Raw genomic sequence first — 57195 nt, 5'->3', positions numbered from 1 at the left:
GAGCAGCTTGACGACGTAGCCGGCCTTGCGCGCGGCGACGACCTGGTCGAGCGTGACGCCCGTGATGCCCTCGCGGTGCACCGACTCGATCGGCACGAGCGTGTGGAAGGCGAGGCTCGCGAGGATGCCGGCCTTCTGCGCGGCGTCGTAGCCCTCGATGTCGGCCGTCGGGTCGGCCTCGGCGTAGCCGAGCTCGCCCGCGATCGCGAGCGCCTGCTCGAGCGAATCGCCGCGCGTGTCCATGCGGTCGAGGATGAAGTTCGTCGTGCCGTTGACGATGCCGAGGATGCGCTCGACGCGGTCGCCCGCGAGCGAGTCGCGCAGCGGGCGGATGATCGGGATCGCCCCGCCGACGGCGGCCTCGTAGTAGAGCTGCGCGCCGACCTGGCCGGCCGCCTCGAACAGCTCGGGGCCGTGCGTGGCCATGAGCGCCTTGTTCGCCGTCACGACGTCCGCTCCCGAGGCGAGCGCCTGGAGGATGAGCGTGCGGGCCGGCTCGAGGCCGCCCATGAGCTCGACGACGATGTCGGAGCCGAGGATGAGCGACTCGGCGTCGGTCGTGAGCAGCTCGCGCGGCAGCTCGACGTCGCGCGGAGCATCCACATCGCGCACCGCGATGCCCGTGAGCTCGACGCCGGCGCCGATGCGGGCGGCGAGCTCGTCGGCGTGGGTCAGAAGCTGGTCGGCGACCTGGGCGCCGACGCTGCCGGCCCCCAGGAGGGCGATGCGGAGGTTGCGGTACTCGATCACTCGGTCTCTCCTTGATCGTGGGTTAGACGACCGGGACGGTCGTCTGCGCTGGCGTCGCGGTGACGCCCAGAAATGGGCGTCACTCTGAGCTCCAGCGCGCGGGGTCGACGAAGTCGTTCAGTTCGTAGCCGGTGTCCCGGCGCAGCAGATCGTGCTCGGTCTCGCGGCGCACGAGAGTGCGGGCCGTGCCGTCGCGCACGGCGACGACCGCGGGGCGGGTGAGGTAGTTGTAGTTGCTGGCGAGCGAGAAGCAGTAGGCGCCCGTCGCGGGCACCGCGACGAGGTCGCCCGCCCCGACGTCGCCCGGCAGCCAGTCGGCGTGCACGACGATGTCGCCGCTCTCGCAGTGCTTGCCGGCGAGGCGCACGAGCACGGGGTCGACCGTCGAGCTGCGGCTCGCGAGGCGCACCGAGTAGTCGGCGCCGTACAGCGCGGGCCGCGCGTTGTCGCTCATGCCGCCGTCGACGCTCACGTAGCGGCGCACGGCGTTGCCGCCGTCGTCGTCGAGGGCGACGACGACATCCTTCGTCGTGCCGACCTCGTAGAGGGTGACGCCCGCGGGCCCCACGATCGTGCGACCCGGCTCGACCGCGATGGCCGGCATCGGGATGCTCAGCTCGCGGCACACCTCGGCCACCGCCTCGGCGAGCCCCGTCGCGATGTCCTCGATCGCGGGCGGTGCGTCGCCGACGACGTAGGCGATGCCGAAGCCGCCGCCGAGGTTGAGCTCGGGAACGTCGCCCCCGGCGAGCAGCTCGGCGTGAACCGCGAGCAGCCGCCTGGCCGCTTCGAGGAAGCCGTCGACGACGAAGATCTGCGAGCCGATGTGCGAGTGCAGGCCGAGGAAGCGCAGCGACGGCCGCGCGCGGATCGCGGTGACCGCGGCGAGCGCATCGGCAAGGGGGACGCCGAACTTCTGGTCCTCCCGCGCCGTCGCGAGGTACTCATGGGTGTGCGCGTGCACTCCCGAGTTGATGCGCAGCCGCACCGCCTGAGTGCGGTCGTGGCGCTGCGCGGCGTCGGCGACGCGCTCGACCTCCTCGAGGCTGTCGAGCACGATCGTGCCCACGCCCGCGGCGACCGCGCGGTCGATCTCGGCGAGCGACTTGTTGTTTCCATGCAGGCCGAGCAGAGCAGGGTCCACCCCCGCTGCGAGCGCGACCGCGAGCTCGCCGCCGCTCGCGACATCGAGGCGGAGGCCCGCCTCGACCATCCACCGGGCGACCTCGGTCGTCAGGAGAGCCTTGGAGGCGTAGTAGACGGTCGCGCTCGAGCCGTGCGCCGCGAAGGCCGAGACGAAGGCCTCGCGCGTGCGGGCGGCGCGGGCACGGGCATCCGTCTCATCGACGATGTAGAGGGGCGTGCCGTGGTCGGCGGCGAGGCGGCTCGCCGCGACTCCCCCGATCTCGAGCTCGCCGGAGGACGTGCGCCGCGCGGTAGCCGGCCAGAGCGGCGAGTCGAGCGCGTTCGCGTCACCGGGGCGGATCAGCCACGGCGGAGCGAGCGCGTTGTCGAGCACGGTAAACACCTCACGGGGGAAATCTGCATGTGTTGTGAGGCGAGCGAACCCGGCTTGGTCCCTGAAGCCGCCGCCAGTCTAGCCGCGTCGCACCGGGCGCGGCCCGCACGTCAGCCGCAGGAGCCGAGCTCGGCGAACCCCGGGCCGCCCAGAGCGGTCTCCTCGGCCGCGAGCACGATGACGAGCTGCTCGTCGCCCACCTGCACCGACGTGAGGGTCAGTGCGGCGGGCAGAAGCTCGGCGACGCAGAAGTCACGGGAGTCGAGGAGCGGGTCCACGATGGCTCCGAACTGCGAGCGCAGCGCCTCGACGTCGATGCTCTGGCCGTTGAAGTCGATGCTGCGCGGCGTGAACGCGAGGCGGCCCTCGTCGACGGAGGGCTCGACGCCGATCGCGAGGTCGAAGCTCGCACCGAAGATCTCGAACCCGGTGCCGAATCTGATCAGGCGGTCGTCGAGCGCGATGTCGTTGACGACAGTGCCGGCGAGGAAGCCGGAGAGCCCCGCGAGGTCGCCCTCCGCGACGCGGTAGACGGCCTGGAGCTTCTCGGTGGGCTGCTCGAGGTCGAGCGGCACCCCCGATGCGATGATCTCGAGATCGCCGCGCAGCTCCCCCACCGGGAGGCCGGGCACGTCGACCGTGACGCCGTCGAGCTCACCGCCGGCCAGTTGCGCGAGCACCGAGAACCCGACGAACCCCACCTCGACCGGGTGGTCCTCCTCGAGATCGAAGGCCTCCCGCACCTCCGTCGCGATGAGCAGCGTGCCCTGCTGGCGCGCGATGGACTCGCCCACGACGGCCGCGACGACGAGGGCGCCGAGGAGCGCGAGGACGACCGCGACTGCGATGAGGATGCGCCGCCGTCGGCGGCGATCGTGCGGCGAGGTCTCGCCCGCGGACTGCTCCTGCGCCGCGGGCTCCTGCTCCACGAGCTCCTGCTGCCCGTGCTGCTGCTCCCTCGCCGGGTCGCTCACGGTTACATCCTCTCCGGGGCGGAGACGCCCAGCAGGGTCAGGCCGTTGCGCAGCACCTGGCCGGTCGCATCGCTCAGGACGAGCCGCGTGCCGTGCACGGCCTCGACGGGGTGATCGCCCTGCGGCGTCACGCGGCACGAGTCGTACCAGCGGTGGAAGGCGGCGGCGAGCTCCTCGAGGTACCGCGCGACGCGGTGCGGTTCGCGTAGCGACGCGGCCTGCGCGACGATGCGCGGAAACTCGGCGAGCGCTCCGAGCAGAATGCTCTCCGTCTCGTGGGTGAGCAGGCTCGCATCGAAGCTCGCGGCGTCGACCCCCGCTGCCGCCGCGTTGCGGGCGACCTGGTGGGTGCGGGCGTGCGCGTACTGCACGTAGAACACGGGGTTGTCGTTCGTGCGCTTGCGCAGCAGCTCGGGGTCCAGCGTGAGCGGGGAGTCGGCCGGGTAGCGCCCGAGCGAGTAGCGCAGAGCATCCGTACCCAGCCACTCCCGCAGGTCGTCGAGCTCGATGATGTTGCCCGCACGCTTCGACAGCCGTGCGCCGTTGATGCTCACGAGCTGCCCGATGAGCACCTCGATGTCGCGCTCGGGGTCGTCACCCGCCGCGCCCGCGAGCGCCTTGAGGCGGTGCACGTAGCCGTGGTGGTCGGCGCCCAGCAGGTAGATCGTGAGGCCGAAGCCGCGATCGCGCTTCGACAGGTAGTAGGCGGCGTCGGCGGCGAAGTAGGTGTAGACGCCGTTGCCCCGCCGGATCACGCGATCCTTGTCGTCGCCGAAGTCGGTCGTGCGCACCCAGATCGCGTCGTCCTCGTCGAAGACGTGCCCCTGCACCCGCAGGCGGTCGACGGCCTCGTCGATGGGGCTCGCACCGGATGCCGGGTCGGGAGCGTGCAGAGTCCGCTCGCTGAACCACACGTCGAAGTGCACGTTGAAGAGCTCGAGCGACGACTGGATCTCGGCCAGCTGCCACGCGTAGGCGAGCTCGCGCGCGACGAGGATCGCCTCCGCGCGCGGCAGGTCGCCCAGATCGGGGCGCTCCACGAGAGCACGGGCTCCGAGCTCGGCGATGTAGGTGCCGGGGTATGCGCCCTCCGGCGCCGGCTCGCCGAGCGCCGCGGCGAGCACCGACTCGCCGAAGGTGTCGATCTGCGCTCCCGCGTCGTTGATGTAGAACTCGCTCGTCACGGCGGCGCCCGCCGCGGCGAGCACGCGACGGAGCGAGTCGCCGAGGGCCGCCCAGCGGGTGTGGCCGATGTGGAGCGGCCCCGTCGGGTTCGCCGATACGAACTCGAGGTTGATGACCTCGCCCGCGAGCGCGTCGTTGCGGCCGTAGGCCTCTCCCTGCTCGACGATAGCCCGCGCGAGCTCACCGGCGGCACCCGCCTCCAGGCGGATGTTGAGGAACCCGGGGCCGGCGATCTCGACAGCGGCGACGCCCTCGATCGCGAGGATGCCCGGCTCGAGCTCCTCGGCGAACGCGCGCGGGGGCATCCCGAGTCGTTTCGCCCACTTGAGAGCGATCGAGGTCGCCCAGTCGCCGTGATCGCGATTGCGCGGGCGCTCCAGAGCGATGTCGTCGACCGTGAGCGAGGTCGCCTGACCGGCGTCTCGTCGCTCGACCGCGCCCTGGACGACGGCGAGCAGAGCGGAGGCGAGGTCGGCGGGATTCACGACTGCCGATCCTATCGGGCGGGCGACGCGCCCATCGCGCTGCTCAGGGCACCATCCAGCCGAGCACGGGCGTCGACTGCAGCACGATGAGCACCGTGATGAGCGCGAGCAGCCCCAGGCTCCACGGCAGGAGCTTGCGCAGCAGGGCACCCTCCGAGCCGGGCTGACCGACGGCCGCCGCACCGACCGCCAGATTCTGCACCGAGAGCATCTTGCCCAGAACACCCGCCGAGGAGTTCGCGGCCGCCATGAGCACCGGCGGCAGCCCCACCTGCTCGGCCGCGGCGACCTGCACCGGGCCGAACAGCACGTTCGACGACGTGTCCGAGCCCGTCAGAGCCACACCGATCCAGCCGATGATCGGCGACAGCACCACGAAGAAGCCGCCGGCAGACGCCAGCGCCACCCCGATCGACGTCGCCTGGCCGGAGAGATTCATGACGAAGGACAGCCCGAGCACCGCCGTGACCGTCACGATCGTCCACCGCAGCTGATGCAGCGTCGCACCGTACGCGCGCAGCGCCGTGCGAGGCGCCAGGCGGTAGAGCCCCACCGTGATCAGGCCGGAGAGAAGCAGCAGCGTGCCCGTGGCGCGCAGAGTGTCGAGGTGCATCGTCTGCGCGCTCGCCGGCTCGCCGGCTGCTGTCACGACGTCGAGCCCGGGCCAGGCGAAGGCGACGGTGCCGATCTCCGCGAGCCACTGCGCGATGACCGGAACCTGAACCAGCGAGAACACGCCGATAACGACCGCGTACGGCGCGACCGCCATGAGCACCTCGCGCGCCGGGGGCCGCTCGATCGCGACCGCGCCGACCTCCACCGCCCCGTTCATGCCGACGAGTTCGACGGGCTGCCACACGCGCAGCATCAGGAGCACGGCAATGATCGTGAGCACCGCCGCGACGACGTCGGTCAACTCGACCGCGAAGAAGTTCGCGGTCACGAACTGCGCGGCCCCGAACACGAGGCCCGCCACGAGAGCGACCGGCCAGGTCTGACGAATCCCGCGTCGGCCATCCACGAGGAACACGAGGATGAGCGGTACGAGAACCGCGATGAACGGCGTCTGACGGCCCGTCATCGCTGCGATGTCGGCGAGCGGCAGGCCCGTGACGCCCGCGAGAGCGATGACGGGCGCCGCGAGCGCCCCGAAGGCGACCGGCGCCGTGTTCGCGAGCAGGGATACGAGTGCCGCCTTGAGCGGTGCCATGCCCGCCGCGAGCAGCATCGCCGCCGAGATGGCCACCGGTGCGCCGAAGCCCGCCAAAGATTCCAGGAGCGCACCGAAGCAGAACGCGATGAGGATCGAGAGGATGCGCAGGTCGTCGCTCACCGAGCGGATCGTGCGGCTGAACACCTCGAACCAGGGCGTCACCACGGTCAGCCGGTAGATCCAGAGCGCATTCACCAGGATCCACAGGATCGGGAAGAGCCCGTAGAACACGCCCTCGGCCGCCGCGCTCAGCGCCTGCACGGGCGGCATGCGCCACGCCACGACAGCCAGCACGATCGACAGGGCGAGCGCCGCGAGAGCCGCGAAGGGCGCGCGCACCTTGAGGGCGCCGAGGAGCACGAACAGCAAAAGTAGCGGCAGAGCCGCCGCGATCGCCGACAGCGCGAGCGAACCGAACAACGGGGCGATCTCCTGCTCGAACACGAATGCTTACGCTGTCACCGGGAAGAGCCCGCCGCAAGAGCCCGACCCAGAATGAGGACCAAGGTCCCGACGACCCTCCTCCCCGCTCGACCTCAGCGGGGCGACAGCTCAGCCGAGCGCGACCAGCGCGTGCGGGTCGTCGACCGTCGGCTGCACGGCGTCACCCCACGCCCCGGCGGCTCGCACACTTAATCCCCGCAGCATGAGCGCCGAGCCGTCGTTCGCCAGAAACGCCGTGTCCGCCGCATCGCGACCCGTCGCGATGCGCAGCATGCCCTCGCGGGGCGCGAGCCCCGTCGCATCGACAACCCACCACCGACCCTCGATCGCGACCTCGACGACCGCATGAAAATCCATAGGAGACAGCTCCGGCGCATAGACCGAGACGAGCCGCGCCGGCAGATCCGTCGCCCGCAGCAGACCGGCCATCAGGTGCGCGAAATCACGACACACGCCCTTGCCCGTCGCGAGAACCTCCGGCAGACCATCCGTCGCCGCGGACGACCCCAGCGAATAGTCGAGCAGCTCGCCCACCATCGCGCGCGCCGCAGCGATGCGCGCAGCCGGGTCCAGCGCTCCCAACGCCGCCACCTCCTCCGCGTCCATCAGAGCACCGGGCAGCAGATCGGACTGCACGTAGCGGCTCGGCCGAACGTCCTCCACCAGATCCCGCTCCACGACCAACGCCGGAGTCGCACGACCTTCCACCTCCGCCCCGTACCGCACCTCCAGCTCGCCGGCCGGCACCGTCGCCCGATGCCAGCGCGTGCCCGCGCGACCCTCCAGCTCACGCAGCTCCACGGGGCGGCCATCGACCTCGACCGAGAGCGACTCGACCACCCGCAGACCCGGCGATCGGGCCACCGCGACCGCCAGAACGATGCTCGTCGGCTCCCCCACCGACGCGCTCAACGAGCAGCCCACCGCGCGGTGGTCAGAGCCGCTCACCGGGATCGTCATGCGCACATGCTGGCACGGAAGCCGGTAGGATCGACGCATCCCGCCTCCGTAGCTCAGGGGATAGAGCGCCAGTTTCCGGTACTGAAGGTCGCAGGTTCGATTCCTGTCGGGGGCGCTGTGCCGATTCCTTCTTGGCTGTCCGTATTGCTACGCGGCCGCTGGCGCTGCGAGCGCGGTCAGCGGTTGCGGTTGCGGCGGCGGATCTCGCGCGGAGCGCGGCCTCCGAGGAACGACTTGGCGGGGTCCACGAGGAAGCCCTGACGCAGAGCCTGGCGCCCGATGAGCATCCGGAACCCCATCTCGTCGCGGTTCGACAGCGTCATCTCGGTCTCGATCTCGCGGCCGAGCAGGGCGATTCTCATGATGACGACGATGCGCTCCTCGACATGCCCCGACGACGAGCGCACGTGGCGACGATCATGGATCGGGCACTCGACGACGACCGCATCCTCGCGCGACTCCTGCCACGGCTGCAGCCGGAACCTCACCCGCTCGGAGGCGCCCTCCCCGGTGAGCGTGACATCGTAGGCGTGCACAGAGGAGCTGCGGGCGCCCGTATCGAGCTTCGCCTTGATCCACGGCACCCCGGCACCCGGCAGGCTGACCCACTCGCGCCACCCCGCGACGATGCTTGACTGGGCCTTGTCCGTCACTCGACCATCATCCCAGGGAAGTTCATGAAACTCGGCATCCTGTCGCGCGCACCGAAGTCATACTCCACGCAGCGGCTGCGCGCCGCGGCCGTCGAGCGCGGGCACGACGTCAAGGTGCTCAACACGCTGCGGTTCGCCATCGACCTTTCCCAGGACGAGCCGGACCTGCAGTTCCGCGGCCGTCCCCTCTCGACCTACGACGCCGTGCTGCCGCGCATCGGCAACTCGATCACCTACTTCGGCACCGCGGTCGTGCGCCAGTTCGAGCAGATGGACGTCTTCACGCCCAACACCGCGAACGGCATCAGCACCGCGCGCGACAAGCTGCGTGCCACGCAGGTGCTCTCCCGCCACGGCATCGGGATGCCCGCGACGGCCTTCGTGCGGAACCGCGCCGACGTGCGCCCCGCCATCGAGCACGTCGGAGGAGCCCCCGTCGTCATCAAGCTCCTCGAAGGCACCCAGGGCATCGGCGTGATCCTCGCCCCCCAGGTGAAGGTCGCTGAGGCGATCATCGAGACGCTGCACTCGACCAACCAGAACGTGCTCATCCAGCAGTTCATCGCCGAGAGCCGCGGTCGCGACATCCGCGCCCTCGTCGTCGGCGACCGGGTCGTCGCGGCGATGCGCCGCACCGCCGAGGGCGATGAGTTCCGCTCCAACGTCCACCGCGGCGGCAGCGTCGAGGCCGTCGACCTGAGCCCCGAGTACGTGCGCACCGCGGTGCGCTCCGCCCAGATCATGGGCCTGCGGGTCGCGGGCGTCGACATGCTCGAGGGTAACGACGGACCTCTCGTCATGGAGGTCAACTCCTCCCCCGGGCTGCAGGGAATCGAGTCGGCGACGAAGCTCGACATCGCGGGCGCCATCATCGACTACATCTCGCACGAGGTCGCCTTCCCCGACATCGACGTGCGGCAGCGACTCGCGGTGTCGACGGGTTACGGCGTGGCCGAGCTTCTCGTGCACGCTGGAGCCGACGTCGTGGGTCGCACGCTGGGTGAGTCGGGCATCCTCGACAAGGACATCACGGTGCTGACCCTCAATCGCGGCGCGACGGTCATTCCGAACCCCCGCATGAAGCAGGTTCTGGAAGCCGGAGACCGACTGCTGTGCTTCGGCAAGATGGAGGAGATGCGGTCGATGACGCCGTCGCGCCGGCGACGCCGGGCCTCGGTGCGCAAGCTCCCCAAGCAGCCCCCGATCTCCTCCTGAGCTCGCCCCCGGGGCGTCGTCAGCTCTCGCCGTCGCCCGCGTGCTCGTCGAGGAACGCGTAGAGCTCCTGATCGTCCACGCCGGGGAAGGTTCCGCTCGGCAGCGGCGACAGGATGTGCGCGTGCAGCTTCGCGCTCGTCCACGCCTTGCCCCGCCAGCGCTGCGCGAGATCGCTCGGCGGGTGCTTGCAGCACACCGGGTCGGGGCACGTGGAGTGCTCGCGGTTGCTCGTCTCGCGACCGCGGAACCACTTCGCATCGGCGAACGGCACCCCCACCGTGATCGAGAACTCGTCGTTCGCGCTCGTCGTACCGGTCTGCGTCGACTCCCAGAACGTGCCCTCGGGAGTGTCGGTGTACTGGTAGTACTCGGTCGTGCGGTTCGTGCGCGTCATGGCCACGCGCGCACTCCACTTGCGGCACACGAGCTGCCCTTCCGTCGAACCGGTGACGTCGACAGGCAGCCTCAGCCCGTCATTCTCGTAGGCCTTGTACACCGCGCCGTCATCGCCGACGCGGAGGAAGTGCAAGGACAGGTCGAGGTAGGTCGTCGCGAGGTTCGTGAAGCGCAGTGCCGCCGCCTCGTGCGTGACGCCGAAGGCGTCGCGGAAGTCCTCGACCGCGATGTTGCGGTCGGCCTTCGCCTGCGTGAGGAAGGCGACAGACTGCTCGCGCGGCATGAGGCAGGCGGCGGCGAAGTAGTTGATCTCGAGCCGCTGGCGCAGGAACTCGGCATAGGTCGCCGGCACGCGGTGCTCGAGCAGGCGGTGCGCGATCGCCTGCAGAGCCATCGACCGCAGGCCGTGCCCGCCGGGAATCGACGCAGGCGGCAGGTAGATGCGCCCGTTCTCGAGGTCGGTGACCGAGCGCGCCGAGTGCGGCAGGTCGTTCACGTAGACGAGCTCGAACCCGAGGCGCGTCGCCATGAGTCCCACCTCGCGGTGCGTGAGGGCGCCGCTCACGTGGCCGGTCTCGGCGACCATCCGCTCGGCGAGCTCCTCGATCTCCGGCAGATGGTTGTCGAGCGTGCGCATGTGCAGCCGCTGAGCCGTGTTCGCGCGCCGTGCCTCTTCTGGCGTGGCGATCGCTTGGCGCTGGCGTTCGATGAGCGCCCGATGCAGGCCCACGAGCGACTCGAGCACGTCGTCCGGCATCGAGCGGGATGCGCGGACCATGGGCAGACCCAGAGCCGCATAGTGCGCGCTGCGCTGGGCGCGGTCCAACTCGATCTCGAGCGCTGCGCGCGGGGTCGGAGGGGTGTCGTCGAGCAGGTCGGCGACGGTCACATCGAGAGTTTCGGCGAGCGCGCTCAGGAGCGTCACCCGCGGCTCTCGACGACCGTTCTCCATGAGGGAGAGCTGACTGCCCGCGACGCCCACGCGCTCGCCGAGCGCATCGAGGGTCAGACCGGCCGCGTTGCGGAAGTGCCGCAGGCGCTGGCCGAGGGTCACGAGATCGTTCATGGATTCACCATATCGAAAGAATGGCCATTCTTTCCACCATTTTCCCGGCAAGATGCCCCTTCCTCGCGCTCAAGATGGTCACAGCGGCCGATCCTCACACGCCGACACCGCCGCACACGGGAGAAGACCATGACGCTCATCGACCAGCGCACGCGAACGATCTCCGACGACGACTCGACCCCGCGCACCCCCGATCCCTCCTCGCCCGAATCGGGCGCCATCGGCATCGGCATGGACCGGCCGCAGGACGTGGTCGCGTGGGTCGACGAGCTCGCGGCGCTCATGGAGCCCGACGCCATCCACTGGGTCGACGGCTCGGCCCGCGAGCGTCACGCCCTGCTGCAGGGGCTTGTCGCGAGCGGAACCATCCAGCAGCTGAACCCCGATCTGCGACCGTACAGCTTCCTCGCCCGCTCGGACGCGAGCGATGTCGCCCGCATCGAGTCGCGCACCTTCATCTGCTCCGTCGAGAAGGACGACGCCGGCCCCACCAACAACTGGCGCGACCCCGCAGAGATGCGTGCCAAACTGGGCGAGCTCTTCGCCGGCAGCATGCGCGGCCGCACGCTCTACGTCGTGCCCTTCGCCATGGGCCCCCTCGGGTCGCCCATGACGAAGTACGGAGTGCAGATCACCGACTCCCCGTACGTCGTCGTGAGCATGGGCACGATGACCCGCATGGGCGATGCGGCGCTCGCGATGATCGCCCGCGGCGCCGACTGGGTTCCCGCCGTGCACAGCGTCGGCGCTCCGCTCGCGCCGGGCGAGACGGACGTGCCCTGGCCGTGCAACGACACGAAGTACATCGTGCACTACCCCGAGACGCGGGAGATCTGGTCGTACGGCTCGGCCTACGGCGGCAACGCCATCCTGCCGAAGAAGGCGTTCGCCTTGCGCATCGCCTCGGTCATCGCGCGGGATGAGGGCTGGCTCGCCGAGCACATGCTGCTCATCAAGGTGACGGCGCCCTCGGGCAAGTCGTACCACCTGGCGGCGGCCTTCCCCAGCGCGTGCGGCAAGACGAACCTCGCCATGCTCGCCCCCACGATCCCCGGCTGGACGGTCGAGACCGTCGGAGACGACATCGCGTGGCTGCGCATCGGCCGGGATGGGCGCCTGCGCGCCATCAACCCCGAGGCCGGCTTCTTCGGCGTGGCTCCCGGCACCGGCCCCGAGACCAATCGCACGGCCATCGACACCCTGTGGGGCAACACGATCTTCACGAACGTCGCCCTGCGCGAGGACGGCGACGTGTGGTGGGAGGGGCTCACCCCGACGCCGCCCGCGAATCTCACCGACTGGCAGGGCGAGTCGTGGACCCCGCAGTCGGGGCGTCCCGCCGCGCACCCCAATTCACGCTTCACCGTGTCCGCCCGACAGTGTCCGAGCATCTCGGACGATTGGGAGGACCCGGAGGGCGTCGTCATCGACGCCATCATCTTCGGCGGCCGCCGAGCCAGCAACGTGCCCTTGGTGGTAGAGGCGCGCGACTGGGATCACGGCGTCTTCATGGGCGCCACGATCGCTTCCGAGCAGACGGCGGCCGCCGAGGGCACTGTGGGAGAGCTTCGCCGCGACCCCTTCGCGATGCTGCCCTTCACGGGCTACAACATGGCGGACTACTTCGCCCACTGGCTCGACTTCGGCGCCCGACTGCGCACCTCCGCCCGTGTGCCGCGCGTGTTCCAGGTGAACTGGTTCCGCAAGGGCGACGACGGCTCGTTCCTGTGGCCCGGCTTCGGCGAGAACGCCCGAGTGCTGCAGTGGATGATCGAGCGGCTCGAGGGCACTCAGCGCGCCGTCGAGACCCCTCTCGGGCTCGTCCCGACGACGACGGGCCTCAACCTGGAGGGGCTCGACATCTCCGAGGAGCAGCTCAGCGAGCTGTTCCGCATCGACCCTCGCGCCCTCGATCTCGAGACGCACGACATCGAGGAGTTCTTCGACACCTTCGGCCACCGGCTGCCGACAGAGCTGTACCGTCAGCTCGAGCTGCTGCGGGCCCGCCTCGGCGCCGAGTAGACGACTCGGCGCCGAGGGAGCCTCGCACGGCCGCGGTCAGCGGCGGTTGAGGAGGAACAGCAGCCCTGCGATCGCGTAGGCCGCGGCGACGATCGTCGCCAGGATCGCGCCGATCGAGATCCACCCGAGGGTGGTGGCGAGCCAGAGCACCGAGAGAATCGCGGGAACGAAGAAGAACCAGCGCGAGAGTCCTCGCGCGACGCCCTTCTGGTAGGTAATGATGGCTCCGACGATCGCTCCGACCGCGATGAGGACCACGCCGATGGTGCGCAGCTCCCCGGGCAGCGATACGCCGAAGACCCCGAGCAGCGGGACGAGTCCGAGCAGCAGAAAGCCGATACCGAAGGCGACGAAGCCGATCTTGCCGAGCACCGAGCCGCCCACGACGCCGTTCGATCCGGTCTGGCCGAAGGCGAGGAAGAAGCCGCTGGCTCCGAGCAGCAGGAAGCCGATGATCGTGAGCCAGCTCGTGAGCTCGCCGCCGGACCCCGCTCCCTCCACGAGCAGCGCGATGAGCCAGAGCAGCGCCCCGAGGAGCATTCCTCCACCGCCGAAGAGCCTCCAGTTGGCAGAATTCTTGGTGACGCGTGCCATATCGATATCTCCTTCGATCACGATGGCGCCGACGCGGGGGTGGATCGGCGTCCGGGCACAGCGTGCCAGGGATTCGCTCGCGCGGATAGAGCCGGGGCGCAGACTGCTCGCGCCTCACCCCAACGTTCACCGCGCGATGAGCGTCTGAGAGGGTAAGGGCGCACGACGGCGCCGCGCGCCAGGATCGTGCGGGATCGGGAGGCACACGTGCAGGAGACGGCTCGGGCCGGCTGGGAGGGCGTGCTCGAAGCGCTCGTCGCCGAGCGCGGCGACGCCCTCGTGCGCTACGCCTACCTGCTGTGCGGCGACCCTGACGACGCGGCCGACCTCGTGCAATCGGGCCTCGTGGCGACCTTCGGCCGCCTGCGCAACGGCTTCGCGCTCGAGCGTGCCGAGTCGTACGTGCGCCGGGCGATCGCCTCGGCCTACCTCGATCGGGGTCGGCGCGCGACGCGCTGGCGGCGGATCGCCCACCTCCAGGCGCGTCCCGAGAGCGTCGACTCGTCAGACCGCACTGTCGACCTGCACCTCGACGTGCGGGCCCAGCTCGACGCGCTGAGCCCCCGCGAGCGCGCCTGCATCGTGCTGCGCTACTACGAGGACCTCAAGGTCGACGACATCGCCGATCGCCTCGGCATCAGCGCTGGCGCGGTGAAGCGGTACCTCAGCGACGCGCACGCGAAGCTCGCCGACGCGCTCGCACGCCACGAAGGAGACGTGTATGACCCCGCATGATGACCTCGCGGCACGCCTCGCCGAGGAGGCGGAGCGCTCGGCCCCGCACCCCCGCTTCGACGTCGACTCCCTCGTGCGCCGCAGCCGGGCGCGACGCCGCCCCGCCCTTCTCGGTGCCGGAGTGCTCGCCACCGTCGTGATCGTCGGCATCGGTGGGCTCGGGATCGGCGCGCTCAGCGGACTGGTGCCGAACGATTTCACTGCGGCAGACAGCGCCTCGACCGCGGAGGAGTCTGCGATCGAGCAGGGTGGCGCCGATGACACGGGCGGGGGCACGATGGCCGAGGGGGAGTCCGCACTCGAACCCGACTGGCTGCAGAACCGCTGCGGTGCGGCGCCCATCACGCCCGCCGATGTTCCCGACATCGACGTGCGGCTGGAGGTCGACTTCCCCACCGCCGCCCCCACCGGCACCGGGGCGATCGCTGGCACCGTGCGCATCACCAACACCGGGGAGGACCCGGTGAGCGGACTCCTCTCGGCAACGCCCGCGATCACCCTCGCCTCGCAGGGCGTGACGGTCTGGCACACCTCGGTGCGGTCCGACCGCGGCCCCCAGGCGATCGCGCTCGACCCCGGTGAGTCTCGAACTGTCGATGCCGAGCTGCGCGCGCTCGACTGCACGACCGGTGACGAGGGCCGAGGAGGTGACGAGGATCTCGATCCACTGCGACCCGGCGAGTACGCCGTGTCGGCCGTCCTCGACATCACTCTTGATGACGACTCCGCGGCACGCGTGCCCCTGGTCTCCGAGCCCGAACCCCTCCGGCTCATCGAGCCGACGGGCTAACGGAGGCGCCGGCCACGCACGATGTCTCGACACCGCGCCACACTCGATGGCTAGAATCACGGCACCAGCCGAGAGAGACGGTGCGATGCACGCGCAATCGATCAGGACACGCCCGACCATGCCGACGATGACGCGGCGACGCACCCCCGCCTCCCTTCTGCTCGCCGCGCTCCTCGGGGGCTCGCTCCTCGTCGGCGCCGGCCCCGCTCACGCCGCCGAGCCCCTCGACATCGGCGGCGCCTACGTGCTCGACGAGGCCGGCGTGCTCGGCGACGACGCACCGCGCGTCGAGGCGGCCCTCGAGAGCCTCGTCGACGAGATCGGCGCGCCCCTCGTCGTCGTCATCGTCGACACGTTCGAGGCGCCGCAGAACGGCGCCGAGTGGGCCGACGCCGCAGCGATCGCCTCGGGACTCGGCGAGCGGGATGCCCTGCTCGCGATCGCCGTGCAGGATCGCTCATTCGGTATCTCGCCAGGGCTCGACTTCCCGGTGAGCGACGACGCCCTCGCGAGTGCGGAGGCCGAGGCGCTCATCCCCGCGCTCCGCGACGACCGCTGGGCGGACGCGATCGTCGACTACGCCGAACGGCTCGCCTCGCCGGGCGGCTCACTGCTCCCCCTCCTCATCGGCGCCCTCGTCGTCGCCGTCGTCATCGTCATCGCCGTCCTGGTCGTGCGCTCGCGTCGGCGCGGCGCGAGCGCGACGCGCGCGCCCGAGAAGCAGTCCCTCGAGCAGCTCGACCAGTCGGCGTCGCGTCGGCTCGTGGAGCTCGATGACGCGCTCGCGACGAGCGAGCAGGAGCTCGGATTCGCCGAGGCGCAGTTCGGCGCCGAGCCCACGGCGGGCTTCCGCGACGCCCTCACCCGCGCACGCGCGCTCGTCACCGAGGCGTTCCGAGCGCGCGGCGCGCTCGAGGACGCGACCGTCGAGGCGGGCCCGCGACGCGAGGCTCTGCTGAGCATCATCGCCCAGTGCGACGAGGCGGACGCTCTGCTCGCGGCCCAGGAGGACGCCTTCGAGGCGCTGCGCGAGGTCGAGCAAGACCTCTCGGGCTCGATCACGACGGCCCGCGGTGCCCTCGACGCGGCCGCCTCGGCCGTCGAGGCGGCGACGGCGACCCTCGATCGGCTCCGCGAGGAGTACGCGGCGAGCGCCGTGAGCGATATCGCGGATGCTCCCGAGCAGCTGCCGCGGCTGCTGCAGCTCGCCGAGGCCGAGCTGCAGGCGGCCCTCGCCGCCCACGAGCGCCAGGAGCCCTCCGCGGCGGCGGTCGAGGTGCGCTCTGCCCAGCTCGTCCTCGCCCAGCTGCACAGCACGGCAGCGGCGGTGGACCGCCGAGCGGCCGAGCTCGGCGAAGCACGGTCGGCGGTCGCCGATCAGCGCTCCGACCTCGCCTCGGGTATCGAGGCCGCCCGTGCGATCCCGTCGACCTCCGCGGGCTCCCCCGAGCTCACGGCGGCGGTCGCCGTCGCGCAGTCCGCCCTCGACGCGGTCGACGACCGTGACCCGGTCGCGACTCTCACGCGCCTCGTGGCCGCGGATCGGGCACTCGATGCCGAGCTCGCCGACGCGCGCGAGGAGTCAGAGCGCCGAGCTGCCGCTGAGGCCGCCCTCGAGCGCACGCTCGCCTCCACGCGCAGTGCGATCCTCAGCGCGGCAGAGTACATCGCCTCCCACCGCGGCGCCGTCGACGCGAGTGCTCGCGCCCGCCTCGCCGAGGCGCAAGCGCAGCTCGACGTGGCTCTCGACGCGCGCGCGAGCGACCCGGTCTCCGCTCTCGAGACCGCGCAGGGCGCCCATGATCTCGCCCGACGCGCCCTCGAGGCAGCGGAACGCGACGTGCGCGGGGCCCTCGAACCGCGAGGAGCCATCGGTGGCCTGAACGGATCAGGCTCGTCCGGCGGAGGCGGCGCGCTCGTCGGAGGGCTGCTCGGCGGTCTCCTCGGCTCGGGCGGCGCACCCTCCCGCCCGCGCTTCGGCTCCTCGGGCTCGCGACGCTCGTCCAGCTCCCGCTCCTCGGGGTCGGCCGCCCGTTCGACGTCGCGATCCTCCACGCGCTCCGCACGCCCGACCCGCTCCTCCCGTTCCCGCTCCGGCCGCAGCCGCGGCGGCCGCTTCTGACCCCGCACCACCGACGCTCTCCTTGGAACATCCCCACAGAAAGGCACCATTCGTCATGACCAAGCAGTCCATCTTCGGCCGCATCGCCCAACTCGCGAAGGCCAACATCAACGCCCTGCTCGATTCCGCGGAGGACCCGCAGAAGATGCTCGACCAGATGGTGCGCGACTACACCGCGAGCATCCAGGAGGCGGAGGCGGCGATCGCGCAGACCATCGGCAACCTGCGCCTGCTCGAGCAGGACTACGCGGAGGACGTCGCCTCGGCGCAGGACTGGGGCCGCAAGGCCGTCGCCGCGAGCGCCAAGGCCGACGAGCTGCGCCAGGGCGGCAACACCGCCGATGCCGACAAGTTCGACAACCTCGCGAAGGTCGCACTCGGCAAGCAGCTTGCGGCCGAGTCGCAGGCGAAGGCCGCCGAGCCCACGATCGCCTCGCAGACCGAGGTCGTCGAGAAGCTCAAGAGCGGGCTCGAGGGCATGAAGGGCAAGCTCGGCGAGCTGCGCGCCAAGCGCGACCAGCTCGTCGCGCGCTCGAAGATCGCCGACGCCCAGTCGCAAGTGCTCGACGCCGTGAAGAGCATCGACATCCTCGACCCGACGAGCGAGCTCGGCCGCTTCGAGGAGAAGATCCGCCGCGAGGAGGCGAAGGTGCTCGGCCAGCAGGAGCTCGCCTCGTCGAGCCTCGACGCTCAGTTCGAGGCGCTCGAGGACGTCGGCGTGCAGGCCGAGGTCGACGCGCGGCTCGCCGCCCTCAAGCAGGGCAACGCCCCGCAGGCGATCGATCAGTAGAGCATCCGACGTCGCCGTCCCCGACCGCACGCGCGGCGGGGAGGGCGCTCGATGGCACGGCGTCGATGCGGCGCGCGGGCTGGCGATCATCGGCATGATCGCCGCGCACGCGTGGCCACGGCAGGATGACGGCGAGCTGCTCGTCGACGGGCGCCCCTCGGTGCTGTTCGTCGTCGTCGCGGGCGTCGCGCTCGGTCTCGTGACCGCGCGCGCCGCGCAGCCGAGCGCGCCCGTGGATGCGCGACGGGAGCAGCGCATCCGCCTGCTCGTGCGCGCGGCGATCCTGCTCGTGATCGGCCTGCTGCTCTGGATGCTCCCCAGCGGTATCGCGATCATCCTCGACTACTACGGTGTGCTGTTCGTGCTCGCCCTGCCGCTGCTGTTCGCCGCGCGGAGGCTGCTCGCCATCGTGAGCCTCGCATTGCTCGTCGCCGCGCCGCTCTCCCGTGACGCGCTCGTCGCGGCGGGGGTACCCGGCGAGAGCCCGCTCGAACCCGTCGTCGACTACTTGTTCACGGGCTACTACCCCGCCGTGCTGTGGCTGCCGCTCGTCGGTCTCGGCCTGCTCGCGACGCGCTCGGGGCTCGATCGCGCGCGCACGCGCGCCGTTCTCATCGGCGGAGGCGCCACCGCGGCGCTCGGCGGCTACGGTGCCGCGGCCCTCCTGCCGAGTGTCTCGGCCGAGGCGCACAGCGGCACGACCGCAGAGCTCGTCGGCTCCGGCGGGCTCGCGTTCGCGATCATCGGGCTGCTGCTCGTCGTGCTCGACCCCGGCACGCCCTCGCCGTGGCGTCGCGTCGTGCTCGCGCCGCTCACCGCGCTCGGCCGAGTCGCCCTCACGGTCTACGTCGGCCAGGTCGTCGTCATTGCGGCCTTCGCCGCGCTCGGGCCCGCGGGGCGCTTCACGAGCCCGGTCGGGGAGACCCTCACGGTCGTGCTCGTCGTGGCGGGCATCCTGTTCGGCCTCGCCTGCTCGGCGCTCGGGCGGCGGGGACCGTTCGAAGCGCTCCTGAGCTCGGCAGCGGCCGCCGTCGGCCGCGCGGCGCTACCGCCCGCCCCGCGCTCGATGGGAGACTGACGGCATGGCCGCCCGCTTCCTCGTCGTCCCGCAATGGCAGGGCTCCGGCTCCGACCGCGCCATGCGTCTCGTGGAGGGCGCCGAGGCGATCTACGCCGACCTGCCCGCCGCCGCGACCGAGCGCGTGGAGGTGCCGCTCGAGGCCGGCGACCACGAGGGCACGGGCATCCACCGCTGGAGCTCGATCCGCCTCGTGCGCGAGCGTCTGGGCCGCGCCCTCGCCGAGCACAAGAGCGACCGCGACGACCCGGTCATCGTCGTCGGAGGCGATTGCGGCGTCGAGTACGCGAGCATCGACGCGGTCGCCGCGCGGGCGCGCCCCGTGCTGCTGTGGGCCGACGCGCACGCCGACCTCAACTCGCCCGAGACCTCCCCGAGCGGCGCGTTCCATGGCATGGTGCTGCGCGCGCTCCTCGACGACGGCATCGTAGCCCCGGAGGACGTACTGCTACTGGGTGTGCGCGACCTCGACGATGCGGAGGCGGACGCGATCGAGCGGGTCGGCCTGCGCCGAGTAACCGCTGACGAGGTGGCCGATGCGGTCGCGGAGCGCGCGAGCGACGGAGCGGATGCCCTGCTCTACCTGCACGTCGACCTCGACGTTCTCGACCCCGGCGTCTTCGCGGGCGTCGGCTTCCCCGCCCCGTTCGGGCTCGGGCTCGGGGAGTTGTGCGACGCCCTGCGGGCGGCGCGCGGCGCGCTGCCGCTCGGCGGTGCAGGGTTGTGCGAGTACGCCCCGCCCGAGGGAGCGCGCGATGACGAGGCGGGCGACGACAGCGCCGCCATCCTGCGGATCATCGGCGCTTTCACCCGCTGAGCGCCCTGCCTCAGTACCCTGGCGTGCATGACTGAGAAGCGCGTCACCGTCGACCGCGACGGCCCCCTCCTGCTCATCGGCCTCAACCGCCCCGAGAAGCGCAACGCCGCCGATGTCGCGATGCTCGAGCAGCTCGCGCTCGCCTACGGCGAGCTCGACCGCGACGACGAGGCCCGCGTCGGGGTCGTCTACGCGCACGGCGACCACTTCACGGGAGGTCTCGACCTCGCCGACGTGGCCCCCCGCATCGGGCCCGAGGGCCTCTCGATGGTGCCCGAGGGCGGCATTCATCCCTGGGGCATGGACGGCTCACGCGTGAGCAAGCCCGTCGTTCTCGCCGTGCAGGGCACGTGCCTCACCCTCGGCGTCGAGCTCGCTCTCGCCTCCGACATCACGATCGCGGCCTCCGACACCGTGTTCGCTCAGCTCGAGGTGGCGCGGGCGATCCTGCCCTTCGGCGGGGCGACGACCCGGTTCGCCGCGACGGCCGGCTGGGGCGACGCGATGCGCTGGATGCTCACGGGCGACCGCTTCGACGCCGCCGAGGCGCACCGCATGGGTCTCGTGCAGGAGGTCGTCGAGCCGGGCCAGCAGCTCGAGCGAGCGCGCGAACTCGCCGAGCGCATTGCCGCCCAGGCGCCGCTCGCCGTGCAGGCGACTCTCGCCAACGCCCGCCTCGCCGTGCGCGAAGGAGCCGCGGCAGCGGAGGCGCGTTTGCCGCACGAGCTCGTGCGGCTCGCGCAGACGGAGGATGCACGTATCGGCATGCAGGCCTTCCTCACCCGCACCGACCCCGCGTTCGTGGGGCGGTAGAGGCGTGGTGTCGACAGCGGCCGTGGACGGCAACCAGAACGAGCCAGAGTCGTACGACGTGGTCGTGATCGGCGCCGGAGCCGTGGGCGAGAACGTCGCCGACCGCGCCGTGCAGGGCGGCCTGAGCGTGCTCATCGTCGAGAGCGAGCTCGTCGGCGGCGAGTGCTCGTACTGGGCGTGCATGCCCTCCAAGGCACTCTTGCGCTCCGGCAGCGTGCTGCGCGCGGCGCACGCCGTGGGCGGTGCGCGCGAAGCCGTCACGGGCAGGCTCGACACCGCCGCCGTGCTCGCGCGGCGCGACACGTTCACGAGCCACTGGGACGACAGCGGCCAGGTGCGGTGGCTCGAGAAGGCGGGCATCGAGCTCGCCCGTGGCCGGGCTCGGCTCGACGGCGACCGCCGCGTCATCATCACGGGGGACGACGGCGATCAGCGCACCGTGCTCGCCCGCCACGCGGTCGCGATCTGCACGGGCAGCGAGGCCGCGGTGCCGCCCATCGACGGCCTCGCGGAGGCGAGCCCGTGGACCTCCCGCGAGATCACGAGCACCGAGACCGTGCCAGACCGGCTCGCGATCATCGGCGGCGGGGTCGTCGGCTGCGAGATGGCGACCGCGTTCACCTCGCTCGGCAGTCGCGTGACGCTCCTCAGCCGCGGGCGGCTGCTCTCCGGCGTCGAGGAGTTCGCAGGTGATGCCGTCGCCGAGCGTCTGCGCGCGGACGGCGCCGAGGTGCTCATCGGCACGACGCCCGAGCGCGTCGACCGGCTCGCCGACGGCACCGTGCGCCTCGCGCTGCCCGAGGGCCGCGAGCTCGTCGTCGACGAGGTCGTCGTCGCCACCGGCCGCCGGGCCGCCACGCACGACCTCGGGCTCGAGACGGTCGGGCTCGCCCCCGGCGAGTGGATCGACGTCGACGACACCCTGCGCGCCCTCGACGCCGACGGGCGCGCGAGCGAGTGGCTCTACGCCGTGGGAGACGTCAACCACCGTGCGCTCCTCACGCACCAGGGCAAGTATCAGGCGCGCGCCGCAGGCGACGGGATGGCGGCGCGCGCGAGCAGAGCATCCCGCCAGGAGGCCGCGTGGGGCGCGCACGTCGCGACCGCCGACCACGCCGCCGTACCCCAGGTGACGTTCACGGCGCCCGAGGTCGCGAGCGTCGGCCTCACTCTCGCCGAGGCGACCGAGCGCGGACTGCACGTGCGCGCCGTCGACTACGAGCTCGGGTACGTCGCCGGCGCGAGCGTGCACGCCGACGACTACCGCGGCACCGCCCGCATGGTCGTCGACGAGGACCGCCGCGTGATCGTGGGCTTCACGATCGTGGGCGACGACGTCGCCGAGCTGCTGCACGCCGCGACGATCGCCGTCGTCGGCGAGGTCACCCTCGACCGGCTGTGGCACGCCGTGCCCTCCTACCCGACCATGAGCGAGATCTGGCTGCGGCTGCTCGAGCAGTACGGCCGCGCGAGCGCGACGGGCTAGCCCGTGCGATTCGTGCGTGCCGTGTTCGCGCTGCCCGGGTACTGGCTCGCGACCGCGCTCGCCCTGATCTGGGGCGCACCGCTCGCGCGATTCCGCGTCGCGCGCCACGGCGACCTGCTCGTGTGCGCGGGACTGCCGCGGTGGGCCTTCGGTCGGGGCGGCACGACCATCGGCGCCGTGTACCTCACGCACGGCAGCGTGGGCGAGGCCGTGCTGCGGCACGAGGCCGTGCACCGGCAGCAGTGGCGGCGGTACGGCCTCGCGTTCATCGTGCTGTACGTCGCGGCGGGCCGCGACCCGCTGCGGAACCGCTTCGAGATCGAGGCAGGACTCGAGGATGGCGGCTACCGCCGCCGCGCGGCCCCCGCTGCGGCGCCCACCGGTGCGGCGCCCACCGCAGCGCCGCCTACCACTGCGGCGGGTGCAGACGCTCCGGATGCGCCCGCTCCCACTGCGCCCCCAGCGCGAGAAGATCGGCCTCCCCGCCCGGGCGCCCGATGAGCTGCACGCCCATGGGCACGCCCGGCACCTCGGAGTCGGCACCCGTAAGGCCGATCGGCAGAGTGAGCGCGGGCAGCCCGGCGACGTTGACGAAGCTCGTCCACGGCGTGTACTGCACCTGCTGCGCGAAGTTGCGCTCCGGGTCCTGCGCGTCGAACCAGCCGAGGGGGCGGGGCGTCATCGCGAGCGCGGGCGTGACCACGATGTCGACCGTGCCGAGATGGCGGATAACGCGGCGCTCGAACCCCGTGAGCCACGTGAGCGCCTCCGCGAGCGCCGTCGCGGGCAGCGCCCGGCCCTGACCGACGAGCCAGGCCGTGAGCGGCTCGAGCAGCGCGAGCTCGTCGTCGGTCCGGGCGGGGATGCCCGCGGCCCCCGCCATCCACACCGTGCGGAAGTGCCGGGCGTAGTCGGGCTCGGCGGGCAGCGTGAGGTCGTCCACGCTGTGGCCGAGGCGCTCGAAGCCCGCGATGGCCGTCGTGAGGGCATCCCGCGCCTCGAGAGCGATCGTGATGTCGGTGAAGCCCTCCCAGGGGGTGCTCGTCATGACGCCGAGCTGGAACCGGCCCTCGCCGCGCACGGCAGCGCCGAGGAAGGGGCCGTCGTGCGGGGACGGCGCGCGCGTCGCGAACTCCCACGGTGCCGCGGAGACGAGCGCGTCCAGCATGAGCGCGGCGTCCGCGACCGTGCGGGCGAGGGGACCGGGAACGACGAGGCCGGCGGGGCGGTCGAGACCGCTGCCGGCGGGGATGCGCCCGCGGGACGGCTTGAGGCCGACCAGGCCGCACGCGGCGGCGGGAATGCGGATGCTCCCTCCCCCGTCGGAGCCCGGGGCGAAGGGCAGCAGTCCGGCCGCGACCGCGACCGCCGCCCCGCCGCTCGATCCACCGGCGCCACGATCGAGCGCGAAGGGGGTGCGCGCGGGAGGCGCCACGAGGCTCTCGGTGTAGGAGGGCAGACCGAACTCGGGCGCCGCCGTCGCGCCGAGGCTGATCGCACCGGCATCGTCGAGGTGGCGCACGAGCTCGTCGGACTGCTCGGGAAGGTGCTCGGCGAACAGGCGCGAACCGAAGGTCGTGCGCTGGCCCGCGCGCGGCACGAGCTCCTTGTCGGCGATCGGCAGACCCCAGAGCGGCGCCGTGCGGGGAACCTCCCGCACCACGCGCTGCGCGGCCTCCCGAGCGCGCTGCGCCTCCACGACGGTGAACGCCCCGACATCGTCGTTGATCCGCTCGATGCGCGCGAGGTAGTGCTCGACGAGGTCGCGGGGCTCGAGACGGCCCTCGTGCAGCCACTGCCACTGCTCGAGCGCGGTCAGATGGTGGAGTTCGAACACGCCGTCGAGCCTACGCGGGGCGGCTTCGTATCGATTGCGCAACGAACGCGGGATGCCCCGCTCTGCACCCCCGATCGGAGCACTCTTGGCACAGCTCGGCTGATAGATTCTCGCCCATCAGCCCGGCACCACCGAGGCCCCGGCACCACCGAGAACCGCAAGGAGATCCATGCTCGAGCGACGCCCCCTCTTGCGCCACCGCGTGCTGAGCGGCGCCGCCGCCCTCGTGCTGGTTGCGGGCCTCAGCGCGTGCGCCGCCGAGGAGGAGCCGGTCGACGAGCCCGAGGTCGTGCCCACCGAGACGTCGGAGCCCGAGCCGGAGCCGACGACCGAGCCCGAGCCGGAGGCCTTCGCCCTGCCCGCGGACTGCACGGAGATCTTCCCGCAGGAGCGACTCGACAACCTCGAGGGCCAGAACCTCGTGCTGCGCGGTGGCCCCGGCAGCACGGAGGGCAACGACGTCTTCGTCGACCCCACCCCCGAGCAGCGGGTGGGCGGCATCAGCTGCATCTGGGCGAACCCCGATGGTGAGATCGCCGACCTGCTCATCAGCGTCGCACCGCTGACCCCGTCGACGCGCGCCGGCGTGGTCGACGACCTCACAGCGCAGGGTCTCAACGAGAGCACCCTCGAGGACGGCACGATCACCTACGGCCTGCTCGGCGACGAGCAGGGTGCCCCCGCCATCTACAACGAGGTGCGCATCGACAGCTGGATCTCGGTCATCAGCGCCTTCGGCGGTCAGGTCTTCTACGACGAGGCCGTGGTGTTCGTCGAGGAGATTCGCGGCGAGGTCTACCAGTAGCGCGGTCGGCGGGCGCTCAACGGCGTGCGTCCGCCGGCTGGCTCTTCGACGGCCCGAGCGACTTCTGCAGCAGCACGATGCCCAGCCAACGGTCGAACTTGTAGCCCACGCGCCCCATGGCGCCGGTCTGGCGGAAGCCGAACTTCTCGTGCAGGCGGATCGACGCGTCCGCCCCGCGATCGGCGATCACGGCGATGATCTCCTTGACGCCGGCCTCGCGCGAGCGCTCCATGAGCTCGGCGAGCAGCGCGGTGCCCAGCCCCTTGCCGGTCGAGGCCGGCCCGAGGTAGATGGAGTTCTCGACCGTGTAGCGGTACGCCGCCTTCTCCTTCCACGGGTATACGTAAGCGAAGCCGAGCACCTGATTGGTCGGCGACACGGCCACGATGAAGGGGTACCCGAGCTTCTGCACGTGCGCGAACTTCGCGCGCAGGCCGCGCAGAGTCCAGCTCTTCTCATCGAAGGTCACGGTGCTGTTGGCGACGTAGTGGTTGTAGATCTCGCGGATGTACGGAAGGTCTGCCTCCGTCGCGGGGCGCACGCTGAAGCTGAAGGTCGGCTCGGGCGGCGGTGAGGGGCGCAAGTGGCGCGGCAATCGCCGACGCGGTTGGTACTCCTCCTCCAGCACGCTCCCAGCCTACGACGGCAGGTGCCAGTCGATGCCCGGGGAACCCTGGGAGTCGAGAAGCTCGTTGACGCGACTGAAGGGGCGCGACCCGAAGAACCCGGCGTGCGCCGAGAGGGGGCTCGGGTGCGCGGTCGCGACGATCGGGATGCCGTCGAGCGCCGGCGCGAGCGACTGGGCCTGCCGCCCCCAGAGCACCGCGACGAGGGGGCCGCCGCGCTCGACGAGCGACCGCACCGCGTGCTCGGTGACCTCCTCCCACCCACGACCGCGATGCGAGCCGCTCGCACCCGCGCGCACGGTGAGCACGCGGTTGAGCAGCAGCACGCCCTGGCTCTGCCACGCCGAGAGGTCGCCATGCTCGGCGGGCGTCACCCCGAGGTCGTCGTGCAGCTCGCGGTAGATGTTCGCGAGGCTGCGCGGCAGAGGCCGCACCGAGCGCTCGACGGCGAAGCTCAGGCCGATCGGGTGGCCGGGCGTCGGGTACGGGTCCTGGCCGACGATGAGCACGCGCACCTCGGCGCGCGGCGCCGTGAACGCCCGCAGCACGGCGGGCCCCGCCGGCAGGTACGGACGACCCGCGGCGACCTCGGCCCGCAACCAGCGCCCGAGCTCCTCGATGCGACCCGCGACAGGGGCGAGAGCATCCACCCAGTCCGCAGCCACGAGGTCGCTCAGCGGTCGCGGCGTGCTCATCCGATCACGCTAGCGGGCCGCGCCTCGACATGAGGATGCCGCACGCTAGCATCGCGGAATGGCACAGCTGCTGCGCGGACGGTCTGGGGCGATCACTCTCGGGCTCGTGGGATACCTGTTCTTCGTCGAGTTCGTCAGCGGGGTGCTGCAGGGGTACTACATTCCGCTCATCCCCGACATCGTCGAGTATCTGGGCATCCGCGACCCCGACTTCAACTGGTTCGAGGCCGCGCAGCTGCTGCTGAGCGCCCTCGTCGTGCCGATCCTCGCCAAGCTCGGCGACATGATCGGGCACAAGAAGGTGCTGCTGCTCTCGACCGTGCTCACGGCGGGAGCCAGCTGGTGGCTCGTGTTCGCGGCCGACTTCTGGAGCTTCCTCTTCGCGTGGGCGCTGCAGGGCTTCTATGTCGTGTGGCTGCCGCTCGAGGTCGCCCTCATCTTCGACCGTGGCCGCAGCGAGAAGCGTGGCGCCTCGCAGACCCGTCGCGCTGCCGGGTTCCTCGTCGTCGCCCTCGAGGCGGGCGCCATCGCGGGAGCCCTCGGCGGCGGTCGCTTCTTCGAAGCGGTCGGCGGCAACGTCCCGCTCGCGCTGTCGGTGCCCGCCGCGGCGACGACGGTCGCGTTCTTCGCGATCCTCTTCGGCGTGCCCGAGTCGACGCCCATCCCCGGTCGACGCCTCGACACCGTCGGCTTCGTGCTGCTCACGATCGCGCTGCTGACCATCACGAGCGGCCTGACCTTCCTGCGCATCAACGGGCCGGAGGCCTGGTGGGTCTACCTCCTCATGGCCGTCGGGGTCCTGCTGCTCCTCCCCTTCGGCCGCTGGGTGCTGCGCCACCCCGACCCGGCGATCGACCTGCGCGTGCTGCGCCAGCCGTCGATGTGGCCCATCCAGCTCGTCGCGGGGCTGCTCGGCATCAGCATCCTCGGCGCCCAGGCCCCTCTGAGCCTGTACGCGGGCACTGACCCCGTCGTCGGATACGGCCTGGGGCTGTCTTCCTCGGCGATCTCGAACATCATCGGCGCGTATCTCATCGCCATGATCGTCGGGGCGCTGCTCTTCCCCGTGCTGTCGAACCGCACGACCCCGCGCATCGCGCTCATCGTGGGCACGACCTTCATCGCCGTCGGCTACCTCATGTTCCTGCCCTTCAACGCGACGCCCCTGCAGGTGACCCTCAACATGGTCGTCGCCGGCATCGGGTCGGGTGCGCTCGTCGCCGCTCTCCCCGCAGCCGCCTCCGCCGCCGCGCCGCTCGGCCAGACCGGCATCGCCGCGGGCCTCACCAACACGACGAAGACGATCGGCGGTTCCTTCGCCTCCGCGATCTTCGCCGTCGTGCTCATCTACGCGGGCGGCCAGGCTGCTCTCGAGACCGTGGGAACCTACGCGGGCTACCTCACGGTGTTCGCCATCTGCGGCGGCACGGCGCTCGTGAGCGCGATCCTGCTTCTCGCCGTGCCGAAGCTCGCCTTCAGCGACGAGGTCGTCGCGGGCGAGGCAGCGCCGGTCACTCCCGCGGCGCCTCGCGCGGCCGCAGCGGACCCCGAATGAGCTTGTGCTGCGCGGCCTGCGCGACCGGGCGCATCGTGATCTCGTCGAGATTGATGTGGCCGGGCAGGGCGAGGGACTGCGCGATGACGAGGGCGACATCGTCGGCCGTCAGGGGACGCTCGACCCCCTCGTAGAGCGCCGCAGCACGCTCGGCGTCACCGCCGAGTCGGTGCAGGGTGAACTCGTCGGTGCGCACCATGCCCGGGGCCACCTGCATGACCCGGATCGGCTCGCCCGCGAGCTCGAGACGCAGTGTGTCCATGAGCGCCCGCAGGCCGAACTTCGAGGCCGCGTAGCCTCCGCCGCCCTCGTAGGCGCGCTGACCGGCCGTGGAGGTGACAGCGATCACATCGGCGAACCCTCGCTCGAGGGCTCCCTCGCGCAGCAGCGGCAGCAGGGCGGCGGCGACGCGCTGGGCTCCGAGCACGTTGACCTCGAACATGCGCGCCCAGTCCGCGGGGTCCGCCTCCTCGACGGGGTCGACGCCGATCGCGAGGCCGGCGTTGAGCACGAGCGCGTCGAGCGGCTGACCCGTCGCCGCGATGTCGTCCGCGAGCGCGGCCCGCAGGGCGACCACGTCGTCGTCGCGCGTGACGTCGACGACGCGCACCGAGCATCCGGTCTCCTCCGCGAGCGCCGCGAGGCGGTCCTCTCGGCGGGCCACGGCGAGCACCGACCAGCCCGCGTCGCGCAGGCGGCGCACCGTCGCGGCGCCGATGCCCGAGCTCGCCCCCGTGATGACTGCGCGTCTGCTGTGCATGCGCCTACGGTACTCCGAGCGGGGCGGCGTACCCTTCCTGCCCATGGGGGCTTCATCGACCGCGACCTCGCGCGTGCCCGTCTGGGACAACGCGCGGTTCGTCGCCATCACGTTCGTCGTCGTCGGGCACGGCATTCAGAGGTTCACCTACGACTCCGATGCCGGGCTCGTCGCGTACCTGTTCATCTACGCGTTCCACATGCCGCTCTTCGCGATCATCAGCGGCTACTTCTCGAAGTCGGGGCCGCCGACGGCTCGCCAGATGCGGCGCGTCATCACGGACATCATCGTGCCGTACGTCATCTTCGAGTCGATCTGGACTCTCCTGCACTACGTCGTCGAGGGGCGCGTCGCGGTCAACCCGACGACGCCGTCGTGGACGCTGTGGTTCCTGCTCGCGCTCGGCATCTTCCGGTTGATCCTGCCCTACCTCGCGCTGCTGCGCTGGCCCCTCCTGTGGGCCGTGATCGCCTCGATCGGGGTCGGCTACTTCTCGAACGTCGACTCGACGTTCTCGCTCTCCCGCGCCATCGGCATCCTTCCCTTCTTCGTGCTCGGCTGGAAGCTGCGCGAGTGGCATCTCGTGGAGCGCTGGCGGGTCGCCGAGGCGCCCGCCGCGCTCGTGCGCATGGGCGCCCTCGCCGTGCTCGCCATCTGGGCGGCCGTTCTGTGGGCCTTCATCGACGTGTGGCGCGCGACCGACCTGCGCTTCTGGTTCTTCTACGACGACTCCTACGACGGGCTCGGCGAGGATCAGTGGTGGGCCGGAGCCGTGCGCCTGAGCCTTCTCGCGCTCGCCGTGCTGCTCTCGGCGTGCGTTTTCGTGCTCGTGCCGCGCCGTCAGCTCGTCTTCACGCCGCTCGGGCAGGCGACCATGTACATCTACCTGCTGCACTCCTTCGCGCTCTACCCGATCCGGGAGTCGGGCATCATCGGGGACGAGATCACCGGGTGGCCCTGGCTGCTCGTCATGACGGTCATCTCGATCGGCATCTCGTTCGGCCTCGCGAGCCCGTGGGTGCGGTGGGCGGCACGGCCGCTCGTCGAGCCGCGCCCGCGGTGGTTGCTCCACCGGGAGATCGACACGACGACGGGCCCCATGCGGCTCGGCCCGTCGCGCACCGACCCCACCGGGGCGCGGCGGGGCTGAGCGCACCGCACGTTACGGCGTGTGTCGGGGGCCGTTGACCGCGGGCGCGTGTGGCCGTACCGTCACTGACACGTAGCGCTGACACGTCGCGTCGGCACGCACCGCAGACCCGAGGGAGCTCCACCATGTCCGACACCTGGAAGTTCGAAACGCAGCAGATCCACGCGGGGGCCCAGCCCGACCCGGTGACGAACGCGCGAGCGACCCCGGTCTACCGCACGACCGCCTACGTCTTCAACGACGCCGAGCACGCCAAGAACCTCTTCGCACTCGCCGAGTTCGGCAACATCTACACGCGCATCCAGAACCCCACGCAGGATGTCGCCGAGCAGCGCATCGCCGCCCTCGAGGGCGGCACCGCGGCGCTCCTGCTGTCCTCCGGCCAGTCCGCGACCACCTACGCGGTGCTCAACATCGCGAACGCCGGCGACCACATCGTCTCCTCCTCGAGCGTCTACGGCGGCACGTACAACCTGTTCACGTACACGCTCGCCAAGCTCGGCGTCGAGGTCACCTTCGTGGAGGACCAGGACGACGCGGAGGCGTGGCGCGCGGCGATCCGCCCGAACACCAAGCTCCTCTTCGGCGAGACGGTCGGCAACCCCAAGGTCAACATCCTCGACATCGAGAAGGTCGCCGGCGTGGCCCACGAGGCTGGGCTGCCGCTCATCGTCGACAACACCATCGCGACCCCGTACCTCATCCGCCCCCTCGAGCACGGTGCCGACATCGTCGTGCACTCGGCGACGAAGTTCCTCGGCGGCCACGGCACCGTCATCGGCGGGTTCATCGTCGACGGCGGCAAGTTCGCGTGGTCGAAGAACGTCGAGAAATTCCCCGGTCTCACCGAGCCCGACCCCTCGTACCACGGCGCGAGCTACACGGGCGTGCTGGGCGACGGCATCGCCTACATCATCAAGGCGCGCGTGCAGCTGCTGCGCGACATCGGCTCGGCCATCTCGCCCGACAACGCCTGGCAGCTCATCCAGGGCATCGAGACGCTCAGCCTGCGCATCGAGCGCCACGTGCAGAACGCTCAGGCGGTCGCCGAGTGGCTCGAGAAGCACGACGACGTCGCGACGGTCGACTACTCGGGCCTCGCTTCGAGCCCCTGGTACGAGGCCGGCCAGAAGTACGCCCCGAAGGGCGTCGGCGCGGTGCTCTCCTTCGAGCTCAAGGGCGGCGTTGACGCGGGCCGCGCGCTCGTCGACAGCGTGAGCCTGTTCAGCCACGTCGCCAACATCGGCGACGTGCGCAGCCTCATCATTCACCCGGCCTCGACGACGCACTCGCAGCTCACGCCCGAGCAGCAGCTCTCCGCGGGCGTCACTCCGGGCCTCGTACGCCTCTCCGTGGGGCTCGAGAACCTGGACGACATCATCGCCGACCTCGAGTCGGGATTCGCGGCCGCCCGCGCCGTCTCGGCGGCGAGCGCCCGCTAGCAGCACCCCGTTTCGCACCGCGCCCGGTCTCACGTCGTCATACGACGGGTGGCCGGGCGCGACTGCGACAGAATGGTCTGAGCATGGACTGGCAGACGAGCGAAGACACGGTGCCCTCGGCGTTCATCACCGAGGCGAGCCGCCGCGCGCTGCGCGGCACGCCTCCCACGACGGGCGCGTGGCGCGAGGGAGACGACCCTGGCGAGCGCCGCTTCGTCGACCTCGGGCCGCTCGAACTCGAGTCGGGTCGCTCGCTGCCGCACGTGCGTCTCGCCTACGAGAGCTGGGGCGAGCTCGCCCCCGACCACTCCAACGTGGTGCTCGTGCCGCACGCGCTCACGGGCGACAGCCACCTCATGGGCCCTCCCGGCCCCGGCCACGCGACAGCGGGCTGGTGGGGCGGCATCGTCGGCCCCGGGCTCGCGATCGACACCGACCGCTGGTTTGTGCTGGCCCCTAACGTGCTCGGCGGCTGCCAGGGCTCCACCGGCCCGGCGTCGTTCAGCCCCGACGGCTCCGAGTGGGGCTCGCGCTTCCCCTACCTGACCATCCGCGACCAGGTGGCCGCGCAGCGCATGCTCGCCGATGCCCTCGGCATCGAGCGCTTCGCGGCGGTCATCGGCGGGTCGATGGGGGGCATGCACGCGCTCGAGTGGGCGGTGGAGCATCCCGATCGGGTCGCGCGCGTCGGGGTGCTCGCGGCGCCCGCGTTCTCCAATGCCGACCAGCTCGCCCTCAACTCGGTGCAGATCGAGGCGATTCGCATGGACCCGCTCTTTCGCGAAGGCGACTACTACGACGAGCCGGAGGGGCCATACCGCGGGCTGGCTCTCGCGCGGCGCATGGCACTGCTCAACTACCGTTCTCCCGACGAGCTCAACGCGCGCTTCGAGCGCAGCTGGCAGGGCACGCTCGACCCGCTCGGCCACGGCGGGCGCTTCGCCGTGGAGAGCTACCTCGACTTCCACGGCAACAAGTTCACGCGCCGGTTCGACGCCAACAGCTACATCGCGCTCGTGGAGGCCATGAACTCGCACGACGTGACACGCGGGCGCGGGCCGCTCGCCGAGACGCTCGCGCGCGTGACCGCGACCTGCCTCGTGCTCGGTATCGACAGCGATCGACTGTTCCCGGTCGAGACGCAGCACCTGCTCTCGGCGCACCTGCCGCGCACGATCCACGGCTCCGAGGCGGTCGTCATCAGCTCGCCGTTCGGGCACGACTCCTTCCTCATCGAAGACGACCTCGTGAGCCCCCACCTCGCCGAGCTGCTCTCGAGCTGACGTGCGCGGCCGGGCGGGCTTCCTGCGCGTCTCCGCGCTCGTGCTGCTCGTCGCCCTTCTCACCTCGTGCGCTCCCTCCCGGGGTGCCGACCCGCCCGAATCGCCGCCTCCCCCTGTCGGGCCTGCGTCGAGTGACGAGGTCGATCTCGTGGTGGAGGTCTACCGCACGCGCTTCGACCCCGAGCGCGGCACGATGCAGATCGCGGTGCGCAACGCCGGTGCGACGCCCGTCACGGTCGTGAGTGCGAGCCTTGACTCCCCCGCGCTCACTGGCCCGCTCGCGCGCGACGACGAGACGACGATCCCCGCCGGAGCGACGCGCGACCTGCCCGTGCTCCTCGAGGGCGCCCGCTGCCCCACTTCGACCACCGCGGCGCCGGATGCCCGGCTCGAGATCCTCCTCGCCGACGGCTCCACGGCCGTCGTCGATGAGCCGACCGTCGACCGGCTCGGGCAGTGGGCCGGGTGGCTCGCCGCGACGTGCGAGGCGGCGGCCGTCGACGCGGTCGTGGAGCTCACCCTGCGTCGTGCCCCCGAGCGCGACGTGCTCGACGCAGGGGCGAGCAGCGTGATCGGGCTCGATCTCATCGTCGTCGGTACGGAGACCGCCGACGATGCCGTGATCATCGAGTCGATCGGCGGCACCGTGCTGCTGAGCGTCGTCGACGGCAACGGGCTGCGGGGGTCGAGCATCCCGATCGATGCGCGCGTCTCGCCCGGCGAGCGCACCGTGGTGCCCGTGAACCTGACGCCCGCACGATGCGACCCGCACGCGATCGCGGAGGACAAGCAGGGCACGCGGTTCCCCGCCACCGTGCGGCTCGACAGTGGCGCCGGGCCCGCGATCACCGTGATCGTCGCCGCGGATGACGATGTGCGCTCGGGGCTGTACGACGCAGTCCGTCGTGCATGCGGCCTCCCGGGCTGACGAGGCCTTGGGAGTGGTCTACCCTCCTGGATCGGAGGACGGCACCAGACCCAGGCCAAGTGCGTCAGAGGTTACTGGAGTGGAGACGGCCCTCCCGTCAACGCCTCCAGTAGTCGCACGGCGCAACGTTGATCGACTGATCCGAACCTAGCCACATTCCGGGCGGAAGGCCGCCACTGGGCACGTAGAAAGTTGCGGTGACTCCGTTGCCGTCGGACCCCAAGGAATCGACAAAGTATGTTGCGTCGGGCTCCATCGAACCCACCCCGCCGAAGCCACTGCCGGGAGAGACAGCGTTGTACGCGAGAGGGTCTCCGGTGCTTAGCTTCTGCGAAGGGTCCCACTCGGCGATCGTTTCTGGGTACTTCCTGTCGCCCTCGACGACCACCGCCTGCGAGATCAGCATCTCGGACAACTCGAGATCCTCGCAAGCAACGACCACCAGACCCTCGTCTCCCTCGCCAAGAGCGAACGGGCCTCGATCTGCGGGCACTCCGCCGCACGAGGTGAAGAGTGAAGCCGCGCCCAACACGAGCCCGAGCGCGGCGAGAGGCCGAAGCATCAGCACTCCCGTCCACCTGTCGCCACCTACGACCGGATGGCAGCCAGGTTATCGCGACCTATCTGACCCGAGCATTCCGCGGACACTGCCCTGCCCGGTGCGGCCTCCCGGTTCGCAGGCCACGCTGGTGCCAGACTGAGCGCGATGAGGTATGTCACCAGGGCGACGCCGCGATGATCGAGCGCGAGCGCAAGCTGCTGCTGCAGCGCGCGGCACGCGCCTTCGGGCTGTGCGGCGTGCTGCTCGCAGGGTTGAGCCTCTCGTTGCCGGGGGTCGTCGACGCCGACGTGCTGCCGAGCGTGCTCATTCTGCTCATCGCTCAGGCGGGCGCCCTCGTCATGGTGGGGCGCAGCTCTCACCTCGGCTGGGTCGTACTCACGATCCTGCTCGGCTTCGGCGCGCTCGCCCTCGCGCAGCTGCCCTGGGGGCAGGGCTCCTCCCTCGCCCTCCCGCTCTCCCTCGCGCCGCTCGGCGCCGCGGGGCTCGCGGGCGTCGGCATGGTGCTCAGCGAGGGCACGGTGCGCTGGCTCGTGTGGGCCGCGGGAACCCTCGGCAGCAGCCTGCTCGTCGCAACCGCGGGCCCAACGGGCGGACTCATCTCGACCCCGGCCATCGCGACGCTCGCCTCGTGGGTCATCATGCTCATCATCGGCACCTGGGTCACCGTGGGAGTGGAGCGAGCACTGCGCCGCATCGACGGCATCGGCCGCGCGCACACCGTCGAACGGCAGGCGAGCGAGACGGAAGCGCAGCGGCGGCAGAGCGCGCGACTGCTGCACGACACCGTGCTCGCCACCCTCACCCTGCTCGCCCACTCGGGCGTCGGCGTCACCGAGGAGGCCATGCGCGAGCAGGCAGCGGAAGACGCACGGCTGCTGCGCCAGCTGCGGCTCGGCTCGACCCCCATGCCGCGATTCTCGGGCTCCTACAGCCTCGAACCTGTCGCCGAGACGCCGCTCGGCACGACCCTCGAGTCGGTCAAGAACCGCTTCGGTCGCATGGGGCTCGATGTGCGCTGGCACGGCACCGGCCAAGTGCTGCTGCCGAGCGACGTGCTCGACGCCTTCCTGCTCGCCCTCTCCGAGTCGCTCGAGAACGTGCGCCGTCACGCCGGCGTCGAGCACGCCGACGTCACCATTACGCAGACCGACGACTCCCTGCGCGCCGTCATCACCGACGCCGGGGTCGGCTTCTCGCCCGAAGAGATCGCCGCCTCCAGCCTCGGCTTCACCGAGTCGATCGTCGCCCGCCTGCGCGACGTCGGCGGCTCCGCACGCGTGTTCTCCACCCCGGGCGCCGGCACGACCGTGATTCTGGAGGTGCCGCGATGAGCACTCACCAGCTGCCCGAAGAATCCACTCTCGGCGGGTCGGTGCGCCCCGCTGGCGCGCGCTCCTCCAACCGCCGCGGCTCCCCCACCTCGACGCACGCCTCCGCGCTCGGCTCCGGCTTCCTCGGCATCGGCGTCGCCATCATTGCCGCCCTGCAGTCGATGCTCGGCATCGCCCTGTTCATGTCGCGTGCCGGCGACTACCCGACCCTGCTGCCGGTCGTCGGAGCCTGGCTGCTGCTCATGGTCACGTTCCTCGGCCTCACCATCACGATCTCCGCGACCGGTGAGCGGCTGCCCGATTGGCTCTACTTCTTCTTCCTCGCCGCACTCGGCGCCGTCGTCTGGCTCGACTTCGTCGCGATTGCGCCGCTCCAGAACGTGGGCACCTATGCGACAGCCTCCATCTCGGCGGGCTTCGTGCTGCTCATCATCGTCACGCTGCGCGCCCAGTGGGAGGTGCTGCTCGCCACCGGCGCACTCGCGGTCGCCTTCATCGTCGCGATCCTCACCACGACGCCCCTCACCCCCACGACGCTCCCCGCCCAGATGGTCGTCGTCGCGCTCGCGGTCGGCCCCGGCCTCACGGGCGTCCTGCTCGTGAGCGGATTCGAGAGGATGCTCAAGCGCGAGCTCGACCGCGTGCTCGTCCAGTCGACGGTCACCGCACCGCGCCTCGCCGTGGGCATGCTCGCCTCCGAAGAGCTCGCCCGACTCGACCAGGATGCCGAGGAGCTGCTCGAGTCGGTCGCGACGGGCACCGCCCCCCTGCCGCTGCCGCCGGCTCTCGCCGCACGCGCCTCCGGGCTCGCCACCGAGCTGCGGCTGCACCTCATCGAAGGGCGACGCGAGACGTGGCTCTTCCACGCTGTCACCGAGTCTGAGCACCTCGGCCCCCGCGTCACCGTGAGCGACCCCGCCGCGCTCGCCGGACTGCTCGACAGCACCCAGCGGGATGCCCTGCTCGCCGCGATCTGGCTGCTCGCCTCCGACCCCGCCTCAGGTGCGCCTCCGAGACTCATCGATGTGGCCCTCGGCCCGCTCTCCTCTCCCGACCCGGATAGCGCCTCCGAGCAGCAGGAGACGATCATCCCGCTCGTGCTGTCGGTGGCGGGCGTGAAGCGAAATCGTGTCGACCCCGGTGTGTGGGAGGCCCTCGACCGGGTCGGGCGATACAGTGACAGCACAGCGAACGGCAGGTTTCGCATCGAGCTGGACTGCTCGGTCGAGAACCCGGTCGACGCAGCGCGACCCAGCTGAGCTATGCAGGAGGAACCGATGGCAGCGACGGACACCCCCATTCGACTGGCTCTGGTCGACGACCACCGCATGCTGCTCGGGGCACTCACCGAGTGGATTCGCCAGGCAGCCGACGACATCGACATGGTCGCCGCGGTCGCCACATGGCCTGACCTGCTCTCGCACCCGGCCTTCCCCGTCGACGTCGTGCTGCTCGACCTCGACCTCAAAGACAACATCCCCGTCTCGCTGAAGATTCAGACCCTCAAGTCGACGGGCGTGCGCGTCGTGCTCATGAGCACCTACAGCGAGCCCAACGTCGTGCGCGAGGCCCTCAATGCCGGTGCGCTCGGCTACCTCGTCAAGAGCGAGGACGCGGGCATGATCGTCGAGGCGATCCGCGCCGCGCATGCGGGCGAGTCGTTCATCTCCGCCGAGCTCGACCTCGCGCTCAACGCCGCCGACGTCGGCGGGTCACCGCGCCTGAGCGCGCAGGAACGCCGTGTGATGGCCCTGTACGGCGCCGGGGAACCGGTCAAGTCGGTCGCGTACCAGCTCGGCATCTCGGAAGAGACGGCGAAGAGCTACCTCAAGCGCATCCGCGAGAAGTACCGCATCGCGGGCATCGACGTCGGCACCAAGGTGGGCTTGCGCAAGCAGGCGATCAACGACGGCATTCTCGTCGACGCCCCGGGCGGAGGCGGCGGGCTCTAGCCGTCACCCCAGCTGCGAACGGCATGCACCAGGCCAGGGCGCAGCACCGCGCACTCAACTGGTGTCGGTGCTTTCTCGCGCTCTCGGCGGTGCCGGGCCGCCCTCGGGATGGGTCACGTAGGTGGACCCGCTCGGTGATCGCCAGCGCAGGACGCCGCCGCCCTGCTGCGACACCTGCCACGCACTGCGATGCTTCAACTGATGGTGCGCCGGGCACAGGTGCGCCAGATTGTCGATCGACGTGGTGCCGCCGAACTGCCAGTCGATCGTGTGATCGATGTCGCTGCGACGTGCTGATCGACCGCACCCCGGAAACCTGCACGTGCGATCGCGAATGCGCAGGGCCGCCGTCAGGTCAGCGGGCACCGCATAGCGATCACGCCCGACCGAGAGCACCGCGCCCGACTCTGGATGCCTGAGCAGTCGAGTGAAGGAGGGCGCACGCGCAGCCAGTTCTCGAGCCGTGTCGTCGTCGAGCGGGCCGTAACCCTCGAGCTCCGCTTGCGGGATGAACGCGGCGGTGATGGGCACTGAGGTTGCGGGCGCTGAGGTTGCGGGCGCTGAGGTTGTGGGCGCTGAGGTTGTGGGCGCGGGCGACGTGTTCGTCGCCGCCGCGCCGAGCAGGCGTTCGACCGGCACGGTGACGTGCACCGTCGCGCGAATTCCCGTGCCGCATCCCGTCGCATCGACAACCCCGTCGACGAGGAGGTCGGTGAACACGTCGGCGCGCAGCTGCGAGAGAGTGCGCGAGTCGTCGTCGCTGCCCGACGCCGTGCGCGTGACGTCGAGCGCCACCGTCGTGAGTCGCTCGTAGATGGCGCTCGCTCGTGCTGCCGGCAAGAAGGCGCTCAACCAGGCCATGCCGTCGTGCGCGGGCTCGAGACTCACGTTCCGCTCCGTCTCACCCGCCTTCACACGCTGCTCGATGCTCTCGGGGTGGCAGCGCTCGCGTTCGATGCGCGCACGGGGGCGAAGACGGGCGGCGGTGAGTCGCGCGGCCACCGGCAGCACGGCGGATTCGAAGCCAGGGAGAGCCGCGTCAGGCAACGACCGAGCCTCGTCGATGATCACCTGGGCGTGCCGATAGCTGATCGAGCCCTCGGCCAGAGCACGATGGGTCGCGCTCAGGTGACGTACGAGCTTGTCGCTCTCGTCGATCAACCGCTCGGCCGAGCGCTCAGGCACGCGCAGCGCGCACGCCACCTCGCTCGCGAGCACTCGGTGCGCGAGCTGCCGACGCGCCGACGGCGAGTCGGCACGCTGCAGCTCAGCAGACTCTGCGTCGGCGGTCAGCTCGGCGAGTTGACGCGCTCGGTCGATCACCTCGGCGCGCATCGCCTGCGCCCTCGCCATGACACTCTCCAGAGTGGCGGCCGCCTGCAGAAGATCGGCGAGCGAATCGTCGAGCACCGTCGACGGGCGCGGGTGCTCAGTGAGCGAGAGCCCGGGTGCGTCCATGAGGCAATCACACCATCGACCACCGACACTCTTCAGTCGACGAAATGACCGGTGTAGGCAGCGAGTTCTCGCCGTTCCGCTGCGAATCGAGCGCGGCCTCGAGGCAGCGGGCTCTAGCCCTCTCCCTGCGCGTCGAGCGCCGCCTCGAGCCGCTCGATCTTGCCGTCGAGCTCGCCGGTGTGCCCGGGCCGGTAGTCGGCCTTGAGCACGAGCGAGACCCGCGTGCCGTGCTCCGCCACGGCGAGGGTCGCGCGCTTGACGACCTCCATGACCTCGTCCCACTCCCCCTCGATCTCGGTGAACATCGAGGAGGTGCGGTTGGGGAGGCCGGAGTCGCGCACGATGCGCACGGCCGCCGCGACGGCGTCGTGCACAGAATCCGACGACGTACCACCCGAGGGGGCGACCGAGAACGCGACGATCATGAGGATGCTCCTTCCGTGAGCTTGCGGGAATCGTACGCGCCCGACCGGCGCGGGTCGCGTAGCAGGCCCGTCAGGCGCGAGACGGCCCACGCCCACAGTGCCAGGTAGAGCAGGTTGCGCACGGTGAGCACGAGCACGAGCACCGGGTCGAGCGCGAGCAGCCGCTCGTAGAGCACGGGGTACACGACCTGGGTCGAGGCCGCGATCGCCAGTGCGAGGACAGCGGGCACGACGAACGACTCGCCACCACGCCGCTGCAGCAGGAGACCCAGGATGACCGGCACGACGACCCACGAGGCGAGCTGCGGCGACCCCACCTTGTTGACGAGCACGAGCGACATGACGAGGGCGAGGGCCAGCACGGGCAACAGCCTCGCCTCCGCCACGCCGCGTCGCACCGCGAGCAACCCGAGCACCGCGACCGCGATCACGACCAGTGCAAGGGCAGGCGTCGTGAGCGCCGCGGTGAGATCGGTGCCGGCGCCAAGGACCTGGAAGGTCAGCAGCGCCGGATCGTACGCGACCTGCGCACCGCCCTGCCCCGCGACAGCGGCCCACAGCCACGGCGTCGCGACAGGCGATTCGACCTGCAGCCCGCGCGCACTCTGCTCGGTGACCGCGCTGAACAGCGCTGCCCCCGCACCGAGGGCAAGCCCCACCCCGACCACGACGAGGCTCACGGCGACCGCCCCCACGAGCACCGAGACCCGTCTCCGCACGGCGATGAGCGCTGCAACGAGCAGTGCCGCGGGCCACACCTTCACCCAGGCGCCGACCGCGAGCAGGGCGCCCGCCCATCGGGGGTGGTCGGGCAGCAGCACGACGGCCACGATCGCGAGCGCGACCGTCACGGCGTCGATGCGGCCGAGCGCGATGGGCCCGAGGAGCAGGAGGAAGAGCATCCAACCCGCGGCGATCGCGGCACGCGACGCGGGCACGATCGCCCGAGCGCCCAGAAGGGCGAGGAATGCCGCGGCGTGGAGGGCCGTCACCATGCCGAGCCACACCGTGCCGTACCACTCGGGCCCCGCCGCGTAGGCGGCAAGCATCGGCACGAGAGCGAGCAGCGGGTAGACCCACGAGGTGTCGATGCCCACCCACTGGCCGTCGACAAGGCCCCGCTCCACCCAGAACGGGTAGACGTGCAGGACGTCGCCGAACGGCTGGCCGGGCCCGATCAGATTCAGGATGCCCAGCCAGGCATGTACGAGAGCGAACAGCACCCACAGCACGAGAGCGCGCCGCCCGAGCGCGAGGAATCGTGCGGTGGCCGGCATGCTCGCCAGCGTAGTGCCGCTCTCGGAGCGACGGCGCTCGTGCGCGCAGACCTGCAGGCTTCAGGCGCTCAGCCCCGCCGCCGCCAGGTGCTCAGGCCCGCAGCACGAGCAGTTCGGCGATCGCCGGGCCCAGCCGGCCGCACAGATCGAGCACCGTGAAGGGGCCACCACCGGAGGCCGCTCGCCCCGCCCGACCGTGCAGCACTGCGGCCGTCGCCGCGAGCGGGCCGAGCAGGCTCGGGTCGTCAAGCACGGCCCGGGAGTGGGTCGCGACGAGCGCCCCGAGGATGCCCGCGAGAGCGTCCCCTGCGCCCGCGGTCGCCAGCCACGCGGGCGCTTGCTCCACGTGCAACGGCGCACCCGTCGGCCCCACGACCGTCGTGCGGTAGCCCTTGAGCAGCACCGTCGCGGCGTAGCGCTGCGCGGCCCTGCGTGCACTCGCCACCGGATCGGCCTCGACGCTCGCTCGCTCGACCCCGAGCAGCCGCGCAAGCTCGCCCGCGTGCGGCGTCAGCACCATGGGGCCGGCGCGGCCCTCCGCCCGTGCGAGCGCTCCCGCGTCGAGCACGAGCGGCAGTCCGCTGCTCAGCGCCCGCTCGACGTGCTCGGTCACCTCGGAGTCTGCCCCGCCGTCCTCGTCGGGCCTCGGCATGCCCGACCCGAGCAGCCACGCCTGCACGCGACCGGGCGCGGTGACGACCTCGGGCCGTCGGTGCAGCACGAACTCGGCGGCACGGGACGGGCCCAGGTAGCGCAGCATGCCGACTCCCGTGCGCAGCGCCGCCTCGACGGTGAGCACAGCGGCACCGGGATACACGGCGCTACCGCTCACGACGCCGAGCACGCCGCGGGAGTACTTGTCGTCGGACGGCCCCGGCACGGCGAGATGATCGGCCGCCTCACGCAACCCGAACTCGACGCTGTCGTCGCTCGTCGCGCCCTGCGCCTCCGGCTCCATCGGGCCACCCTATCGAGCGCGTGCGGGCGCCACGCGGGAATGCACCGGCCATCCGTCCGCTTGGATGAGAGTGTGACCTCCGCTCTCTTCAGCCCCATGACCCTCCGCTCGCTCACGATGCGCAACCGACTCTGGGTAGCCCCGCTCTGCCAATACTCCGTCACCGAGGCCGATGGCGTGCCGACCGACTGGCACCTCGCCCACCTGGGTTCCTTCGCACGCGGCGGCGCGGGCCTCGTCATGGCGGAGGCCACGGCGGTGACGCCCGAGGGTCGCATCAGCCCGCACGACACGGGCATCTGGTCCGACGACCAGCGCGAGGCCTGGCGCCGCATCGTGCAGTTCGTGCACTCGCAGGGCGTCGCGGCTGGCCTGCAGCTCGCGCACGCGGGGCGCAAGGCCTCCGTCTACCCCGAGTGGGGCGAGACCACGGAGGGGCACTCCGGCAGCGGCACGATGCCGGTCGAGCAGGGGGGCTGGCAGACCGTCTCGGCCTCGCCGATCGCCTTCGAGGGATACGCGCCACCCGTCGCCCTCGACGAGCAGGGCATCGAGGATGTTCGGCTCGCCTTCATCGCGGCCGCCCGCCGCGCCGTCGACGCGGGCTTCGACCTCGTCGAGGTGCACGCCGCCCACGGGTACCTCCTGCACCAGTTCCTCTCCCCCCTCTCCAACGAGCGCGCCGACCAGTGGGGCGGCAGCCTCGAGAACCGTGCACGGCTGCTGCTCGACATCGTGCGCGGGGTGCGCGCCGAGGTCGGCCCCGACCTGCCCGTGCTCGTGCGCTTCTCGGGCACCGACTGGACGGAGGGCGGCTGGGACGAGCAGCAGACCGCGACGGTCGCCGCGTGGGCGCTCGAGGCGGGCGCCGACCTGTTCGACATCTCGAGCGGCGGCCTCGTGCGGGCCCGCATTCCCGTGGGCCCCGGCTACCAGGTTCCCCTCGCCGAGCACGTGCGCACCGCAGGCGGAGTGCTCGTCAACGCCGTCGGGCTCATCACCGACGCCGAGCAGGCCGAGCACATCATCGCGAGCGGCCAGGCCGACGCAGTCATGATGGGGCGCGAGTGGATGCGCGACCCGCACGCGGGGCTGCGCTTCGCTCAGCAGCTCGGCGTCGAGGACGCCGTGGCTCCCTGGCCGCCGCAGTACGAGCGCGCGCGGCCCTACCCGGCCTAGCTGCGTCGCGCCCTAGCGACGCCTCGTGGCGTCCTGCACCTCGCCGACGAGCTCCTCGATGATGTCCTCGAGGAAGAGGACGCCGCTCGTGCGGCCTTCGGCGTCGACGGCGCGCGCAAGGTGGGCACCCGAGCGCCGCATGATCGCGAGAGCGTCCTCCAGGTCGGCGGTCGCGAGGATCGAGACGAGGCGACGGATGCGCTTGGGCGGCACCGGGTCGTCCTGCTCGTCCTCGGGCAGATCGATGACGTCCTTGAGGTGCAGGTAGCCGGTCGGCTCGCCGCGCTCGTCGACGAGCGGGTACCGGCTGAAGCCGCGCTGCGCAACGGCGCGCTCCAGGTCGATCGCCGAGGCGTCCTCCGGCAGGGCCACGAGCGTGTCGAGCGGCAGCGCGACATCGTCGACGATCTTCGTCGTGAACTCGAACGCCGCCGTGAGCGCACCAGAGGTATCCATGAGCAGTCCCTCCCGCGTGGACTGCTGCACGATCGTCTCGACCTCCTCGAGCGTGAACGCACTCGTGGCCTCATCCTTCGGCTCGACCCCGAACAGCCTCAGCACGCCGTTGGCGATGCCGTTGAGACTCCAGATGATGGGGGCGAAGATACGCGCGACGGTTACGAGCGGCGGCGCGAGGATGAGCACCGCGCGCGTCGGCAGCGAGAAGGAGAGGTTCTTGGGCACCATCTCACCGAGCACGACGTGCAGGTAGGAGACGAAGAGCAGCGCGATCGTGAAGGCGATGCCCGCGATCCACTCGGGGCCGAGCCCCGTGAGCTCGAGCGGAACCTCCAGGAGGTGCTTGATGGCCGGCTCGGAGACGTTGAGGATGAGGAGCGAGCACACCGTGATGCCCAGCTGGCTCGTCGCGAGCATGAGCGTCGCGTGCTCCATGGCCCATAGGGCCGTCTTCGCAGCCCGGGAGCCCTTCTCGGCGCGCGGCTCGATCTGGGAGCGCTTCGCCGAGATGACGGCGAACTCGGCGCCGACGAAGAAGGCGTTGCCCGCGAGCAGGATCACGAGCCACGCGATGCCCCACCAGTCAGATTCGCTCATCGCAGCTCACCCGCCTCGACGGTCTCGACCTCGTCGCGGGCTCGCGGCGTGAAGCGCACGCGGTCGATGCGCCGCCCGTCGAGCCGCTCGATGCGGAAGGTCCCCTCGGGGATCTCGATCGTGTCAGCCACACGGGGCAGGCGCCCCAGTTCGGCCATGAGGTAGCCACCCACGGTCTCCCACGGCCCGTCGTCGGGCACCGTGACGCCGGCGCGGTCGCGCAGCTCGTCAGGCCGGAGGATGCCGGGGAAGGTCAGCCAGTCGCGCGAGCGCACGACATCGACGATCGCGCGATCGTGCTCGTCGCTCACCTCGCCCACGAGCTCCTCGACGAGGTCTTCGAGCGTCGCGACGCCCGCGGTGCCGCCGTACTCGTCGACGACGATCGCCATCTGGTAGCCCTGGGCGCGCAGCTCACCCAGCAGGGTGTCGAGCTTCATGGTCTCGGGCACGCGCAGAGCATCCGACTGCAGAGCGCTCGCGGGAACATCCGCGCGCCGCTCCCGCGGCACGGCGACCGCCTGCTTGACGTGCACGATACCCACGATGTCGTCGATGGAGTCGTCGACGACGGGGAACCGCGAGTGCCCCGTGCGCCGTGCGAGATCGATGACGTCCTGCGCGGAGTCTCCGCGCTCGACCGCCGCGACGCGGGGGCGGGGCGTCATGACGTCTTGCGCGGAGTGCTGCGAGAACGCGAGAGTGCGCGAGAGCAGCGTGGCCGTGTCGGCCTCCAGACTGCCCTGGCTCGCCGAGCGGCGCACGAGCGAGGCGAGCTCCTCGGCCGTGCGCGCACCGCTCAGCTCCTCCTTCGGGTCGACGCCCATCGCCCGCAGAAGCGTGTTCGCCGAGTTGTTGAGGAAGACGATCGCGGGCCGGAAGACGGTGGTGAACGCCCACTGGAACGGGATGACAAGCTTCGCAGTCTGCCGGGGCAGCGAGAGTGCGAAATTCTTCGGCACGAGCTCTCCGACGATCATCGACAGGAGCGTCGCGGCGACGATCGCGGTGACGGAGCCGACGGGCCGCACGGCGGCCTCGGGCAAGCCCAGCGCCGTCAGCGGCCCGGCGAGCAAGCTCGAGATCGCGGGCTCCATCGTGTAACCCGTGAGGAGCGTCGTGAGCGTGATGCCCAACTGCGCGCTCGAGAGGTGCGTCGAGGTGATCTTGAGCGCCGAGATCGTCGGCCCGAGCCGCTTCTCACCCCGCGCTTGACGTGCCTCAAGCTCGGAGCGGTCGAGGTTGACGAGCGCGAACTCGCTCGCCACGAAGAGACCGGTGCCGATCGTCAGCAGCACACCGAATCCGAGGAGAAGCCACTCGCCCCCTGGAAGGGCGCCGCCGGCGAGGGCCGCGCCAAAGACCTCAGCGCCCACGGGCGGGGCCCATCGCGCATCGGGCAGAAATCAGAGAGTGCGGACTATGAGGAGGCTCCGCAGGGGCTGACGGGGGTTCCATTATCGCGCCAGTATAGGGCCCCGTACGGGCTCGCCCCCTGCGAGTTCGCCTGCGTGCGAATTCGCCTGCGTGCGAATTCGGCTACCAGGAGACCGGCAGGGCCTTGCCCTCGTCGTACCCCGCAGCCGACTGCGTGCCCACGACGGCGCGGTCTCGGAACTGCTCGAGGGTCGAAGCGCCCGCATACGTCATCGAGCTGCGCAGGCCCGACGTGATCATGTCGAGCAGGTCGTCGAGGGAGGGGCGCTCGGGGTCGAGGTAGATGCGCGAGCTGGAGATGCCCTCCGCGAAGAGAGTCTTGCGGGCGCGCTCGAAGGCGTCCAGGCGCCGGAACCGCTGCTCGACCGCTTTCGTCGAAGCCATACCCCAACTGCTCTTGAACGCCCGCCCCGTGTCGTCGAGCTCGATGTCGCCGGGCGACTCGAGCGTGCCCGCGAACCACGAGCCGATCATGACGGCCGAGGCGCCCGCCGCGAGCGCCAGGGCCACGTCGCGCGGGTACCGCACTCCCCCGTCGGCCCACACCCATGCGCCGTGCTCACGAGCCGCCTCTGCCGTCTCGAGCACCGCCGAGAACTGCGGGCGCCCGACCGCGGTCATCATGCGCGTCGTGCACATCGCCCCCGGCCCCACGCCGACCTTCAGGACGTCTGCCCCCGCCTGCGCGAGCTCGACGGCCGCCTCCGCGGTGACGACATTGCCCGCGACGATCGGCACGCCCAGGTTGCGCGCGCTCACCTCGCGAATGGCCAGCACCATCTGCTCCTGGTGCCCGTGCGCCGTATCGAGCACGAGCACGTCAACACCCGCCTCGACGAGGGCCGTGGCCCGCTCGGCAGGATCACGCGTGACGCCGACCGCGGCGGCGACGCGCAGCCTGCCGTGAGCATCCAGAGCAGGAGGGTAGATCGTGGACCGCACGGCGCTGCGGGCACTGAGCGTCGCGATGATCTCGCCGTGGTGCCGCACCGCGACCGCCTCGACGCCCGCGGCCTCGATGAGGGCGAACGCGGCGCGGGAGTCGGTGACATCCTCATCGTCGATCGCGGGAATTTCATCGGCCACGACGTCGGTGATCCGCGCATCGGGCAACCAGTGACGCAGTGCCGACACCGGGAGGCACCGAGCCGGACGATCCTCGGCGTCGAGAATCGTCACGACGGCTCCCGGGGAGTCGTAAGCGCGTGCGAGTGCCTGACCGACCGTAGCGTCAGCGGGGACGCGCACGAGAGGGTCGTACAGCGTCGGGGCGCCCTTCACGTGCTGAATCGCCGCATCGAGATCCTGCAGGGCGAGGTCCTGCGGCAGCACGCCGACACCGCCGCGTCGCGCCATCGCGGCCGCGAGCCGAGGCCCCGTGACCGAGGTCATGTTGGCGGCGACGAGCGGCATGCGCAAGCCGCACGCATCCTCGACCGTCAGATCGACGGAGAGCCTGCTGCCGACGCTCGAACGCTGCGGCACGAGGAACACGTCGGAGTAGGTCAGGTCGTGGGAAGGACGCTCGGTAAGAAATCGCACATATTAACGCTAGCGGCACGGCCTGCGCGGCTCGGACGCCCCCGGCGAGCGGTTAAGCTAGTGGCCACGGCGGTTCAGCGGGTGAACCGCACAGCGACAAAATCTAGCGAAGCGAAAGTGGGCGGTCGGCCGTGTCAAGCCAAGTGACCGGATCGAGCTCCGACGGCACAGCCTCGGGCGAGTTCGGTGCCAACGAATGGCTCGTGGACGAGCTGTACGAGCAGTACAAGGACGACAAGAACGCAGTAGACCCATCCTGGTGGCCCATTCTGGAGCGCTACCACCAGTCGGCGAGCACTGACTCGCAGCCGGCGCCGACCACGACGGTGACGATCCCCGACGTGCCGGTGCCCGCCTCGACCCCCACCGCGGCACCCGCCTCCGTGCCCGCGGCCTCCGTGCCCATCACGGGCAGCCAGCCGGTCGCGCGCACCACCTCGATCGCCCCGCAGCCGCAGCCGATCCCCGCCCAGGCGCCCTCGACGGCGTCGGTCCCCGTCGCCGCGGAGGACCAGGAGGCGCCCACGGAAGACACCGTGACGCCGCTCAAGGGCATGGCGAAGGCCCTCGCGACCAACATGGATGCGAGCCTCACGGTTCCGACCGCGACGAGCGTGCGCACCATCCCCGCGAAGCTCCTCATCGACAACCGCATCGTCATCAACAACCACCTCAAGCGCGCACGCGGCGGCAAGGTGTCGTTCACCCACCTCATCGCGTGGGCCATGATCCAGGCGCTCAAGGAATTCCCGAGCCAGAACGTCTACTACGACGAGGTCGACGGCAAGCCCGTCGTCGTGACCCCCGGGCACCTCAACCTCGGCATCGCGATCGACCTGCCCAAGCCCGACGGCACGCGCGCCCTCATGGTGCCCGGCATCAAGAAGTGCGAATCGCTCTCCTTCCACGAGTTCCTCACCGCCTATGAGGACGTCGTCAAGCGGGCCCGAGACAACAAGCTCGCCGCCGACGACTTCCAGGGCAACACGATTTCCCTCACCAACCCGGGCGGCATCGGCACGGTGCACTCTGTGCCGCGACTCATGCGCGGTCAGGGCGCCATCATCGGCGCGGGAGCGCTCGAGTATCCGGCCGAGTTCCAAGGCATGTCGGCCGCGACCCTCGCCGAGCTCGGCGTCGGCAAGACCATCACGCTCACGAGCACGTACGACCACCGCGTGATCCAGGGCGCGGGCAGCGGCGAGTTCCTCAAGAAGGTGCACGAGCTGCTCATCGGCGACCGCCACTTCTACGAGGGCATCTTCGCCGACCTGAGAATCCCCTACGACCCAATCCACTGGGCCCAGGACATCCATGTCGACCTCGCCGACGACGTCAACAAGACGGCGCGCGTGCAGGAGCTCATCAACTCGTACCGCGTGCGCGGCCACATGATGGCCGACGTCGACCCGCTCGAGTACCGCCAGCGCTCGCACCCCGACCTCGACATCGTGAGCCACGGGCTCACCTTCTGGGATCTCGACCGCGAATTCGTCGCGGGCGGCTTCGGCGGCCGCCGCAACGCGCTCCTTCGCGAGATTCTCGGCGTGCTGCGCGACACCTACTGCCGCACCGTGGGCGTCGAGTACATGCACATCCAGGAGCCGCAGCAGCGCCGCTGGTTCCAGTCGCACCTCGAGAAGCCCTACGAGAAGCCGACGCACGACGAGCAGATGCGCATCCTCGGCAAGCTCAACCAGGCCGAGGCCTTCGAGACGTTCCTGCAGACGAAGTTCGTCGGCCAGAAGCGGTTCAGCCTCGAGGGTGGCGAGAGCGTCATCCCGCTCCTCGACGAGATCCTCCAGGGGGCAGCCGAGCAGGGCCTCGACGAGGTCGCGATCGGCATGGCCCACCGCGGCCGTCTCAACGTTCTCGCCAACATCGCGGGCAAGACCTACGGTCAGATCTTCCGCGAGTTCGAGGGCACGCAGGACCCGAAGTCGGTGCAGGGCTCCGGCGACGTCAAGTACCACCTCGGCACCGAGGGCGTCTTCACCTCGGCGAGCGGCCAGCAGATCGAGGTCTCCCTCGCCGCGAACCCCTCCCACCTCGAAGCCGTCGACGGCGTGCTCGAGGGCATCGTGCGGGCCAAGCAGGACCGCAAGGGCGACGGCGCCTTCAGCACCCTCCCCGTGCTCATCCACGGCGACGCGGCCATGGCCGGCCAGGGCGTCGTGCTCGAGACCCTGCAGCTCAGCCAGCTGCGCGGCTACCGCACGGGCGGCACGATCCACGTCGTCGTCAACAACCAGGTGGGCTTCACGACGCCCCCCGGCGAAGGCCGCTCCTCGATCTACTCGACCGACGTCGCGAAGACCATCCAGGCCCCGATCCTGCACGTCAACGGCGACGACCCGGAGGCCGTCGTGCGTGTCGCGGCTCTCGCCTTCGCCTACCGGCAGGAGTTCAAGCGCGACATCGTCATCGACCTCGTGTGCTACCGCCGTCGCGGCCACAACGAGGGCGACGACCCGTCGATGACGCAGCCGCTCATGTACAACCTCATCGAGGCCAAGCGCAGCGTGCGCACCCTCTACACGGAGGCCCTCGTCGGTCGCGGCGACATCACCGAGGAAGAGTTCGAGAACGCGCACAAAGACTTCCAGGAGCGCCTCGAGGTCGCCTTCGCCGAGACGCACGCCGCGCAGACGGGCACCATTCCCGTCGTGGGCGGCACCGCGGGGCGTGAGGATGCGGGCTCGCCTGCCGGCGAGCCCGAGTCCACCGGGGTCGATGCCGCGGTCATCGCCCACATCGGCGACGCGCACGACAACCCGCCCGCGGGCTTCACCGTGCACTCCAAGCTGCAGGCCATGCTCAAGAAGCGCGTCGACATGAGCCGCAACGGCGGCATCGACTGGGGCTTCGGCGAGCTGCTCGCCCTCGGGTCGGTGCTCATGGAGGGCACGCCCGTGCGGCTCTCGGGCCAGGACGCCCGACGCGGCACTTTCGTGCAGCGCCACGCCGTCCTGCACGACCGGGCCAACGGGCAGGAGTGGCTGCCGCTCGCCAACCTCAGCGAGAACCAGGCGAAGTTCTGGATCTACGACTCGCTCCTGAGCGAATACGCCGCGATGGGCTTCGAGTACGGCTACTCCGTCGAGCGCCCCGACGCGCTCGTGCTGTGGGAGGCGCAGTTCGGCGACTTCGCCAACGGTGCGCAGACCATCATCGACGAGTTCATCTCCTCCGCCGAGCAGAAGTGGGCACAGCGCTCGAGCGTCGTGCTCCTCCTGCCGCACGGCTACGAGGGCCAGGGGCCCGACCACTCCTCGGCACGCATCGAGCGGTTCCTGCAGCTCGCCGCCGAGAACAACATGGTCATCGCCCGGCCGTCCACGCCGGCCTCGTACTTCCACCTGCTGCGCCGCCAGGCCTACGCGCGCCCGCGCCGCCCGCTCATCGTGTTCACGCCGAAGGCGATGCTGCGCCTGCGTGGCGCGACGAGCGAGGTCTCCGACTTCACCTCCGGTCGCTTCGAGCCCGTGATCGACGATGCGACGATCAGCGACCCCGGCTCGGTGCGGCGCGTGCTGCTGCACGCGGGCAAGATCCACTACGACCTCAAGGGCGAGATCGAGAAGCGCGGCACGAAGGGCGTCGCCCTCGTGCGGCTCGAGCAGTTCTACCCGCTGCCCGAAGAGGCCCTGCGCGCGGTCATCGAGCGCTACTCGAACGCCGAGCTCGTGTGGGTGCAGGACGAGCCCGAGAACCAGGGCGCCTGGCCGTTCTTCACGATCGAGCTCGCCAAGCGCGGCATGAAGTCGGTGCGCGTCGTCTCGCGGCACGCTTCCGCGTCACCCGCGACGGGCTCGAGCAAGCGCAGCGCGCAGGAGCACGCCGACATCATGGACGCAGCGCTGAGTTGATCGACTGATCATTGCCCGCGACTGACTGGGGTCTCCCCGCGAGCGTCATAGTTGCCGCGGACAAGCTCGCTGATCTGGGAATCGGCGTTGTCGCGACACTGCTGGGCATTCTCGTCGTCTACATCATCGCTCGACCGAACATTGAGTTCGCCGACCACGTCTTCGCTTCCGAGAACCCTAGCGGCAGCATGCGATACGGCATCCACGTTCGCCCCCGCAACAGGTATCTGAGGCTAACGGAGATGCGGGTGAGCGCGCATCTCCTTATGGGCCCCGAGGGTCGCCAGACGAGCGTCCCGGTTCCGCTCTCGCGCGACACATGGTTGGATGTCAAGCGCTCGAAAGACGCCACTCGCCGGGCAGCGGCGCCTCAACTTTTCTTGAGTGAGGTGCAGTGGAAGCGACACCTCACTCGAAACGTTCCACCCTTGCGTCCGCACCGGCTCGAGTCAGTCATGTCAGAGAAGAACGCGCGGCTCATCGTGGTCGTAGTCTCGGTCTCTGCGGTTTTTGGGGTGACAACGGTGTCTCAGCACACGTACTCGGTCGACTCAGTGGAATTCCTCACACCAGCTGCGGGAGAGTCGGCCAAAGGCTTCTCGCTCCTGATCCGCCGCGCCCTCGGACGCGTGCGGATCTGTCAGAGTGCAACACGCTCGCGACTACAACGCTGAAGAACCGGCACATAAAGCCACAACCGGCAATCGCTCATGTGGCCTGACCCCAGATTTTCGGTCCGTTCGTTATGAGAGTCGTCTTGTTGCCCCGCTCGTCGGGGAGGAAGACTGGATTCATCATGACCACGAGAAGGCGCCGGCACACGCCGGAACAGATCGTTCGCAAGCTCGGCATCGCTGACCGTGTCCTGGCCGATGGCGGCGACGTTGCAGCTGCCTGCCGGGAGCTCGGCGTGTCGGAGCAGACCTACTACCGGTGGCGCAACCAATACGGCGGCCTGAAAGCAGAAGACGCGAAACGGCTCAAAGAGCTCGAGAAACAGAACGCGACCTTGAAGCGACTGCTGGCTGAGGCGGAGCTGGAGAAGGCGGCGTTGAAGGAGCTGGCAGAGGGAAACTTTTAGGCCCGGGCAGACGCCGCGCCGCGATCCGTCACTTGCTGAGCGTGTTCGACATCAGTGAGCGGATGGCGTGTCGTCTGGTCGGGCTGAGCAGATCGGCCTGGCGCCGACCCTTGGTCTCGGAGACCTGCGCCGACCCAGACGCTGCATTGCGGACGTGGCTGCGAGCGTGGGCGAAGACTCATCCTCGGCGCGGCTACCGCAACGCCCACGCCGACGCCGTCGGTGAGGGCTGGGTGGTGAACGTCAAGAAGATCCAACGGCTCTGGCGTGAGGAAGGCCTGCGGGTGATCGTGCGTCGTCGCCGCAAACGCGTCGGCGCCTCCACCGCTGAACCTATCCCGGCTGACGCGCCTAACACGGTGTGGGCGGTGGATTTCCAGTTCGATGCCACCGAGAACGGTCGCAACCTGAAGATCGCCTCGATCATCGATGAGCACACCCGCGAATGCGTCGGCGGGCTCGTGGAGCGCTCGATCACCGCCGACCGGCTCGTGGACGAACTGGAGCGCATCGTCGCCCACCGTGGCCTGCCGACTGTGTTGCGGTGCGACAACGGGCCCGAGTTCGTCTCCCAAACCCTCGCCGACTGGGCGAACGACTCGGTGGGGATCTCCTACATTCCGCCGGGCCAGCCGTGGCGCAACGGCTACGTGGAATCGTTCAACTCCCGCATTCGCGACGAGTGTTTGAACCTGAACAGTTTCTACAGCCTGCACCATGCCCGGGTCGTGATCGGCGACTGGAAAAGGGACTACAACCATGGCCGTCGCCACTCCGCGCTCGGCTACCGGACCCCGGCGGCCTATGCTCGGGACTGCACGCATCGAAACCCGTGACGACTCCCAAACGGCGTGGACCGAAACACGGGGTCAGGCCACATGCACGGCCTCCGGGACCCGGCGTTACTCAGGCGTCGAGGCGTTCGATCGAGCCCATAATCATCGCCTTGAGGTCGTCGGGGGCGGTCTCCTGACACGCCTCCTTGACCTTGCTGCTGAGGGTGAGCCCCACGAGGTGCTCGGCCGAGCAGTCGTCGCAGTTCGCGAGGTGCTCGCGAATGTCGGCGCACTCGGCGGCACTCAACTCGTTGTGCAGAAACTCCTCGAGCTCTGCCTTGGCCTTGTCGCAACCGCAGTCCGTCATGTCGTGCCCTTTCTCGCGGTGCTCGCCGGAATCGTCGACGCTGTCATGCCGCGCTCGCGGGCATAGTCGGCCAGCAGCTCCCGCAGCAGCCGTCGGCCGCGGTGGAGGCGGCTCATGACGGTTCCGACGGGCGTTTTCATGATGTCGGCGATCTCCTGGTACGCGAACCCCTCCACGTCGGCGAGGTACACCGCGAGGCGGAAATCTTCGGGGATCGATTGCAGAGCATCCTTGACGGCGCTCGACGGCATGCGGTCGATCGCCTCGGCCTCCGCTGATCGCGTGACCGTCGTGGTCGCCGACTCGGCGCCACCGAGCTGCCAGTCCTCAAGCTCGTCGATCGTGCCCTGATAGGGGTCGCGCTGCTTCTTGCGATAGATGTTGATGTAGGTGTTGGTGAGGATCCGGTAGAGCCACGCCTTGATGTTCGTGCCCTGCTCGAACTGCCCGAAGGCGGCGAACGCCTTCACGAAGGTCTCCTGCACCAGGTCGGCGGCGTCTGCCGGGTTGCGCGTCATGCGCATCGCGGCACCGTAGAGCTGATCCATGAGAGGCAGAGCCTGGTCGTGGAACAGCCGTCGTCTCTCGCTCAACTCGTCGCTCATCGGTGCCCACTCTACTGTCGAGCGCCGTGCGGGTGCCTCGAGAAGGCTCGTGGCCATCACGTGCTCCCTTCGGTGAGTGATCGTGCGTGCCGTTACTGTAGACAACCGATGCAGGTCTTCACCTATTCCAGCCCGCGATTCTCTCCCTACGGCGACGAGGATCGATCCGAGGCATCCGACTCCCCCGTCGAGCCCGGTGGCTGGCGCGCGCCCCGCGCGACGAGCCCTCTCGACGCGCGCGTGAACCTGCCCGGCTCGAAGAGCCTGACGAATCGCGAGCTCGTCCTCGCCGCACTCGCCGACGGCACCTCCGTGCTCAGGCGACCGCTGTTCTCGCGCGACTCGATGCTCATGATCGACGCGCTCGCCTCGCTCGGCGTCTCGATCGAGCGAGTGGATGGAGATGGCGCGTTCGGACCCGACCTGCGCATCACGCCGCCGGCGGATCTGACGGGCAGCACGACGATCGACTGCGGTCTCGCGGGCACGGTCATGCGCTTCCTCCCGCCCCTCGCGGCGCTCGCGCTGGGCCCCGTCGCCTTCGACGGCGACGAGTCGGCACGGCGGCGGCCCATGCGCACGACGATCGAGGCGCTCCGCTCCCTCGGCGTCGACGTCAACGACGACGGCCGAGGCGCGCTGCCCTTCAGCCTGTGGGGCGCGGGCGCGGGCTCGGTGCGGGGCGGCGAGCTCTCCATCGACGCTTCGGCGTCGAGCCAGTTCGTCTCGGGCCTGCTGCTCGCGGCACCGCGTTTCGAGCAGGGCCTGCAGCTGCGGCACACGGGCGAGCGCTTGCCGTCGATGCCGCACATCGCGATGACGATCGAATCGCTGCGGCGCCGGGGCGTCGAGGTCACGAGCCCCGAACCCGGCGTGTGGATCGTCGAGCCCGGCCCGATCGCCGCGACCGAGACAGTGATCGAGCCCGACCTGTCGAACGCCGCGCCCTTCCTGGTCGCCGCGCTCGTCGCCGGCGGGACCGTCGCGATCGAGGACTGGCCCGAGACCACCACACAGGTCGGCGCCGACCTCGAGCACCTGCTGCCGCGCTTCGGCGCTCGCGTGCATCGCGAGGCGGGGGCGCTCGTCGTCGACGGCGGCCTCGGCCTGTGCGGAGGGCGCGCAGTCCCGGGCGTCGACCTCGACCTCACGACGGGAGGCGAGCTCGCGCCCGCACTCGTGGCACTTGCGGCCCTCGCCGACGCCCCGAGCACGATCGACGGCATCGGCCACTTGCGCGGCCACGAGACGGATCGGCTCGCCGCTCTCGTCGCGGAGATCACCGCGCTCGGCGGCGGCGCCCACGAGCTCGACGACGGGCTCGCGCTCACTCCTGGAGCGCTGCACGGCGGGCTGTGGTCGACGTACGAGGACCACCGCATGGCGATGGCAGGCGCCATCATTGGCCTCGCCGTCGACGGCGTCGAGATCGACGACATCGGCACGACCGCCAAGACCCTCCCCCAGTTCCCCGAGCTGTGGCTCGGCATGCTCGGCGCTGGCTCCGAGGTCGCCGCGCCGTGAGCTGGCTGCCGCCCGACTCGGTCGAGCCGTACGACGAATACGACGAGGCCGACTACCGCGCACGGCCGAACCCGAAGGCGAACCGTCCGCGCTCGAAGCAGCGGCCCGCCCACGACGACGCGGTCGTCGCACGCGTCACGACGGTCGACCGCGGCCGCTACACCGTGCTCGTCGACGAGGGCGCTCCCGAGGAGCGCACGGTCACGGCGACGCGTGCCCGCGAGCTGCGGAAGCAGTCGATCGTCACGGGAGACCGCGTCGATCTCGTCGGCGATGTGAGCGGTGACGAGGGCTCGCTCTCGCGCATCGTGCGCGTGCACGAGCGCCGAACCCTCCTACGCCGCAGCGCAGACGACACCGACGCCGTCGAGCGCATCATCGTCGCCAACGCCGACCAGCTGCTCATCGTCGTCGCCGCGGCCGACCCCGAACCGCGGCCCCGGCTCGTCGACCGCTACCTCGTCGCGGCGTTCGACGCGGGCATCACTCCCCTGCTCGTCATGACCAAGACCGACCTCGCCGACCCGAGCGCCTTCCTCGCCCACTTCACGGGCCTCGACCTGCAGGTCGTCACGAGCTCGCCCGAGCATCCCCCCGTCGATGCCCTGCTCGAGCGACTGCGCGGGCGCACGACCGTCGCCGTCGGACATTCGGGCGTCGGCAAATCGACGCTCGTCAACGCCCTCGTGCCGGGCGCCGACCGGGCCGTCGGAGTCGTCAACGCCGTCACGGGTCGCGGGCGGCACACCTCGTCCTCCACCGTCTCGCTGCGTCTTCCCGAGGGAGGTTGGATCATCGACACCCCCGGCGTGCGCTCCTTCGGCCTCGGGCACGTCGACCCGGAGAACATCCTGCGGGCATTCGGCGACCTCGCCGACGTCGCCGCTCAGTGCCCCCGGGGGTGCACTCACCTGACGGATGCCCCGGACTGCGAACTGGTCGAACGGGCGCAGCGGAGCGAGCTCGGCCCGCTGGGCCCGCAGCGACTGGACTCGCTGCAACGACTCCTGACCACCCTGCGCTCTCCCCGCGGGCGCAGCACCGCCGATAGCCTGGACGAGTGACCGACAGCACCGCTCCCGCCTCCTTCTCCGACGATCTCGCCCTCGCCCTGAGGCTCGCCGATGCCGCCGACGTGATCGCCCTCCCGCGGTTCCGCTCGCTCGACCTCATCGTGACCACCAAACCCGATCGCACGCCCGTCACCGACGCTGACCAGGCTGTCGAGCGCGCCATTCGCGAGGGGCTCGCCTCCGAGCGCCCCGACGATGGGATCCTGGGCGAGGAGTACGGAACGCACACCGGATCCGGCGACGGAGCCCAGCGGCAGTGGATCATCGACCCCATCGACGGCACCGCGAACTTCCTGCGCGGCGTGCCCATCTGGGGTACCCTGATCGGTCTCGCTGTTGACGGCGTTCCCGTCGTCGGCGTCGTGAGCGCGCCCGCGCTCGACCGACGCTGGTGGGCCGCGCGCGGCGAGGGCGCGTGGGCTCGCGACGCCCGGGACGACGAGTCCCGTCGCTTGCGCGTGAGCGGAGTGAGCGAGCTCGCCGATGCGCGCTTCAGCTACAACAGCCTGCTCGGCTGGGACGACGCGGGGCGCCTCGAGCAGCTGCTCGACCTCACGCGCACCGTGTGGCGGGCGAGCGCGATCGGCGACATGTGGTCGTACATGCTCGTCGCCGAGGGCGCGATCGACATCGCAGGCGAGTTCGACCTGCAGCCCTACGACATGGCCGCGCTGCAGCCCATCGTCGAGGAGGCGGGCGGGCGCTTCAGCTCGCTGGACGGTGAGGCAGGGCCGTGGCACGGCAGCGCCCTCGCGACGAACGGCGTGCTGCACGACGCGGTGCTGCGGCGCGCGAGCGCCCGGCAGGATCCTCGCGCTAGTGCTCGGTAGGATCCTGGCATGACCGCCTCCCGCCTCCCGCGCTCCCGCCACCGCGTCGCGGTCGTCGCCGCCGCGCTGGTCGCCGGTCTCGCCCTGAGCGGATGCAGCGCGCTCGACTCGCTGACCGGCGCCGACCAGGCCGTGCGTGACGAGGAAGGCCAGGTCGTCAGAGGCAACGACGAGACCGACGTCTTTACCCTCCAAGTGGGCGACTGCCTCAACGACGGCGAGATCGGCGAGACCGTCACTGCCGTGCCCACCGTGCCGTGCGACGAGCCCCACGACAGCGAGATCTACGCGTCCTTCATCCTCGGCGACACCGACTTTCCCGGCATCGACACGATCCTCGAGGAGGCCGACGCCGCGTGCCTCGCCGACTACGCCGAGTTCGTCGGCGTCGACTACCTCGAGTCTCGCTTCGACTTCAGCTACTACCACCCGACCGAGAGCAGCTGGCAGGGCGGCGACCGCGAGATCCTGTGCTTGATCTACGACCCGGCGGGCGAGCTGATCACCGACACGCTCGAGGGCATCCAGGAATAGTGCCAGCGCCCGCTACAGGGTGAGCACGAGCTTGCCCGCGACCGCGCGCTCAGCCATGCGGCGCAAGGCCTCGGGCGCATCCTCGAGAGGCAGGACGGCGTCTACGGGCGCGCGCAGGCGACCGCTCGCGAGGTCGTCGAGCAGCACGCCGATGTCTGCCCCGTTCTCGCG

Annotated in this window: 50 protein-coding genes, 1 tRNA gene and 1 pseudogene (2 of these 52 running past the window's edge); 28 read left to right on the top strand and 24 right to left on the bottom strand. The window is 70.7% G+C overall.

Translation table 11 applies throughout. The features are described from left to right. The 6 genes from IE160_RS04450 to IE160_RS04425 all read right to left on the bottom strand — a co-directional run. Nucleotides 1–750, bottom strand: the 5' portion of a protein-coding gene (locus tag IE160_RS04450) for a homoserine dehydrogenase (RefSeq protein WP_191151768.1). 579 nt of this gene lie to the left of the window's left edge; only the first 750 of its 1329 coding nucleotides appear in the window; the start codon lies at nucleotides 748–750; the stop codon falls past the left edge of the window. 79 nt (nucleotides 751–829) lie between these two features. Continuing rightward, nucleotides 830–2269 (bottom strand): diaminopimelate decarboxylase, encoded by a 1440-nt coding sequence (gene lysA, locus IE160_RS04445; RefSeq protein WP_191151767.1) that lies wholly within the window; start codon nucleotides 2267–2269, stop codon nucleotides 830–832. A gap of 110 nt (nucleotides 2270–2379) precedes the next feature. Then, nucleotides 2380–3243, bottom strand: a complete 864-nt coding sequence (locus IE160_RS04440) for an LmeA family phospholipid-binding protein (protein ID WP_179873513.1) — start codon at nucleotides 3241–3243, stop codon at nucleotides 2380–2382. 2 nt (nucleotides 3244–3245) lie between these two features. Continuing rightward, nucleotides 3246–4913: an arginine--tRNA ligase gene (locus IE160_RS04435; RefSeq protein WP_179873512.1), complete on the bottom strand. Its 1668-nt coding sequence runs from the start codon at nucleotides 4911–4913 to the stop codon at nucleotides 3246–3248. Between the two features lie 43 nt (nucleotides 4914–4956). After that, nucleotides 4957–6570: an L-lactate permease gene (locus tag IE160_RS04430; RefSeq protein WP_179873511.1), complete on the bottom strand. Its 1614-nt coding sequence runs from the start codon at nucleotides 6568–6570 to the stop codon at nucleotides 4957–4959. A gap of 108 nt (nucleotides 6571–6678) precedes the next feature. Next, nucleotides 6679–7530, bottom strand: a complete 852-nt coding sequence (locus tag IE160_RS04425) for a transglutaminase-like domain-containing protein (RefSeq protein ID WP_191151766.1) — start codon at nucleotides 7528–7530, stop codon at nucleotides 6679–6681. 42 nt (nucleotides 7531–7572) lie between these two features. Between IE160_RS04425 and IE160_RS04420 the strand changes: the two genes are divergently transcribed. Next, nucleotides 7573–7645: transfer RNA gene (locus IE160_RS04420), tRNA-Arg, on the top strand. A 61-nt stretch (nucleotides 7646–7706) separates the two neighbouring features. Here IE160_RS04420 and IE160_RS04415 read toward each other — a convergent pair. Then, nucleotides 7707–8183 (bottom strand): ATP-dependent zinc protease family protein, encoded by a 477-nt coding sequence (locus tag IE160_RS04415; RefSeq protein WP_152583462.1) that lies wholly within the window; start codon nucleotides 8181–8183, stop codon nucleotides 7707–7709. Between the two features lie 24 nt (nucleotides 8184–8207). Here IE160_RS04415 and IE160_RS04410 point away from each other — a divergent pair, with 24 nt between their 5' ends. Further along, entirely contained in the window at nucleotides 8208–9398 is a 1191-nt protein-coding gene (locus IE160_RS04410) for a RimK family alpha-L-glutamate ligase (RefSeq protein WP_179873508.1), read from the top strand. Between the two features lie 19 nt (nucleotides 9399–9417). Here the strand turns inward: IE160_RS04410 and IE160_RS04405 are convergent, their stop codons facing one another. Next, a complete protein-coding gene (locus tag IE160_RS04405; protein WP_191151765.1) occupies nucleotides 9418–10860 on the bottom strand; it encodes an XRE family transcriptional regulator in 1443 nt (480 codons plus the stop codon). A 129-nt stretch (nucleotides 10861–10989) separates the two neighbouring features. On the opposite strand from IE160_RS04405, the gene IE160_RS04400 reads away from it, so the two are divergent. Then, nucleotides 10990–12882 carry a phosphoenolpyruvate carboxykinase (GTP) gene (locus IE160_RS04400; protein WP_191151764.1) on the top strand — a complete coding sequence of 631 codons (1893 nt, stop codon included), beginning with the start codon at nucleotides 10990–10992 and terminating at the stop codon, nucleotides 12880–12882. Between the two features lie 36 nt (nucleotides 12883–12918). On the opposite strand, the gene IE160_RS04395 is transcribed toward IE160_RS04400, so the two are convergent. Beyond that, entirely contained in the window at nucleotides 12919–13476 is a 558-nt protein-coding gene (locus IE160_RS04395) for a hypothetical protein (protein WP_191151763.1), read from the bottom strand. 207 nt (nucleotides 13477–13683) lie between these two features. Between IE160_RS04395 and IE160_RS04390 the strand changes: the two genes are divergently transcribed. The 9 genes from IE160_RS04390 (at nucleotide 13684) to IE160_RS04350 (ending at nucleotide 22608) form a co-directional block, all read left to right on the top strand. Further along, a complete protein-coding gene (locus IE160_RS04390; RefSeq protein WP_179873504.1) occupies nucleotides 13684–14211 on the top strand; it encodes an RNA polymerase sigma factor in 528 nt (175 codons plus the stop codon). Then, a complete protein-coding gene (locus IE160_RS04385; RefSeq protein WP_179873503.1) occupies nucleotides 14198–15001 on the top strand; it encodes a hypothetical protein in 804 nt (267 codons plus the stop codon). The genes IE160_RS04390 and IE160_RS04385 overlap by 14 nt, the downstream gene beginning before the upstream one ends. Nucleotides 15002–15128: 127 nt before the next feature. Beyond that, a complete protein-coding gene (locus IE160_RS04380) occupies nucleotides 15129–17123 on the top strand; it encodes a TPM domain-containing protein (RefSeq protein ID WP_191151762.1) in 1995 nt (664 codons plus the stop codon). A gap of 55 nt (nucleotides 17124–17178) precedes the next feature. Beyond that, entirely contained in the window at nucleotides 17179–17913 is a 735-nt protein-coding gene (locus IE160_RS04375) for a PspA/IM30 family protein (protein ID WP_152583469.1), read from the top strand. A 94-nt stretch (nucleotides 17914–18007) separates the two neighbouring features. Then, nucleotides 18008–18991: a DUF418 domain-containing protein gene (locus tag IE160_RS04370; protein ID WP_191151761.1), complete on the top strand. Its 984-nt coding sequence runs from the start codon at nucleotides 18008–18010 to the stop codon at nucleotides 18989–18991. Nucleotides 18992–18995: 4 nt separating this feature from the next. Next, nucleotides 18996–19808 (top strand): arginase family protein, encoded by an 813-nt coding sequence (locus tag IE160_RS04365; protein WP_191151760.1) that lies wholly within the window; start codon nucleotides 18996–18998, stop codon nucleotides 19806–19808. A 27-nt stretch (nucleotides 19809–19835) separates the two neighbouring features. After that, nucleotides 19836–20621, top strand: a complete 786-nt coding sequence (locus IE160_RS04360; RefSeq protein WP_179873498.1) for a crotonase/enoyl-CoA hydratase family protein — start codon at nucleotides 19836–19838, stop codon at nucleotides 20619–20621. Between the two features lie 4 nt (nucleotides 20622–20625). Continuing rightward, nucleotides 20626–22107, top strand: coding sequence for a dihydrolipoyl dehydrogenase family protein (locus IE160_RS04355; RefSeq protein ID WP_224744574.1), 1482 nt, complete (start codon nucleotides 20626–20628; stop codon nucleotides 22105–22107). Between the two features lie 3 nt (nucleotides 22108–22110). Continuing rightward, a complete protein-coding gene (locus tag IE160_RS04350) occupies nucleotides 22111–22608 on the top strand; it encodes a hypothetical protein (RefSeq protein WP_191151758.1) in 498 nt (165 codons plus the stop codon). Here IE160_RS04350 and IE160_RS04345 read toward each other — a convergent pair. Next, on the bottom strand, nucleotides 22514–23944 hold the full coding sequence (locus IE160_RS04345) for an amidase (RefSeq protein ID WP_191151757.1): 1431 nt from the start codon (nucleotides 23942–23944) through the stop codon (nucleotides 22514–22516). The genes IE160_RS04350 and IE160_RS04345 overlap by 95 nt on opposite strands. Nucleotides 23945–24113: 169 nt before the next feature. Here IE160_RS04345 and IE160_RS04340 point away from each other — a divergent pair, with 169 nt between their 5' ends. Further along, complete coding sequence (locus IE160_RS04340; protein WP_152583475.1) at nucleotides 24114–24749, top strand: hypothetical protein; 636 nt, start codon at nucleotides 24114–24116, stop codon at nucleotides 24747–24749. Nucleotides 24750–24765: 16 nt separating this feature from the next. Here IE160_RS04340 and IE160_RS04335 read toward each other — a convergent pair whose 3' ends face one another. Next, on the bottom strand, nucleotides 24766–25377 hold the full coding sequence (locus IE160_RS04335) for a GNAT family N-acetyltransferase (protein ID WP_191151756.1): 612 nt from the start codon (nucleotides 25375–25377) through the stop codon (nucleotides 24766–24768). A 9-nt stretch (nucleotides 25378–25386) separates the two neighbouring features. Beyond that, complete coding sequence (locus tag IE160_RS04330) at nucleotides 25387–26070, bottom strand: uracil-DNA glycosylase (protein ID WP_191151755.1); 684 nt, start codon at nucleotides 26068–26070, stop codon at nucleotides 25387–25389. 58 nt (nucleotides 26071–26128) lie between these two features. On the opposite strand from IE160_RS04330, the gene IE160_RS04325 reads away from it, so the two are divergent. Further along, nucleotides 26129–27625 carry an MFS transporter gene (locus IE160_RS04325; RefSeq protein ID WP_179873492.1) on the top strand — a complete coding sequence of 499 codons (1497 nt, stop codon included), beginning with the start codon at nucleotides 26129–26131 and terminating at the stop codon, nucleotides 27623–27625. On the opposite strand, the gene IE160_RS04320 is transcribed toward IE160_RS04325, so the two are convergent. Further along, on the bottom strand, nucleotides 27582–28385 hold the full coding sequence (locus IE160_RS04320) for an SDR family oxidoreductase (protein ID WP_191151754.1): 804 nt from the start codon (nucleotides 28383–28385) through the stop codon (nucleotides 27582–27584). The two genes, IE160_RS04325 and IE160_RS04320, sit on opposite strands and share 44 nt — an antisense overlap. 43 nt (nucleotides 28386–28428) lie before the next feature. Here IE160_RS04320 and IE160_RS04315 point away from each other — a divergent pair, with 43 nt between their 5' ends. The 4 genes from IE160_RS04315 to IE160_RS04300 all read left to right on the top strand — a co-directional run bounded on the left by IE160_RS04315 (nucleotide 28429) and on the right by IE160_RS04300 (nucleotide 33188). Then, a complete protein-coding gene (locus tag IE160_RS04315; protein WP_191151753.1) occupies nucleotides 28429–29535 on the top strand; it encodes an acyltransferase family protein in 1107 nt (368 codons plus the stop codon). A gap of 125 nt (nucleotides 29536–29660) precedes the next feature. After that, the gene (locus IE160_RS04310; protein ID WP_191151752.1) at nucleotides 29661–30977 is read left to right on the top strand and encodes a bifunctional o-acetylhomoserine/o-acetylserine sulfhydrylase; all 1317 of its coding nucleotides are present in this window, start codon (nucleotides 29661–29663) and stop codon (nucleotides 30975–30977) included. Nucleotides 30978–31060: 83 nt separating this feature from the next. After that, nucleotides 31061–32260 (top strand): homoserine O-acetyltransferase MetX, encoded by a 1200-nt coding sequence (metX, locus tag IE160_RS04305; RefSeq protein WP_191151751.1) that lies wholly within the window; start codon nucleotides 31061–31063, stop codon nucleotides 32258–32260. Between the two features lies 1 nt (nucleotide 32261). After that, entirely contained in the window at nucleotides 32262–33188 is a 927-nt protein-coding gene (locus IE160_RS04300) for a hypothetical protein (protein ID WP_191151750.1), read from the top strand. Between the two features lie 97 nt (nucleotides 33189–33285). On the opposite strand, the gene IE160_RS04295 is transcribed toward IE160_RS04300, so the two are convergent. Continuing rightward, nucleotides 33286–33603 carry a hypothetical protein gene (locus IE160_RS04295; RefSeq protein ID WP_179873486.1) on the bottom strand — a complete coding sequence of 106 codons (318 nt, stop codon included), beginning with the start codon at nucleotides 33601–33603 and terminating at the stop codon, nucleotides 33286–33288. 320 nt (nucleotides 33604–33923) lie between these two features. Between IE160_RS04295 and IE160_RS04290 the strand changes: the two genes are divergently transcribed. The 3 genes from IE160_RS04290 to IE160_RS04280 are packed head-to-tail and all read left to right on the top strand — an operon-like array spanning nucleotide 33924 to nucleotide 37033. Then, nucleotides 33924–35081: a sensor histidine kinase gene (locus IE160_RS04290; RefSeq protein ID WP_179873485.1), complete on the top strand. Its 1158-nt coding sequence runs from the start codon at nucleotides 33924–33926 to the stop codon at nucleotides 35079–35081. Further along, nucleotides 35078–36340, top strand: coding sequence for a hypothetical protein (locus IE160_RS04285; RefSeq protein ID WP_179873484.1), 1263 nt, complete (start codon nucleotides 35078–35080; stop codon nucleotides 36338–36340). The genes IE160_RS04290 and IE160_RS04285 overlap by 4 nt, the downstream gene beginning before the upstream one ends. An 18-nt stretch (nucleotides 36341–36358) precedes the next feature. Next, nucleotides 36359–37033, top strand: a complete 675-nt coding sequence (locus tag IE160_RS04280) for a response regulator (RefSeq protein WP_152581863.1) — start codon at nucleotides 36359–36361, stop codon at nucleotides 37031–37033. A gap of 54 nt (nucleotides 37034–37087) precedes the next feature. Here the strand turns inward: IE160_RS04280 and IE160_RS04275 are convergent, their stop codons facing one another. The 4 genes from IE160_RS04275 to IE160_RS04260 form a co-directional block, all read right to left on the bottom strand. Continuing rightward, nucleotides 37088–38491, bottom strand: coding sequence for an HNH endonuclease signature motif containing protein (locus tag IE160_RS04275; RefSeq protein ID WP_191151749.1), 1404 nt, complete (start codon nucleotides 38489–38491; stop codon nucleotides 37088–37090). A gap of 113 nt (nucleotides 38492–38604) precedes the next feature. Next, on the bottom strand, nucleotides 38605–38916 hold the full coding sequence (locus IE160_RS04270) for a thiamine-binding protein (protein WP_191151748.1): 312 nt from the start codon (nucleotides 38914–38916) through the stop codon (nucleotides 38605–38607). Continuing rightward, nucleotides 38913–40193, bottom strand: coding sequence for a glycosyltransferase 87 family protein (locus IE160_RS04265; RefSeq protein ID WP_191151747.1), 1281 nt, complete (start codon nucleotides 40191–40193; stop codon nucleotides 38913–38915). The genes IE160_RS04270 and IE160_RS04265 overlap by 4 nt, the downstream gene beginning before the upstream one ends. Before the next feature lie 91 nt (nucleotides 40194–40284). Beyond that, nucleotides 40285–41151, bottom strand: coding sequence for an ADP-dependent NAD(P)H-hydrate dehydratase (locus tag IE160_RS04260; protein WP_191151746.1), 867 nt, complete (start codon nucleotides 41149–41151; stop codon nucleotides 40285–40287). 96 nt (nucleotides 41152–41247) lie between these two features. Between IE160_RS04260 and IE160_RS04255 the strand changes: the two genes are divergently transcribed. Next, entirely contained in the window at nucleotides 41248–42330 is a 1083-nt protein-coding gene (locus IE160_RS04255) for an NADH:flavin oxidoreductase/NADH oxidase (protein ID WP_224744604.1), read from the top strand. 12 nt (nucleotides 42331–42342) lie between these two features. Here the strand turns inward: IE160_RS04255 and IE160_RS04250 are convergent, their stop codons facing one another. From IE160_RS04250 to guaB1, 3 genes are all read right to left on the bottom strand, one after another. Next, nucleotides 42343–43386: a hemolysin family protein gene (locus tag IE160_RS04250; protein ID WP_179873478.1), complete on the bottom strand. Its 1044-nt coding sequence runs from the start codon at nucleotides 43384–43386 to the stop codon at nucleotides 42343–42345. Continuing rightward, nucleotides 43383–44684, bottom strand: a complete 1302-nt coding sequence (locus tag IE160_RS04245) for a hemolysin family protein (protein ID WP_407941876.1) — start codon at nucleotides 44682–44684, stop codon at nucleotides 43383–43385. The genes IE160_RS04250 and IE160_RS04245 overlap by 4 nt, the downstream gene beginning before the upstream one ends. Before the next feature lie 241 nt (nucleotides 44685–44925). Further along, on the bottom strand, nucleotides 44926–46365 hold the full coding sequence (gene guaB1 / locus IE160_RS04240) for a GMP reductase (protein WP_191151744.1): 1440 nt from the start codon (nucleotides 46363–46365) through the stop codon (nucleotides 44926–44928). Between the two features lie 131 nt (nucleotides 46366–46496). On the opposite strand from guaB1, the gene IE160_RS04235 reads away from it, so the two are divergent. Continuing rightward, the gene (locus IE160_RS04235; RefSeq protein WP_191151743.1) at nucleotides 46497–50234 is read left to right on the top strand and encodes a multifunctional oxoglutarate decarboxylase/oxoglutarate dehydrogenase thiamine pyrophosphate-binding subunit/dihydrolipoyllysine-residue succinyltransferase subunit; all 3738 of its coding nucleotides are present in this window, start codon (nucleotides 46497–46499) and stop codon (nucleotides 50232–50234) included. A gap of 796 nt (nucleotides 50235–51030) precedes the next feature. Beyond that, a pseudogene (locus IE160_RS04230) lies at nucleotides 51031–52176 on the top strand (IS3 family transposase); the annotation flags it as partial. Nucleotides 52177–52221: 45 nt separating this feature from the next. On the opposite strand, the gene IE160_RS04225 reads toward IE160_RS04230, so the two are convergent. Both IE160_RS04225 and IE160_RS04220 read right to left on the bottom strand, forming a co-directional pair. Beyond that, the gene (locus IE160_RS04225) at nucleotides 52222–52458 is read right to left on the bottom strand and encodes a zf-HC2 domain-containing protein (protein ID WP_179873475.1); all 237 of its coding nucleotides are present in this window, start codon (nucleotides 52456–52458) and stop codon (nucleotides 52222–52224) included. Then, nucleotides 52455–53063 (bottom strand): sigma-70 family RNA polymerase sigma factor, encoded by a 609-nt coding sequence (locus IE160_RS04220; protein ID WP_179873474.1) that lies wholly within the window; start codon nucleotides 53061–53063, stop codon nucleotides 52455–52457. The genes IE160_RS04225 and IE160_RS04220 overlap by 4 nt, the downstream gene beginning before the upstream one ends. 108 nt (nucleotides 53064–53171) lie before the next feature. Between IE160_RS04220 and aroA the strand changes: the two genes are divergently transcribed. From aroA to IE160_RS04200, 4 genes are read left to right on the top strand one after another with little or no spacing between them, the layout of a single operon-like run. Continuing rightward, a complete protein-coding gene (gene aroA, locus IE160_RS04215; RefSeq protein WP_179873473.1) occupies nucleotides 53172–54587 on the top strand; it encodes a 3-phosphoshikimate 1-carboxyvinyltransferase in 1416 nt (471 codons plus the stop codon). Continuing rightward, nucleotides 54584–55651 (top strand): ribosome small subunit-dependent GTPase A, encoded by a 1068-nt coding sequence (gene rsgA, locus IE160_RS04210; protein WP_179873472.1) that lies wholly within the window; start codon nucleotides 54584–54586, stop codon nucleotides 55649–55651. The genes aroA and rsgA overlap by 4 nt, the downstream gene beginning before the upstream one ends. Next, nucleotides 55648–56490, top strand: coding sequence for a histidinol-phosphatase (gene hisN / locus IE160_RS04205; protein WP_179873471.1), 843 nt, complete (start codon nucleotides 55648–55650; stop codon nucleotides 56488–56490). Before rsgA ends, hisN begins: the two co-directional genes overlap by 4 nt. A 9-nt stretch (nucleotides 56491–56499) precedes the next feature. Continuing rightward, on the top strand, nucleotides 56500–57024 hold the full coding sequence (locus IE160_RS04200; RefSeq protein WP_179873470.1) for a septum formation family protein: 525 nt from the start codon (nucleotides 56500–56502) through the stop codon (nucleotides 57022–57024). Nucleotides 57025–57036: 12 nt separating this feature from the next. Here IE160_RS04200 and IE160_RS12510 read toward each other — a convergent pair whose 3' ends face one another. Continuing rightward, nucleotides 57037–57195, bottom strand: partial view of a zinc-binding dehydrogenase gene (locus IE160_RS12510; protein WP_224744572.1) — the 3' portion only. The gene runs 57 nt beyond the window's last position; only the last 159 of its 216 coding nucleotides appear in the window; the start codon falls outside the window, past its right edge; its stop codon occupies nucleotides 57037–57039.

This window comes from Chryseoglobus sp. 28M-23, assembly GCF_014789785.1.
Classification (GTDB): domain Bacteria; phylum Actinomycetota; class Actinomycetes; order Actinomycetales; family Microbacteriaceae; genus Microcella; species Microcella indica.
This window is presented reverse-complemented; position numbering and strand designations above follow the sequence as displayed.

What these genes read in the sequence shown, in the direction of transcription:
- IE160_RS04365 (WP_191151760.1), top strand. Translation starts at nt 18,996, where the DNA reads ATGGCCGCCCGCTTCCTCGTCGTCCCGCAATGGCAGGGCTCCGGCTCC.
- IE160_RS04280 (WP_152581863.1), top strand. Translation starts at nt 36,359, where the DNA reads ATGGCAGCGACGGACACCCCCATTCGACTGGCTCTGGTCGACGACCAC.
- IE160_RS04310 (WP_191151752.1), top strand. Translation starts at nt 29,661, where the DNA reads ATGTCCGACACCTGGAAGTTCGAAACGCAGCAGATCCACGCGGGGGCC.
- IE160_RS04275 (WP_191151749.1), bottom strand. Translation starts at nt 38,491, where the DNA reads ATGGACGCACCCGGGCTCTCGCTCACTGAGCACCCGCGCCCGTCGACG.
- IE160_RS04380 (WP_191151762.1), top strand. Translation starts at nt 15,129, where the DNA reads ATGACGCGGCGACGCACCCCCGCCTCCCTTCTGCTCGCCGCGCTCCTC.
- IE160_RS04255 (WP_224744604.1), top strand. Translation starts at nt 41,248, where the DNA reads ATGACCCTCCGCTCGCTCACGATGCGCAACCGACTCTGGGTAGCCCCG.
- IE160_RS04385 (WP_179873503.1), top strand. Translation starts at nt 14,198, where the DNA reads ATGACCCCGCATGATGACCTCGCGGCACGCCTCGCCGAGGAGGCGGAG.
- IE160_RS04425 (WP_191151766.1), bottom strand. Translation starts at nt 7,530, where the DNA reads ATGACGATCCCGGTGAGCGGCTCTGACCACCGCGCGGTGGGCTGCTCG.
- IE160_RS04250 (WP_179873478.1), bottom strand. Translation starts at nt 43,386, where the DNA reads ATGAGCGAATCTGACTGGTGGGGCATCGCGTGGCTCGTGATCCTGCTC.
- IE160_RS04370 (WP_191151761.1), top strand. Translation starts at nt 18,008, where the DNA reads ATGATCGCCGCGCACGCGTGGCCACGGCAGGATGACGGCGAGCTGCTC.
- aroA (WP_179873473.1), top strand. Translation starts at nt 53,172, where the DNA reads ATGCAGGTCTTCACCTATTCCAGCCCGCGATTCTCTCCCTACGGCGAC.
- IE160_RS04285 (WP_179873484.1), top strand. Translation starts at nt 35,078, where the DNA reads ATGAGCACTCACCAGCTGCCCGAAGAATCCACTCTCGGCGGGTCGGTG.
- IE160_RS04260 (WP_191151746.1), bottom strand. Translation starts at nt 41,151, where the DNA reads ATGGAGCCGGAGGCGCAGGGCGCGACGAGCGACGACAGCGTCGAGTTC.
- IE160_RS04325 (WP_179873492.1), top strand. Translation starts at nt 26,129, where the DNA reads ATGGCACAGCTGCTGCGCGGACGGTCTGGGGCGATCACTCTCGGGCTC.
- IE160_RS04225 (WP_179873475.1), bottom strand. Translation starts at nt 52,458, where the DNA reads ATGACGGACTGCGGTTGCGACAAGGCCAAGGCAGAGCTCGAGGAGTTT.
- IE160_RS04395 (WP_191151763.1), bottom strand. Translation starts at nt 13,476, where the DNA reads ATGGCACGCGTCACCAAGAATTCTGCCAACTGGAGGCTCTTCGGCGGT.
- metX (WP_191151751.1), top strand. Translation starts at nt 31,061, where the DNA reads ATGGACTGGCAGACGAGCGAAGACACGGTGCCCTCGGCGTTCATCACC.
- IE160_RS04410 (WP_179873508.1), top strand. Translation starts at nt 8,208, where the DNA reads ATGAAACTCGGCATCCTGTCGCGCGCACCGAAGTCATACTCCACGCAG.
- IE160_RS04375 (WP_152583469.1), top strand. Translation starts at nt 17,179, where the DNA reads ATGACCAAGCAGTCCATCTTCGGCCGCATCGCCCAACTCGCGAAGGCC.
- IE160_RS04290 (WP_179873485.1), top strand. Translation starts at nt 33,924, where the DNA reads ATGATCGAGCGCGAGCGCAAGCTGCTGCTGCAGCGCGCGGCACGCGCC.
- IE160_RS04400 (WP_191151764.1), top strand. Translation starts at nt 10,990, where the DNA reads ATGACGCTCATCGACCAGCGCACGCGAACGATCTCCGACGACGACTCG.
- IE160_RS04340 (WP_152583475.1), top strand. Translation starts at nt 24,114, where the DNA reads ATGCTCGAGCGACGCCCCCTCTTGCGCCACCGCGTGCTGAGCGGCGCC.
- IE160_RS04265 (WP_191151747.1), bottom strand. Translation starts at nt 40,193, where the DNA reads ATGCCGGCCACCGCACGATTCCTCGCGCTCGGGCGGCGCGCTCTCGTG.
- IE160_RS04320 (WP_191151754.1), bottom strand. Translation starts at nt 28,385, where the DNA reads ATGCACAGCAGACGCGCAGTCATCACGGGGGCGAGCTCGGGCATCGGC.
- IE160_RS04220 (WP_179873474.1), bottom strand. Translation starts at nt 53,063, where the DNA reads ATGAGCGACGAGTTGAGCGAGAGACGACGGCTGTTCCACGACCAGGCT.
- IE160_RS04315 (WP_191151753.1), top strand. Translation starts at nt 28,429, where the DNA reads ATGGGGGCTTCATCGACCGCGACCTCGCGCGTGCCCGTCTGGGACAAC.
- IE160_RS04200 (WP_179873470.1), top strand. Translation starts at nt 56,500, where the DNA reads ATGACCGCCTCCCGCCTCCCGCGCTCCCGCCACCGCGTCGCGGTCGTC.
- IE160_RS04270 (WP_191151748.1), bottom strand. Translation starts at nt 38,916, where the DNA reads ATGATCGTCGCGTTCTCGGTCGCCCCCTCGGGTGGTACGTCGTCGGAT.
- IE160_RS04405 (WP_191151765.1), bottom strand. Translation starts at nt 10,860, where the DNA reads ATGAACGATCTCGTGACCCTCGGCCAGCGCCTGCGGCACTTCCGCAAC.
- IE160_RS04360 (WP_179873498.1), top strand. Translation starts at nt 19,836, where the DNA reads ATGACTGAGAAGCGCGTCACCGTCGACCGCGACGGCCCCCTCCTGCTC.
- IE160_RS04330 (WP_191151755.1), bottom strand. Translation starts at nt 26,070, where the DNA reads ATGAGCACGCCGCGACCGCTGAGCGACCTCGTGGCTGCGGACTGGGTG.